52 protein-coding genes, 2 tRNA genes, 1 other RNA gene and 1 other annotated feature (1 of these 56 cut by a window edge) are annotated in these 52,157 nt (G+C 28.1%); of the genes, 43 read left to right on the plus strand and 12 right to left on the minus strand.

Translation table 11 applies throughout. From position 1 onward, the window contains the following. The 3 genes from ACYQ1T_RS06800 to ahpC form a co-directional block, all read left to right on the plus strand. On the plus strand, positions 1–306 hold the 3' portion of the coding sequence (locus ACYQ1T_RS06800) for a GNAT family N-acetyltransferase (RefSeq protein ID WP_459833222.1). 198 nt of this gene lie to the left of the window's left edge; 306 of the gene's 504 nt are visible here — the last part of the coding sequence; its start codon lies beyond the left edge, outside the window; the stop codon is at positions 304–306. A 59-nt stretch (positions 307–365) separates the two neighbouring features. Next, a complete protein-coding gene (locus ACYQ1T_RS06805; protein ID WP_459833224.1) occupies positions 366–917 on the plus strand; it encodes a hypothetical protein in 552 nt (183 codons plus the stop codon). Between the two features lie 168 nt (positions 918–1,085). Then, positions 1,086–1,649 (plus strand): alkyl hydroperoxide reductase subunit C, encoded by a 564-nt coding sequence (ahpC, locus tag ACYQ1T_RS06810; RefSeq protein ID WP_459833226.1) that lies wholly within the window; start codon positions 1,086–1,088, stop codon positions 1,647–1,649. Between the two features lie 92 nt (positions 1,650–1,741). Here the strand turns inward: ahpC and ACYQ1T_RS06815 are convergent, their stop codons facing one another. Then, the gene (locus tag ACYQ1T_RS06815) at positions 1,742–1,921 is read right to left on the minus strand and encodes a multidrug resistance efflux transporter family protein (RefSeq protein ID WP_459833229.1); all 180 of its coding nucleotides are present in this window, start codon (positions 1,919–1,921) and stop codon (positions 1,742–1,744) included. A 265-nt stretch (positions 1,922–2,186) separates the two neighbouring features. Between ACYQ1T_RS06815 and hcp the strand changes: the two genes are divergently transcribed. Then, entirely contained in the window at positions 2,187–3,824 is a 1,638-nt protein-coding gene (hcp, locus tag ACYQ1T_RS06820; RefSeq protein WP_459833231.1) for a hydroxylamine reductase, read from the plus strand. Positions 3,825–3,871: 47 nt separating this feature from the next. Here the strand turns inward: hcp and brnQ are convergent, their stop codons facing one another. Further along, positions 3,872–5,212: a branched-chain amino acid transport system II carrier protein gene (brnQ, locus tag ACYQ1T_RS06825; protein WP_459833233.1), complete on the minus strand. Its 1,341-nt coding sequence runs from the start codon at positions 5,210–5,212 to the stop codon at positions 3,872–3,874. 190 nt (positions 5,213–5,402) lie between these two features. Further along, positions 5,403–5,666 (minus strand) — a binding site (T-box leader). 216 nt (positions 5,667–5,882) lie between these two features. On the opposite strand from brnQ, the gene ACYQ1T_RS06830 reads away from it, so the two are divergent. Then, positions 5,883–6,062 carry a hypothetical protein gene (locus ACYQ1T_RS06830; RefSeq protein WP_459833236.1) on the plus strand — a complete coding sequence of 60 codons (180 nt, stop codon included), beginning with the start codon at positions 5,883–5,885 and terminating at the stop codon, positions 6,060–6,062. A gap of 221 nt (positions 6,063–6,283) precedes the next feature. After that, positions 6,284–8,179, plus strand: coding sequence for an FUSC family protein (locus ACYQ1T_RS06835; RefSeq protein ID WP_459833238.1), 1,896 nt, complete (start codon positions 6,284–6,286; stop codon positions 8,177–8,179). Positions 8,180–8,313: 134 nt separating this feature from the next. Here the strand turns inward: ACYQ1T_RS06835 and ACYQ1T_RS06840 are convergent, their stop codons facing one another. After that, positions 8,314–8,460 carry a rubredoxin gene (locus tag ACYQ1T_RS06840; protein WP_459833241.1) on the minus strand — a complete coding sequence of 49 codons (147 nt, stop codon included), beginning with the start codon at positions 8,458–8,460 and terminating at the stop codon, positions 8,314–8,316. A gap of 159 nt (positions 8,461–8,619) precedes the next feature. Between ACYQ1T_RS06840 and ACYQ1T_RS06845 the strand changes: the two genes are divergently transcribed. Further along, positions 8,620–8,919, plus strand: a complete 300-nt coding sequence (locus tag ACYQ1T_RS06845; RefSeq protein ID WP_459833244.1) for a hypothetical protein — start codon at positions 8,620–8,622, stop codon at positions 8,917–8,919. A 265-nt stretch (positions 8,920–9,184) separates the two neighbouring features. On the opposite strand, the gene ACYQ1T_RS06850 is transcribed toward ACYQ1T_RS06845, so the two are convergent. Further along, on the minus strand, positions 9,185–10,759 hold the full coding sequence (locus ACYQ1T_RS06850) for a DEAD/DEAH box helicase (protein WP_459833247.1): 1,575 nt from the start codon (positions 10,757–10,759) through the stop codon (positions 9,185–9,187). 754 nt (positions 10,760–11,513) lie between these two features. On the opposite strand from ACYQ1T_RS06850, the gene ACYQ1T_RS06855 reads away from it, so the two are divergent. Next, a complete protein-coding gene (locus tag ACYQ1T_RS06855) occupies positions 11,514–12,617 on the plus strand; it encodes a Fic family protein (RefSeq protein WP_459833250.1) in 1,104 nt (367 codons plus the stop codon). A 74-nt stretch (positions 12,618–12,691) separates the two neighbouring features. Here the strand turns inward: ACYQ1T_RS06855 and ACYQ1T_RS06860 are convergent, their stop codons facing one another. Continuing rightward, on the minus strand, positions 12,692–13,414 hold the full coding sequence (locus ACYQ1T_RS06860; RefSeq protein ID WP_459833253.1) for a lysophospholipid acyltransferase family protein: 723 nt from the start codon (positions 13,412–13,414) through the stop codon (positions 12,692–12,694). 136 nt (positions 13,415–13,550) lie between these two features. Between ACYQ1T_RS06860 and ACYQ1T_RS06865 the strand changes: the two genes are divergently transcribed. From ACYQ1T_RS06865 to ffs, 11 genes are all read left to right on the plus strand, one after another. Next, positions 13,551–14,009, plus strand: a complete 459-nt coding sequence (locus ACYQ1T_RS06865; protein ID WP_459833255.1) for a staygreen family protein — start codon at positions 13,551–13,553, stop codon at positions 14,007–14,009. A gap of 135 nt (positions 14,010–14,144) precedes the next feature. Then, positions 14,145–14,219: transfer RNA gene (locus tag ACYQ1T_RS06870), tRNA-Arg, on the plus strand. 180 nt (positions 14,220–14,399) lie between these two features. After that, entirely contained in the window at positions 14,400–15,641 is a 1,242-nt protein-coding gene (locus ACYQ1T_RS06875; protein WP_459833258.1) for an HlyC/CorC family transporter, read from the plus strand. Positions 15,642–15,720: 79 nt separating this feature from the next. Further along, positions 15,721–16,197 (plus strand): nucleoside deaminase, encoded by a 477-nt coding sequence (locus ACYQ1T_RS06880; RefSeq protein ID WP_459833261.1) that lies wholly within the window; start codon positions 15,721–15,723, stop codon positions 16,195–16,197. Further along, complete coding sequence (locus ACYQ1T_RS06885) at positions 16,187–17,722, plus strand: ATP-binding protein (protein ID WP_459833263.1); 1,536 nt, start codon at positions 16,187–16,189, stop codon at positions 17,720–17,722. The genes ACYQ1T_RS06880 and ACYQ1T_RS06885 overlap by 11 nt, the downstream gene beginning before the upstream one ends. Positions 17,723–17,739: 17 nt before the next feature. Beyond that, positions 17,740–18,429: a response regulator gene (locus ACYQ1T_RS06890; protein ID WP_459833266.1), complete on the plus strand. Its 690-nt coding sequence runs from the start codon at positions 17,740–17,742 to the stop codon at positions 18,427–18,429. Between the two features lie 148 nt (positions 18,430–18,577). Continuing rightward, on the plus strand, positions 18,578–20,002 hold the full coding sequence (locus tag ACYQ1T_RS06895) for a flavocytochrome c (protein WP_459833268.1): 1,425 nt from the start codon (positions 18,578–18,580) through the stop codon (positions 20,000–20,002). 18 nt (positions 20,003–20,020) lie between these two features. Then, the gene (locus tag ACYQ1T_RS06900) at positions 20,021–20,368 is read left to right on the plus strand and encodes an FMN-binding protein (protein ID WP_459833271.1); all 348 of its coding nucleotides are present in this window, start codon (positions 20,021–20,023) and stop codon (positions 20,366–20,368) included. Between the two features lie 133 nt (positions 20,369–20,501). Then, positions 20,502–21,269 carry a prolipoprotein diacylglyceryl transferase gene (lgt, locus tag ACYQ1T_RS06905; RefSeq protein ID WP_459833273.1) on the plus strand — a complete coding sequence of 256 codons (768 nt, stop codon included), beginning with the start codon at positions 20,502–20,504 and terminating at the stop codon, positions 21,267–21,269. A 210-nt stretch (positions 21,270–21,479) separates the two neighbouring features. Then, positions 21,480–21,569 (plus strand) — tRNA-Ser (locus ACYQ1T_RS06910). Positions 21,570–21,572: 3 nt separating this feature from the next. Continuing rightward, positions 21,573–21,836: signal recognition particle sRNA large type (ffs, locus tag ACYQ1T_RS06915), an RNA gene on the plus strand. A 190-nt stretch (positions 21,837–22,026) separates the two neighbouring features. Here the strand turns inward: ffs and ACYQ1T_RS06920 are convergent. Beyond that, the gene (locus ACYQ1T_RS06920) at positions 22,027–22,515 is read right to left on the minus strand and encodes a dihydrofolate reductase (RefSeq protein WP_459833276.1); all 489 of its coding nucleotides are present in this window, start codon (positions 22,513–22,515) and stop codon (positions 22,027–22,029) included. After that, the gene (locus ACYQ1T_RS06925) at positions 22,515–23,306 is read right to left on the minus strand and encodes a thymidylate synthase (protein ID WP_459833278.1); all 792 of its coding nucleotides are present in this window, start codon (positions 23,304–23,306) and stop codon (positions 22,515–22,517) included. Before ACYQ1T_RS06925 ends, ACYQ1T_RS06920 begins: the two co-directional genes overlap by 1 nt. 404 nt (positions 23,307–23,710) lie before the next feature. On the opposite strand from ACYQ1T_RS06925, the gene ACYQ1T_RS06930 reads away from it, so the two are divergent. The 12 genes from ACYQ1T_RS06930 (at position 23,711) to ACYQ1T_RS06985 (ending at position 34,514) form a co-directional block, all read left to right on the plus strand. Further along, positions 23,711–24,871, plus strand: a complete 1,161-nt coding sequence (locus ACYQ1T_RS06930; protein ID WP_459833280.1) for an MFS transporter — start codon at positions 23,711–23,713, stop codon at positions 24,869–24,871. A 55-nt stretch (positions 24,872–24,926) separates the two neighbouring features. Then, positions 24,927–26,558, plus strand: a complete 1,632-nt coding sequence (gene dnaX, locus ACYQ1T_RS06935; RefSeq protein WP_459836484.1) for a DNA polymerase III subunit gamma/tau — start codon at positions 24,927–24,929, stop codon at positions 26,556–26,558. A 72-nt stretch (positions 26,559–26,630) separates the two neighbouring features. Then, positions 26,631–26,975 (plus strand): YbaB/EbfC family nucleoid-associated protein, encoded by a 345-nt coding sequence (locus tag ACYQ1T_RS06940; RefSeq protein WP_459833282.1) that lies wholly within the window; start codon positions 26,631–26,633, stop codon positions 26,973–26,975. Between the two features lie 111 nt (positions 26,976–27,086). Beyond that, entirely contained in the window at positions 27,087–27,683 is a 597-nt protein-coding gene (recR, locus tag ACYQ1T_RS06945; RefSeq protein ID WP_459833284.1) for a recombination mediator RecR, read from the plus strand. Between the two features lie 27 nt (positions 27,684–27,710). After that, positions 27,711–29,246 (plus strand): cardiolipin synthase, encoded by a 1,536-nt coding sequence (gene cls, locus ACYQ1T_RS06950; protein ID WP_459833286.1) that lies wholly within the window; start codon positions 27,711–27,713, stop codon positions 29,244–29,246. A 119-nt stretch (positions 29,247–29,365) separates the two neighbouring features. Beyond that, the gene (locus tag ACYQ1T_RS06955; RefSeq protein ID WP_459833289.1) at positions 29,366–29,626 is read left to right on the plus strand and encodes a DUF2508 family protein; all 261 of its coding nucleotides are present in this window, start codon (positions 29,366–29,368) and stop codon (positions 29,624–29,626) included. Between the two features lie 55 nt (positions 29,627–29,681). Beyond that, positions 29,682–29,930 carry a pro-sigmaK processing inhibitor BofA family protein gene (locus ACYQ1T_RS06960; protein ID WP_459833291.1) on the plus strand — a complete coding sequence of 83 codons (249 nt, stop codon included), beginning with the start codon at positions 29,682–29,684 and terminating at the stop codon, positions 29,928–29,930. A gap of 268 nt (positions 29,931–30,198) precedes the next feature. After that, positions 30,199–30,390 carry a hypothetical protein gene (locus tag ACYQ1T_RS06965; RefSeq protein WP_459833293.1) on the plus strand — a complete coding sequence of 64 codons (192 nt, stop codon included), beginning with the start codon at positions 30,199–30,201 and terminating at the stop codon, positions 30,388–30,390. A 56-nt stretch (positions 30,391–30,446) separates the two neighbouring features. Beyond that, positions 30,447–30,902: a large-conductance mechanosensitive channel protein MscL gene (mscL, locus tag ACYQ1T_RS06970; protein WP_459833296.1), complete on the plus strand. Its 456-nt coding sequence runs from the start codon at positions 30,447–30,449 to the stop codon at positions 30,900–30,902. Between the two features lie 263 nt (positions 30,903–31,165). Continuing rightward, complete coding sequence (locus ACYQ1T_RS06975) at positions 31,166–32,242, plus strand: pyridoxal-phosphate-dependent aminotransferase family protein (RefSeq protein WP_459833298.1); 1,077 nt, start codon at positions 31,166–31,168, stop codon at positions 32,240–32,242. 99 nt (positions 32,243–32,341) lie between these two features. Further along, positions 32,342–33,253 carry a D-2-hydroxyacid dehydrogenase gene (locus ACYQ1T_RS06980; protein WP_459833300.1) on the plus strand — a complete coding sequence of 304 codons (912 nt, stop codon included), beginning with the start codon at positions 32,342–32,344 and terminating at the stop codon, positions 33,251–33,253. 25 nt (positions 33,254–33,278) lie between these two features. Continuing rightward, the gene (locus ACYQ1T_RS06985; protein ID WP_459833303.1) at positions 33,279–34,514 is read left to right on the plus strand and encodes a DUF1015 domain-containing protein; all 1,236 of its coding nucleotides are present in this window, start codon (positions 33,279–33,281) and stop codon (positions 34,512–34,514) included. Between the two features lie 72 nt (positions 34,515–34,586). Here the strand turns inward: ACYQ1T_RS06985 and ACYQ1T_RS06990 are convergent, their stop codons facing one another. After that, the gene (locus ACYQ1T_RS06990; protein WP_459833305.1) at positions 34,587–35,279 is read right to left on the minus strand and encodes a 5'-methylthioadenosine/adenosylhomocysteine nucleosidase; all 693 of its coding nucleotides are present in this window, start codon (positions 35,277–35,279) and stop codon (positions 34,587–34,589) included. Between the two features lie 87 nt (positions 35,280–35,366). Continuing rightward, on the minus strand, positions 35,367–36,266 hold the full coding sequence (locus ACYQ1T_RS06995) for a CPBP family intramembrane glutamic endopeptidase (RefSeq protein ID WP_459833308.1): 900 nt from the start codon (positions 36,264–36,266) through the stop codon (positions 35,367–35,369). A 180-nt stretch (positions 36,267–36,446) separates the two neighbouring features. On the opposite strand from ACYQ1T_RS06995, the gene ACYQ1T_RS07000 reads away from it, so the two are divergent. After that, positions 36,447–37,205 carry a tRNA threonylcarbamoyladenosine dehydratase gene (locus tag ACYQ1T_RS07000; protein WP_459833310.1) on the plus strand — a complete coding sequence of 253 codons (759 nt, stop codon included), beginning with the start codon at positions 36,447–36,449 and terminating at the stop codon, positions 37,203–37,205. A 129-nt stretch (positions 37,206–37,334) separates the two neighbouring features. Here the strand turns inward: ACYQ1T_RS07000 and ACYQ1T_RS07005 are convergent, their stop codons facing one another. Continuing rightward, positions 37,335–38,204, minus strand: a complete 870-nt coding sequence (locus ACYQ1T_RS07005) for an AraC family transcriptional regulator (RefSeq protein WP_459833313.1) — start codon at positions 38,202–38,204, stop codon at positions 37,335–37,337. Positions 38,205–38,382: 178 nt separating this feature from the next. On the opposite strand from ACYQ1T_RS07005, the gene ACYQ1T_RS07010 reads away from it, so the two are divergent. From ACYQ1T_RS07010 to bioD, 8 genes are all read left to right on the plus strand, one after another. After that, entirely contained in the window at positions 38,383–39,279 is an 897-nt protein-coding gene (locus ACYQ1T_RS07010) for a carbohydrate ABC transporter permease (RefSeq protein WP_459833316.1), read from the plus strand. A gap of 14 nt (positions 39,280–39,293) precedes the next feature. Beyond that, the gene (locus tag ACYQ1T_RS07015) at positions 39,294–40,190 is read left to right on the plus strand and encodes a carbohydrate ABC transporter permease (RefSeq protein ID WP_459833318.1); all 897 of its coding nucleotides are present in this window, start codon (positions 39,294–39,296) and stop codon (positions 40,188–40,190) included. A 17-nt stretch (positions 40,191–40,207) separates the two neighbouring features. Then, positions 40,208–42,367: a 1,3-beta-galactosyl-N-acetylhexosamine phosphorylase gene (gnpA, locus tag ACYQ1T_RS07020; RefSeq protein WP_459833321.1), complete on the plus strand. Its 2,160-nt coding sequence runs from the start codon at positions 40,208–40,210 to the stop codon at positions 42,365–42,367. 30 nt (positions 42,368–42,397) lie between these two features. Next, on the plus strand, positions 42,398–42,556 hold the full coding sequence (locus tag ACYQ1T_RS07025; protein WP_459833323.1) for a DUF6903 family protein: 159 nt from the start codon (positions 42,398–42,400) through the stop codon (positions 42,554–42,556). A gap of 134 nt (positions 42,557–42,690) precedes the next feature. Continuing rightward, a complete protein-coding gene (locus ACYQ1T_RS07030; RefSeq protein ID WP_459833325.1) occupies positions 42,691–44,040 on the plus strand; it encodes a carbohydrate ABC transporter substrate-binding protein in 1,350 nt (449 codons plus the stop codon). Between the two features lie 187 nt (positions 44,041–44,227). Then, a complete protein-coding gene (locus tag ACYQ1T_RS07035) occupies positions 44,228–44,782 on the plus strand; it encodes a biotin transporter BioY (protein ID WP_459833328.1) in 555 nt (184 codons plus the stop codon). A gap of 20 nt (positions 44,783–44,802) precedes the next feature. Next, complete coding sequence (gene bioB, locus ACYQ1T_RS07040) at positions 44,803–45,762, plus strand: biotin synthase BioB (RefSeq protein ID WP_459833331.1); 960 nt, start codon at positions 44,803–44,805, stop codon at positions 45,760–45,762. Beyond that, the gene (bioD, locus tag ACYQ1T_RS07045; protein ID WP_459833333.1) at positions 45,762–46,460 is read left to right on the plus strand and encodes a dethiobiotin synthase; all 699 of its coding nucleotides are present in this window, start codon (positions 45,762–45,764) and stop codon (positions 46,458–46,460) included. Before bioB ends, bioD begins: the two co-directional genes overlap by 1 nt. A 38-nt stretch (positions 46,461–46,498) precedes the next feature. Here bioD and ACYQ1T_RS07050 read toward each other — a convergent pair whose 3' ends face one another. Beyond that, on the minus strand, positions 46,499–47,182 hold the full coding sequence (locus ACYQ1T_RS07050) for a DUF4230 domain-containing protein (protein ID WP_459836486.1): 684 nt from the start codon (positions 47,180–47,182) through the stop codon (positions 46,499–46,501). A gap of 214 nt (positions 47,183–47,396) precedes the next feature. On the opposite strand from ACYQ1T_RS07050, the gene ACYQ1T_RS07055 reads away from it, so the two are divergent. Beyond that, entirely contained in the window at positions 47,397–48,335 is a 939-nt protein-coding gene (locus ACYQ1T_RS07055) for a GNAT family N-acetyltransferase (protein WP_459833335.1), read from the plus strand. Positions 48,336–48,354: 19 nt separating this feature from the next. Then, positions 48,355–49,209 carry a glucose PTS transporter transcription antiterminator GlcT gene (glcT, locus tag ACYQ1T_RS07060; protein ID WP_459833338.1) on the plus strand — a complete coding sequence of 285 codons (855 nt, stop codon included), beginning with the start codon at positions 48,355–48,357 and terminating at the stop codon, positions 49,207–49,209. 60 nt (positions 49,210–49,269) lie between these two features. Here the strand turns inward: glcT and ACYQ1T_RS07065 are convergent, their stop codons facing one another. Continuing rightward, positions 49,270–49,788 (minus strand): PTS sugar transporter subunit IIA, encoded by a 519-nt coding sequence (locus tag ACYQ1T_RS07065; protein ID WP_459833340.1) that lies wholly within the window; start codon positions 49,786–49,788, stop codon positions 49,270–49,272. A gap of 534 nt (positions 49,789–50,322) precedes the next feature. Here ACYQ1T_RS07065 and nagE point away from each other — a divergent pair. Further along, positions 50,323–51,741 carry an N-acetylglucosamine-specific PTS transporter subunit IIBC gene (gene nagE / locus ACYQ1T_RS07070; RefSeq protein WP_459833342.1) on the plus strand — a complete coding sequence of 473 codons (1,419 nt, stop codon included), beginning with the start codon at positions 50,323–50,325 and terminating at the stop codon, positions 51,739–51,741. The last annotated feature ends 416 nt before the right edge of the window (positions 51,742–52,157 follow it).

Consider the following 52,157-nt stretch of genomic DNA (forward strand, 5'->3'; position numbering starts at 1 on the left):
TTATCTTTTGATGGAGAAAGTACATATAATTCTATTTATGATGGAGAATGGATTAGTAATGATAAGTATGCAGTTATTCATAGGATAGCGGTTGATAATAAGTATAAGAGAATGGGAATATCTACTGAGATAATAAAAAACATAGAGAAACTTTGCTTAAGTAAAGATTTTAATAGTATAAAAGTAGATACCCATGAAGATAATATCTCTATGCAAAATTTACTTAAAAAAAATGATTTTAAATATTGTGGAGTAATATATTTAGAAGATAAGAGTAAAAGAATTGCCTTTGAAAAATTATTATAAATTAAAAGTTTTTCACAAAGAAAATCTCACCTCATAGTATAAAATGAGGGGGGAGGAATGTGGTGAAGCGAAAAAAATCAGGAAAGAAAAACAATAGGAATAAAGATAGAAATTATTCAAAAAAAGAAAATAAAACAAATTATAAAGATGACAGTAAAAGTAGTACTAATAATACAAATAGTGAAAGCGCTAATAGCACAACTATTAGCGAAAGTGATTTAAGGGAGTTAAACTTGTTAGATATACAGCTTAAGGCTCAAGTTTTAGGGATTATAGCTAATATTTTAGCATATATATCAACAGAAGAAAGTATTCAACTTGTTTATAGTAAATATACTGAAGAAGAAGAAAAAATACCAAATCCAGATCTTCCTGCGCTACAATCAGCTTATATTGCCTTATTGGTACAAGTAGTATTTACTGAATTAGGATTTAGTAGATATAATGATTTATACGAGAAGTACTTAAATGGTGAACTTAAGTATTCTCTAGAGCCTAATATAAAAATTAACATAGCAAATGTATTAGGAATCATATCTAGTATATATGGTCTTCAAGCAACACAAGAATTTTATAGAAGAAGTACAAGTCAGCCTATAGTTGGAATATAGAAAATAGAAACTAATGTATTCAATTGAATATAATAGTTTCTATTTTTTTGCGGTGGATTATAAAAATTTTCCTTAATGAGTTGACAAACTACTAAATAATAATTATTATTAATACTAATAAAAGATAATGATAATTATTATCATTAATAATTTAAGGAGAGTGATTATATGTCATTAATAAATAAAAAAGTTTCAGATTTTAAGGTTCAAGCATATCAAAATGGAGATTTTAAAGAAATAACATTAGATTCTTTAAAAGGACAATGGTCAGTATTTGTATTTTATCCAGCAGATTTTACATTTGTATGCCCTACAGAATTAGATGAATTAGCTGATAACTATGAAAAATTTAAAGAAGTGGGGTGTGAAGTTTATTCAATATCAACTGACACTCACTTTGTTCATAAAGCGTGGGCAGATGCTTCAGAAACAATAGCAAAAATTAAATATCCAATGTTAGCAGATCCAACAGGTAAGTTAGCTAGAGATTTTGAAGTTATGATTGAAGAAGAAGGGGTAGCTTTAAGGGGATCTTTTGTAATTAATCCAGAAGGTGAAATTAAAGCTTATGAAATACATGATAATGGAATAGGAAGAAATGCAGAAGAGCTATTAAGAAAGGTTCAAGCAGCTCAATTTGTTGCTAAACATGGAGATCAAGTATGTCCAGCTAAATGGCAACCAGGTAAAGAAACATTAACACCTAGCTTAGATTTAATAGGAAAACTTTAATAATTAAAAGAGTGGTTAGTTTACTCTTTTATTTAATAAGAATATAGAAGCAGAAAAAAGTGCTAGATCTTTTTATAAGATTAGCACTTTTTTTAATTTGTTTTAGAACTAATTAAACTATTTAGAATCATACCAAGAATAATGAAGAATAATCCTATAAATCCCATAATGGTAGGGAGACTACCACCTAAAAGATTCATACTGCTATTAAGTACAAATGTAAAAGCAAAAAATATTGATGATATTATTCCATATGTTAGTGCTTTTTTCATATAATAAACTCCCTTAAATTAGCGTGTTAGTATGAAATATACTATATATATAATTAAAAAAAGGTTCAATATATAAGATATATTTGTAAAGTATTTAAGTTAAAGGTAAAAAGAATACAAATATATAGCTATAATAGGGTATTTGCTTAAATTCATTTTTTTTTATTTATTTTAATAAATTATGTAACGTATGTTACGGACTGATAATTGATAATAAGTTAATATAAACACATAAAGTTTAAAAAATTATTTTGGAGGAATAGATATGGAAAATAAAATGTTTTGTTTCCAATGCCAAGAAACTGCTGGATGCACAGGATGTACAAGCTTTGGAGTATGTGGAAAATCACCAGATTTAGCTAGAATGCAAGACTTATTAATATATACAACTAAAGGATTAAGTGAGGTTACAACAAGACTTAGGGCTGAAGGTTTTACTATATCTCAAGAAGTAAATAGCCTAATAACTATAAATTTATTTACAACAATAACAAATGCAAATTTTGATGATGATATATTCTATGAAAGAGTTAAATTAACTTTAAGCACTAAAGAGGAATTAATAGGAAAATTAAAAAATAAGGAAAATTTATCAGAAGCAGCTTTATGGAATACAGAATCAAAGGAAGAAATGGACGCAAAATCAACTAAGGTAGGTGTGCTAGCTACTAAAGATGAAGATATAAAAAGCTTAAGAGAACTTATAATATATGGACTAAAGGGTATGTCAGCATATATGAAACATGCCAATGCACTAGGATATGATGATGAAAAAGTAAATGCATTTATGCAAAGCACATTATCTAAGACTTTAGATGATACATTAACAATAGATGAATTAATAGCTTTAACTTTAGAGACGGGAAAAGTTGGAGTAGATGGAATGGCTTTACTTGATTCTGCAAATACAGGAACTTATGGAAATCCTGAAATAACTAAAGTTAATATAGGTGTTAGAAACAACCCAGGTATATTAGTATCAGGACATGATTTAAAAGATTTAGAAATGTTATTAAAGCAAACAGAAGGAACAGGGGTAGACGTTTATACTCATTCAGAAATGCTACCAGCTCACTATTATCCAGCATTTAAAAAGTATTCTAATTTTGCAGGAAACTATGGAAATGCTTGGTGGAAACAAAAAGAAGAGTTTGAAAGCTTTAATGGACCAATATTAATGACTACAAACTGTATAGTACCGCCAAAAGCTAGTTATAAAGACAGGTTATATACTACTGGAGCAGCAGGATTTGTTGGATGTACACATATAAAGGGAGAATCAGAAGATAGCAAAGACTTCTCAGTTATAATTGAACATGCTAAAAAATGTCAAGCTCCTATAGAAATTGAAAAAGGAGAAATAATCGGAGGATTTGCTCATAATCAAGTATTTGCTTTAGCAGATCAAGTAGTAGAAGCTGTTAAAACAGGTGCTATTAAAAAGTTCTTTGTAATGGCAGGATGTGATGGAAGAGCGAAGTCAAGAGATTATTATACTGAATTTGCAAAAGCATTACCACAAGACACAGTTATATTAACAGCAGGATGTGCTAAATATAAATATAATAAGTTACCTTTAGGTGATATAAATGGAATTCCAAGAGTTTTAGATGCTGGTCAATGTAATGATTCATACTCATTAGCATTAATAGCATTAAAGTTAAAAGAAGTATTTGAATTACAAGATATAAATGAATTACCAATAGCATTTAATATTGCATGGTACGAACAAAAAGCTGTTATAGTATTACTATCATTATTATACTTAGGCGTAAAGAATATTCACTTAGGACCAACATTACCAGCATTCCTTTCTCCAAATGTAGCTAAGGTATTAGTTGAAAACTTTGGAATTGGTGGTATAACAAATGTAGAAGACGATTTAAAAATGTTTTTAGAATAATATATTAAAATAGGTCAGTGTTTAAAATACACTGACCTATTTTTTATTTAATCTAAATTAGCATCTAATTTAGTATATGTTGATTTTTCTTTTACTAAGCTAAAAATAAATCCTAAAACCATCCCAAAAAGTGCAGGAAGTAGCCAACCTAATCCTTGAGAATATAGAGGAAGTTTACTAAACATATTTGTTACAAAACCTAAATTGATTCCAACTTGTCCTAAGGCATCTACAATACTAACTATAGCTGTGAATAATATTGTTAATCCATATACAGTAGAATTTCCTTTAAATAAATTATTTAATATTCCAAGTACAATAAGCATAATAGCTATTGGATAGATTGCATTTAATATAGGTACTGAAATTACAAGAATTTTTGTTAATCCCATATTAGCAAGAGTCATACTTGAAAGTACTAATATTCTAACCCAGTTTTTATAAGGGATTTTTTTACTTAAAGTTACAAAGTATTGGCTGCATGAAGTTATAAGTCCTACAGCTGTAGTTAAACAAGCTAAAGTAAAGACTAATGCAAGTAAAATAGCACCAGGTTTTCCAAAGACATAAGCCATAACATTTGTTAAAGTTTGAGCCCCATTTTCAGTTGCACCAAATCTTCCACCACTAGTTGCACCTAAATGAGCTAACATTGAATAAATTACAACTAATAATGCTCCAGCAATAACTCCTGCTTTTATAGAAGATGATATAACAGATTTTTCATCATCTACACCTCTTGATTTTATTGCAATTGAAATTACTATGCCAAAGTTTAAGGCTGCAATTGTATCCATTGTTAAATATCCATCTAAAAATCCTTTAACAAAAGGAGAGGCAAGATATTCACCTGTAGCATCGCCGTAAGAACCTAACGGCCTAAATAAGGCTGATATAAAGATAAGTGATATTAAAATTAGTAGAGTAGGTGTTAAAACTTTACCCATTCTATCTACTAACTTTGAAGGTGATAGAGATAGCCAATATGCTACTGAAAAAAATACTAATGTAAATAAAAATAATGCTAGAGTTTTTGATACACTATCAGGTAAATATGGAGCTACAGCCATTTCGAATGGAAGACTGCCAGCTCTAGGCATACCTAAACCAGGGCCAATTGATAAATATATTAAAGCAGTAAATACTGCTGCAAAAGCTGAATTAACTCTTTTAGCTAAATTAAATAGTCCACCAGACTTTGCTACAGCAACTACTCCAAGTACTGGAAAGCCTACAGCTGTTATAAAGAATCCAACCATAGATATCCAGGTAGAGTTACCAGCAGATTGTCCTAAAAATGGTGGAAATATTAAATTTCCTGCTCCAAAAAATAATGAGAAAAGCATTAAGCTTACAAGTACTAAATCTTTTTTTGATAAATTTTTCATGTTTATTCCCCCAATAATTAATTTTACTATTCATTGCTATTTGTAATTTTTATGTCTCCTTCAATACTCATGGTATTTTCCCCCTTTGTAAATTAAAAATTGATAACTGATAGAAAAAAGATTAAGTATAAATTTTTTCAAATACAGCTAAATTCAACTATTTTTGAAAATAAAAAAACCGTCCCTTAAAATAAGGGACGGAATTAACCGCGTTACCACCCTAATTCTATAAAATAAACTTATAAAATAAGCCTCCTTTATAGCACTTAGATACATATCAAACAATACGCTTTTCTTTTAACGGTGAAAGACTCCGGTAAAACTTACTCACATAAAGTTCAGTTTTACTTCTCCGAGATGATTTTCAGTAATATCTTGAACATTGGCTTGCAGCAAAATGCCAACTCTCTGTAGAACAACAATAAAACTTACTTTTTCTCTTCATTGAATTTATTTCCTTAATAGTTATATACAGGATACATCAATAACTTTTACATGTCAATACCAAAATTTACTTTCTATGTAATAAAAATATTTATAAAGTTAATTAGATTATAATAATATTTTATTTGGGAAAGTATATATTGGATTTGTAGAAATGTTGAGTAGCAGTTATTTATGTTATAATAATAAAGAAAATATAAAATATTAATAATTTGGAGGCGATTAAATGTTTACTAAAGAGGAACTTTTAGTAATAGAAGATGCTTTAAATATTGCTGATGAAGAATATAAGAAGTTGATGGATGAAAATAAAAATAGTAAAACAAGGTTAGTTGCATATAACAGAAAACAAAAGAAATTATGGCTTGTTCAAAATAAGTTGAAAAAGCTTTTAGCAGATAAATAAAATAATATAGCTAAAATCTAAAATGGTGTCTTTTTAGGCATCTTTTTATTTTATAAATTTATATTAATAGTAGTTTTTATATTTTTACATATAATAATTAGGCAAACAAATAGATTAATAAAATATTAATGTTTCAATTAACAATTGTATTTAAATATTAAGTGTAGTAAAATTGCTTCTTGTATATATTTTTAAAGGTATAAAATTAGGGAGGAATGTGTATGAATAAAAAGTTAGTTGTATCAAAGACAATAATGTTTTTGGTTATTGTATCGTTTATAATTTTATTTAAAACTATATTTGGAGCAGAAAATACATTAATAGGAGTTACTACGGTTACTGCGGCTTTAATGTTTTTAGAGAATGATTTAACATTATCTCCATTTAAAAACACCTTTAAATTATTAAGTTTAAATCTGTTTATAGGAATAGCAGCATATTTAGCTAATTTAAATATATGGTTAGCAATACCAATAAATTTTATAACAGTATTTATTATTGGATATTTATTTTGTTATGATTTAAAGAAACCACTATATGTACCATTTTTACTTCAATACTTATTTATATTAACAGCACCAGTTAGTGAAGATAAAATGTATATCCGATTAATATCATTAGTTGTTGGAGCTTTATTAATAATGGCGGCTCAATTAATTGCAAATAAAGATAAACTTTCTAAAAGCGGAAATAAAATTATTTCAAGTATATGTCTTAATATGATAAGTAAGATTGATTTGATAAAGGAAAATAAAACAGATGAAAATATTAATTTAAATATACAATCATCAATTAACTTATTTAGAAAAATGATTTATGATAAGAGAAAGCAAGAGTTTTACTTAACTGAAGAGGGAAGAATAAAATTAAACTTATCTGTAGCTTTAGAAAAAGCTAACTTTCTATTAGATAAAATAAAATATACTGAAAATAATGAAAAAATATTTTGTTGTTTAAGAAAATTTTTAAATGAAATTGTTGAGAAGCTAACGAGTAAAGATAGTAAAAGTGATTTAAGCAATGATCTACAAGAACTACTAGATAAATATGAAGAGGAAAATATAGAAGATTTATTAGTACTTCAGATGTTAGGTAGCATAAAGTTTATAAATGATACTTTAAAAGAGCTTCAAGATTTAGATAATAAAAAGCATAATATAGTAAATAAATTTGAAGAAATACCTGAAAATTTTAAAAAAATTTCACTTCATAGAAGAAATTTAAAATCTACATCAATAAAGTTTTCATATGCTATAAAGATTGCATTTGGAATAACTATATGTGGATTTTTAATGGATTACTTTGAGCTTTCTGAAGGTAGATGGATGCTATTTACTATTCTTTCATTAACAACTCCATTATATGAGGTATCAAAAAATAAGGTAAAAGATAGATTGATAGGTACAATTATAGGTGCTATTATAATTGTAATTTTATTTAGTATATTTGAAAGTACTACAATTAGAACTTTAATTTTAATGGTAACAGGATATATAAGTAGTTATATAACTAAATATAAATATAATATGATATGTGTTACGGTATCTGCTATAGGGGCGGCTGCGATTATGGGAAACACAGAGGTTTTAACAGTTAACAGGATAATTTTTGTTTGTATAGGAGCTATAATAGCAATTTTAATTAACAAATTAATTTTACCGTATAAAGTTAATTATGCTAATGAGAATTTAAAAGCAATGTATAAAGGTGTAGTTAGTGAAATGTTAAAAGGAATATACAATTCTATTAATGGACAAATAGTCAATAATAATATGAAAAATTTATTACTTATAACATCCCTTATAGAAGAAAGATTAAGATTAAATAATGAAGCTGTATATAATAATGAAGATGTTATAGATTTAAGTCCGAAAAGACTTTTAGTAATTAATATTTATCAATTACACATGTTTATAAAAAGAGATAAGATAAAGGAAAATGATATAATATATATTTTAAAAGATACACAAGAGTTAATAAAATATGATTCAAATTCATTTAATAAAGCTTATAACAATATAAAAAATCATATTTCATGTATGGAAAATATAGATGATAAAATAATTTTAAGTGTTTCTATTGAAACTTTAAATTACTTAAAGCTAGCAAATAATTAAATGAATTTAAAAAATAAGCTAAAATTTTTATTAATAATTTTAGCTTATTTTTATGAATTAAATTTTAAAAGTCCCCAAATACATTTTAAATAAAAGCTTTTTTGGTTAAAGTAGTTTTTTATAAGAATAAACATTTATTCATCAAGTAAGTCAAATTCATCTTTACATGCGCCACATACTGGGCATACCCAATCATTTGGCAAGTCTTCGAAGTTTGTTCCAGGGTAGACTTCATTTTTAATATCACCAATTTCAGGGTCATAGATATAAGTACAGGACACACAAACATATTCTTGCATAAATAATAAACCTCCTAAATTTCCTTTATACTTTAAAATGTATTGAGGGTAATTGTAAAATATGAGTAGGTACTATAAAATATTTTACAATATGGTATATTAGTTTATAATTGAAGTTAATATAATAAAGAGGTGATATATATGTCAAGAAAAACTAGTAAAAACAATGATTTATTAGGAAGTGTTAAAAGAACTACATCTCCTAAAATTTATACGTTATTAGTTGATTTAGTTAATGATGATAGAAATGATTTGGCTGAGATAGTATTAAAAATAGATTATTTATTAGAATATACAAGTAATTGCATAAATCATAAAGATTTTGAAGAGGCAAAAGAGTCAATTCAAAGAGCCGAAGAAAGACTAAAGCTTCTAAAAAGAGAAGGAGTAGACACTGAACATTTAGAGTATCTTTATGAGGGGATAAAAAAAGAAGTGTAAATTATAATAATTTTAAAAAATCCTTATAAGATTTAAACTATTTAAAGCTTATAGGGATTTTTTAAAATAAAAAGGAAATTATAAAATAATATTATAATTCCCTTAAAATTCTTTGATATTAAATCAAATTTCCACTGCAGGTGATCTTTTACCATATGTAATATTAATTACAAAGCAAATCTCTCTGCCGAAAGAGCAAATTAAATAGCTCATATCTATGCACAAAGTGCCCTTATCTGACGTAGTCACCTAAGCTAAGTAGCTATTATCTTTTCTTTTTATTAGCTACTTCTATATTTACTTTTCTTTTGTTTAATTTAAGACCTATACATGTATCCATAACTTTATCTTTAACGTCAGGAGATACATTAACAAAAGCAAAGTTTTCTAATATATCTATATCGCCAATTGATGATGCTTTAATTCTAGCAGTATCTTTAATAAAGTTTACTAAAGACTTAGGATTAATTCCATCTCTTCTACCAATAGAGAAGAATAAGCGTACATCTTCACCTTTTGGAGCTTCTAAAGCATTTGATGTATAAGTTGCAAATAATTCATCATTAAATTTGCTTTTCATTAAAGCTGCAATAATTTCAACTGAATCAAACTTTTTATTTAACTCAACTGCAACTGGAATAAATTTATCATAATTACTATCTTGTAGTATATTATGAACATCTGAAATCATTGATTGTGATTTATTAGAGAATATTTCTTCTACTGTAGGAACATTTCTCTTAGTTATATTTCCCTTAGTAACTGACTTAATTTGCTTAAGCATTGAATATTCTTTTGGAGATATTAATGAGTAAGCAGTACCTTCTCTATTAGCTCTACCAGTTCTACCAATTCTATGAACATAACTTTCAACGTCTTGTGGTAAGTCGTAATTTATAACATGAGTTATTCCTTCAACATCAATTCCTCTTGCAGCAACATCAGTAGCAATTAAAAAGTTTAATGATCCTTCTTTAAATTTCTTAAGAGTTCTAAGTCTGTGAGCTTGAGACATATCTCCATGCATACCTTCAACTATATATCCTCTACCTTGCATACCTTCAACTAACTCATCAACACCTTTTTTAGTTCTACAGAAGATTATAGCTGATGATGGATTATCAAAATCAAGTATTCTGCAAAGAGCTTCAAATCTACTCTTATGAGAAATTTCAAAGAAGTTTTGAGTAATCTTTGATACTGTCATAGCTGATTTTTGTATAGCTATGTGTTTTGCATCTTTTTTCATATAACGCTTAGCTAACTTCTTTATAGGAGCTGGCATTGTAGCTGAGAATAATAAAGTTTGTCTTTCTTCAGGAAGTTGTTTTATGATATCTTCTAAATCATCTATAAAGCCCATGTTTAACATTTCATCAGCTTCATCTAACACTAAGAATCTAACAGTATCTAATGAAAGTGTTTTTCTCTTTATGTGATCTAAAACTCTACCAGGAGTACCAACAACTATATTAACATTTCTTTTAAGAGCTCTTATTTGATTTTGTATAGGCTCTCCACCGTAAACTGGTAGTATATTTAATCTGTCATACTTAGATAGTCTAGTTAATTCATCATTAACTTGAATAGCTAATTCTCTTGTAGGGGCTAATATTATTGCGCTAAGTCCGTCTTGAGATGATATGTGGTTTATAATTCCACAACCGAAAGCTGCTGTTTTACCTGTACCAGTTTGAGCTTGCCCTATAAGATCATGTCCTTCTAATGCAACAGGAATAGCCTCAGCTTGTATTTGGGATGGTTTTTCAAAACCTAATTCATTAATAGATTTTAAAAGGGTATCCTTTAACCCTAAGTCACTAAATTTAATTTCGTTCATTCAATATCCTCTTTCTTTTTTTACTAAAAATAATTTATACTTATAAAGTAGATTTATTTTCAATTATTTTATTTTTTATTAACTAACTTAGTATACACTATATTTTGAAAATATGCTCGTATTATTTATTAACAAAATAGAGTTATTTTGCATAAAATATTAAATTTTCTTAAATAATCACTTAAGAAAACGTTTAATGAAACAATTTAATTTATTATTTGCAGAAAAAGAATTTTCTATAATAAAAATTTATAAAAATTAAACAGTAAATTAATGTAATAAAGTGAAAAATATATAAAAAAATTTATATAAATTAATAATTTTTATAAAAATATAAAGTATAAGATAAAATAAAAAAAGTTATTATAAATTTAAACTATTTAAAGATGTAGAAAGAATAAGACTGAGTGTTAGTTTTATTTTTAATATGGAATAAAATAAAGGAGGGGAGAGGTTAAACTGTAAAATTAAAAATAATTAATAAAATACATAGAAATATATAATGATAAAAATATTATTATATAAAAAAACATAGAATAATAAAATTTTGAATAATTTACATATTAAGGAGGAGGTTTTTGCCTCTCCCTTTTTTATTTTAATGATATTTTTATTGAAAATTAATAAATAAGTATTAATATAGTAATTAATTAGATATATAATAAGTATATAAAGATATATATTATTAGTATTAAATTAGTATTATAAAAGTAATTATACAGTAAAAAAAGAAGTAGCAATTTGGAGTGAGAAAATGGACAAGCAGATTTTACAAGAATTTAACAAATTTTATTTTAACAAAAAACAAATTTCAAGAAGAATATATGATAAATGTGATTTGGAAAAAATATGGGAAATGATACAAAAGGAAAGAAATGCAGACTCATATAAGATAAATCTAGAGAATAATGAGAAAATAAAATATTGGTACAATATTACAAAAGATATGTTGAACAATATTTACATAATAGATGAAAATGTTAAAAGTGAAGTAATGGGATATATACCTGGAAAAAATATAGAAAAAATAAAGCTTAACACATATAAAGATGAAGTGTTTAATAATATAAATTTTGAATTAGAGAAAGATAAGGAAATTTTTAATGAGGAAAAGATAGTAGAAAATATAAAGAGCAGGTTATTTGAAGTATTTGAAAATGGCAACGAAATAAATAAAAGCTTAATATTAAGTGTATACAATGATATTGGTGAATATGTAGGAAAAGATAACCTAAACTATAACAAAGAATACCTTGAACAGCTAATTGATTTTATTTGTAATTTTAATTGTAATAAAATAATTAAGGCAGCAATAATTCAAAAATATATTTTGGATAATAACCTTTTTGAATTTATTAATGGTTTTATGGCTAGAACTTTATCTTATATATATTTAATTAATAACGGATATGAAGTTCTAAGATATTGTTCTCCAATGAAAATTATTACTGAACAAAGTAAGAAATATTTTAATGCTATAGAAAATATTTCTGATAATGAAGGTGATTTAACTTATTTTATAAAATATTATATTGAAGTAATAAAGTTATCTATTGAAGAGTTAAATATTGAAATTAACATTAAGTATGGTAAGAAAATTTTAAAATCATTAATAGAGAAAAATAATATTGAGTTAGAGGATAGACAATTAAAATTTATTAATAGCATTATTGTTATTAAGGATAAGAAAATAACTATTGAAGATTATAAGAAAAGGACAAAGGTTGCATATGAAACAGCTAGAACTGATTTAAATTACTTAGTTACACTGGGATTTTTTAAAATTTCTAAGCAAGGGAAAAAGTATGAGTATTATGTAAATGATATAGCTACCTTAATAGAGGTTTTCCATGAATAGAGAAATTATTTAATATTAATATCATAGCTTAAAATACCCTTTAGTTAGCTTAAAAACTAACTAAAGGGTATTTATTATTGTGGTAATTTACTTTGGATAATAGAATAAACCTTTTTAGGTAGTGCATCTTGCTCCTCTTTAGATAGATTAGCAGTTTCAATAATAGGGTGTATATAAAGATTAACAGTTGCAGGCTTAATTATGGCACCATTTTTCTCTTCCATAATTTTATAAGAGCCACTCATTGTTACAGGAACTATTGGGACTTTAGATTTTGTTGCAAGTTTGAAGCTACCAGCTTTAAATTCGCCCATTTTATCACATTTGCTTCTTGTCCCTTCAGGGAAGATTACTAATGAATAACCTTCTTTTAAGTTTTTAATACCTTGTACTATAGCTTCACCAGATTTTCGTATACTACTTCTATCCATAAAAACACAATGCATATATTCCATCCAAGTTCTAACACCAGGAATTTTCTTTACTTCAATTTTAGATATAAATCCTTTTGGAACATCAATTTGGCTTATATAAATAGGAATATCAAAGTTTCCTTGATGATTTCCTATAAATAAAACATTCCTGTCCTTAGGTAAATTTTCGGCTCCATGAACAATTACTTTTACTCCGGCTAATTTTAAAAGTGATCTAGCCCACCTTGAAGTACTTTTATGAACTTGAGCTTCTCTTTCCTTTTTTAAACCTTTTTTATCAAGCATTTTACTCTTAATCATACCAGGTATGCTAATAAGTAAGCTTAAAAAGAAAAATATATACCATATAATAGACCTAAACATAAAAATCAAATCCTTTCAAATATAAAATAATAATTCCATAAATAAAGTATATACTAAACTGCCACTATATAAAAGTAACTATATAGAATGAAATTTCATATAGTGAAGAAAAGTTAATATTTTAGAGGTGAACTAGGTGTCAAAATTTAAACCAGAAAAGTTGTTTGTAGATTTTAAAAATGACGTTACAGAAGTAGGACCTATCATGCCTAGGTATTACACAATGACACATTCAGATGAAACAGCTAACTTATATGTGTCAATAGGTCTTAATTATGATTGGAGTAAAGTAACTTCAATGAGAGATGAAGTGCTTGGAGGATGGGACAAAGTTTTAGGCAAATATATTTTAAGGTTATACATCCATGTAGACGGAGCCGGAGGACTAAATGCATCAGTTTTTAGAGATAAGATTTTTAGAGAAGAGCTACCCTTAGCTATTACAGCAATTAGATATGCTGATAAGGAGCTTATAGAAAAATATCCATATTTAGACGAAGCTCCGATAATAGTTGAATTTAACTCTAAATATAAAGAGTTCTCTAAAATAGAATCGTGGGACAAGCTGAAAGATTATGAAATCAAAGAAACATAAAAGTAGAATAACTAATATTATTAAAAAGACAGAGAAAACTAAATATAATTTGAAAATGGAGATATAATAAGCATATAAGGGATTAGGGGAATATTGACAATTCCCTTCTAATATTATAAAATTTATTTGTTAAATGTCTCCATAGTTCAATGGATAGAACAGTCCCCTCCTAAGGGACAGATACAGGTTCGATCCCTGTTGGGGATACCAGAAAAAACTCTCAAACCTTGATAATACTTGGTTTGAGAGTTTTTATTTAATTGAAAATTGTTTAAAATATGAAATTATTTGAAATTTTTTAATTTATTAAAAATAATCTTAACTATTGAGTTTTTACATATGATATAATATAGAATATTATAATTAAATATATTAGGAGTGTGATTATTTTTGGACAGTTATACGTGGCAAATAATATTGTTAGTAATATTATTAGTTATGTCAGGTTTTTTCTCAATGTCTGAAACAGCGTTAATGGCGCTAAGTAAAATTAGAATTAGGCATATGGTAGATGAGGGAGTAAAGGGAGCAAAATTAGTAGAAAAATTAACAGAGGATCCTAGTAGGTTATTAGGAGCCATATTAATAGGGAATAATATAGTTAATATAGGAGCATCAGCGCTTGCAACATCAATAGCACTAAAAACTTTAGGTGAAAGTGGTGTTGGGATAGTTACTATTGTGATGACCATATTGGTTTTAATTTTTGGTGAAATAACACCAAAATCAATAGCAAAACAAAATTCAGAAAAAGTTGCTTTAAAGGTAAGCAAAACCATTAATTTAATAGTTAAAATATTTAGGCCTTTTATTGCTATATTCACTGTAATATCAGGAGTATTCATAAGATTGCTAGGAGGAGACCCAAAAGCGTCAGAACCATTTATAACAGAAGAAGAGTTAAGAACTATGGTTGGTGTTAGTGAAGAAGAAGGGGTCCTAGAAGGCGTAGAAAAAGAAATGATATTTAATGTTTTTGATTTTGCAGATGCTCAAGTAAAGGACGTAATGGTTCAAAGGGTAGATGTAATAGCTGTAGATGTTAATGCAAATTATGAAGAGGTATTTGATGTTATTCAAAGGGAACAATTTTCAAGAATACCAGTTTATAATCAAACTATTGATGATGTAGTTGGAATATTAAATGTTAAGGACTTAATTATGGCATCTCAAAATAAAGAAGAATTTAAAGTTATAGATTATATGAGAGACCCTTATTATACCTTTGAATTTAAGAAAATTAAGGAACTATTTAATGAAATGAAGAAGACGAGAAATCATATTGCAGTTGTATTAGATGAATATGGTGGTAATGTTGGAATTGTTACAATTGAGGACTTAATAGAAGAGGTATTTGGAGATATAGAAGACGAATATGATGATGAAAATAAAGAAATAGAAGTTGTAAAAGAAGATGAATATATTGTTGATGGAAGCGCTAGATTAGACGATATTGGTGAATTAATAGGTGTTAACATGGAGTCAGAAGAATTTGATTCTGTTGGAGGACTTGTAATAGGGGAACTAGGAAGGTTTCCTGAAAATGGAGAAGAAATAAAGTTTAACAATATAAAATTTGTCGTTGAGGATATAGATAAAAATAGAATAAAAAGGGTTAGAATATACACTTAAAAAATCATAATAATATTTATAGAAAAAGGTAGGAAACGTAGTTTTCTATCTTTTTATTCAGTTAAAGGAGTTTATAATTATGGATTTTATGGAGATAGCATTGGAGGAAGCTAAAAAAGCATATGAAAATGGAGAAATTCCAGTAGGGGCAGTAATAGTTAAGGATGGAGAAGTAATAGCAAGAGGCTATAACTTAAAGGAAACTTTGAAGAGGCCAACAGCACATGCAGAAATAATAGCTATAGAAGAGGCTTGCAAACAATTAAATAATTGGAGACTTTCAGGTACAGAAATGTATGTAACTCTAGAGCCATGTCCAATGTGTGCATCAGCTATAGCTCAAAGTAGAATATCAAAATTATATATAGGAACCTTTAATAAAGACATGGGAGCATGTGGATCAGTTATGAATCTATTAGATTACAATATTTTCAACACGTACGTAGATGTAAAATGGTGTTATAATGATAAGTGTAGCAAAATACTTACACAGTTTTTTAATAATAGAAGAAAAGAAGGTATGTGTTCTAAAAATGAAAATAAAAATGAAGCTTAAAAATAAAATTCAAATTTTAACTTTAGCAATTTTATTTAGCGTAATAGGTTTACTAAGTGTATTTTCGGTGAAATATATAAGAGCAGAGATAAGGTATCAAATGTTTAATAGACTAAGGGATACGGCAGCTTTAATTGCAAATGTTCCTCTTATTCAAGATAATTTAAATAAGCAAAATGGAAGTATAGTAATACAAAATTATACAGAAAAATTAAGGCTAAAAACAGGGCTACTATTTATCACAGTAATTGATATGGAAGGTAAAAGATATTCTCATCCATTAAAAGAATATATTGGATTAAGGTTTAGCGGAGGAGATGAATCAGAAGTTCTAAGATATGGAGCAAGCTATTCTTCAGAATCTATAGGGCATTTAGGTAAATCGTTAAGATATTTTGCCCCTATATATAAGGATGGAGTTCAAGTGGGTGCAGTTTGTGTTGGAATGCTTTCTGGTGATTTAGGAAGTGAATTTAGTAGATTTTTAGGTAAAATGACACCAATTTTTATAGTAGTTATTATAGCGGGGATAATTGGTACAACCTTACTAGCGATAAATATAAAGAAAACTATTTTTGGATTAGAGCCAGAAGAGATAGCATTACTTTTAGATGAAAAAGAATCTATAATAAATAATATAAAGGATGGTCTAATAGCAGTAAATAATTTAGGTGAAATAAATCTTATAAATGATAGAGCAAAAAAAATACTTAGAATAGATGATGATTCAACAGTTTATTATAAGATCATAGAATTATTAGCGGAAACACTAAAAAATAAAAAACCTATATTAAATAGAGAAATAAGATTGCCAAAGGGAATAACAATAATGGCAAACTTTTCTCCAATAATAGATAAAAGTAAAAAACTTTTAGGGGCAATAGTTACATTTCAGGATTTAACAACAGTATCTATAATGGCAGAAGAGTTAACAGGAATAAAAGAGTTAACATGGGATTTAAGAGCTCAAAATCATGAGTTTTTAAATAAATTACATACAATTGCAGGTCTTATTCAATTGGAAGAAACAGATAAGGCTTTAGAATATATATTTGATACTGCTGAGGTAAGAAATGAGGTAGCTCAATCAGTTAAAAGAATAAGAAATCAATCCCTTCAAGGAATAATATTTGCAAAGTACAATGCTTCACAAGAGGCAAAAATAGACTTTGAATTAAGTAATAAGTCTTATATGAATGAAGAACCTAAAAATATAACTATACAAGATTTAATTTGTATTGTTGGAAATCTTCTAGAAAATTCAATAGAAGAATTAAAAGGAAGAAGAGATGGGTGGATTTTTCTAGAGATTAAAGAGGATGAAAATCTAGAAATAATAGTTAGAAATAATGGAAATAAAATAGATGACAATATAGTAGAAGAAATATTTAAAAGAGGATTTAGTACAAAACAGGGAGAGAGAGGTCTAGGACTATACAGTATAAGAGAAATTGTAGATAGTATTCATGGACAAATATTCTTAGAATCTGATGATGAAGTAACTGAATGGAAAATTATAATTTAAGTTAGGAGGTGGTATATGTGATTAAAGTTATATTAGTTGAAGATGATCCAATGGTTAGAGAAATCAACTATAAATTTTTAATGAAATTACAAGGTTTTAAGGTAGTATCTCAAGCTGACAGCATAAGTTCTGCAAAAGAAAAAATTAAAAATAACAAAGCTGACTTAGTTTTATTAGATGTTTTTTTGCCAGATGGAAAAGGACTAGATTTATTAAAGTGGATAAGGGAAAATAGTATTAATTTAGATATTATACTTATTACAGCTGATAATTCATTGATAACTGTTGATGAAGCATTTAAATTTGGAGTAGTAGATTATTTAGTCAAGCCTTTCACCTTCAATAGATTTAAAGAGGCCTTTGAGATTTATAAAAACAGGTATTCTAACTTGAAAGAAGTACAAACTGTTAATCAAAAAAGTATAGATGAGTATATTTTAAATAATAGAGGAATAACTAGAGAAGTTAAAGAAGAAACAGAATTAGCTAAAGGATTAAACCAAAATACATATAATCAGATATGGAACTACATAAGTAATAATTTAAGTGACAAGTTTACAGCAGATGAACTTGCAGATGGAGTAGGCTTGGCAAGGGTAACAGTTAGAAGATATTTAGAGTATATGAGTAAAGAGGAAAGGTTAAAATTAACTCCTGAATATGGGAGAATAGGTAGGCCGGTTCATTATTATGAAGTTAAACATTAGGTTTAACTTCTTTTTTAAGACCAAAAAGACCAAAATAAACAATAAGACCAAAATATTGTTTGTTTAATAATTAACAAATATAATTTGATTATGAGAAAAATACTTTGATACCTATAGAATATAGAAAAAATTTTAGGGGGACAAATTAATGAAAAAGAAAATATTAGCTTTAGTAATGTCAGCAGTAATTGCTATTCCAACTTTATCATTTGTTGGTTGTAGCAGCAAAGAAAGTGCTGATATGGTAATAATAGGAGCCGGTGGAGCTGGTTTAGCTGCTGCGGTACAAGCTAAACAAGATGGAGTAAAAAATATAGTTGTACTAGAAAAGATGCCTTTAGTTGGAGGAAATACTAACAGAGCATCAAGTGGTATAAATGGAGCAGAAACTAAATTCCAAGAAGAAAAAGGAATAAAAGATTCAGTTCAAACTATGATAGATGATACTATGAAGGGTGGACATAACAAAAACAACCCAGAATTAGTTAAAAAATTAGCAGAAGATTCAAAAGGATCAATTGACTGGATAACAAGCTTAGGTGGAGATTTAAGTGATGTTGGTAGAATGGGAGGAGCTTCTGTTGATAGATGTCATAGACCAACAGGGGGGGCTGCTGTAGGAGCTCACTTAGTTGACACATTAAAAAAAGCAGCTGAAAAAGAAGAAGTTGATGTAAGACTTTGGAATAAAGCTCAAGAAGTAGTTCTTGATAAAGAAGGAAAAGTATCAGGAGTTAAAGCTACTAATAAAGAAGGAAAAGAATATGTTATAAACACTAAGGCTGTAGTTGTTACAGCAGGTGGATTCTCAGCAAATTCAGAATTAGTAGTAAAATACAATGAAAACTTAAAGGGATTTGCAACAACTAACCACAATGGAGCAACTGGTGATGCTATACCAATGTTAGAAAAATTAAGTGCAGACTTTGTTGATATGAAAGAAATCCAAACTCATCCAACAGTAGTTCCAGAAAAAGCTGTAATGATAGCTGAAACAGTAAGAGGAAATGGAGCTATATTAGTAAATAAAGAAGGAAAAAGATTCTTTAATGAATTAGATACAAGAGATGCAGTTTCAAAAGCTATATTATCACAACCAGATAAAATATCTTATATAGTATTTGATGATGGATTAAGAAAAGGCTTAAAACAAGCAGAAGAATATTTTAATATGGGATTAGTTACTGAAGGAGAAAACATAGAAGACTTAGCTACTAAGTTAAATATGGATGGAGCTACATTAAAAGCAACAATCGAAAAATACAATGGATTTGTAGCAGCTGGAAAAGATGCTGACTTTGGAAGAACTTCAATGAAAAAAGAATTAAAAGAAGGAAAGTTCTATGCAATACCTGTAGCACCAGCAGTTCACCATACAATGGGTGGAGTAAAGATAAATACAAATGCTGAAGTTATAAACACTACTGGAGATGCAATACCTGGATTATTTGCAGCTGGTGAAGTTACTGGTGGAGTTCATGGTGCAAATAGATTAGGTGGAAATGCATTAGCAGATATAATAGCATATGGAAGAACAGCAGGAAATAGTGCTGCTAACTTCATAAAGAAGTAATAATTGGAGGATATATATATGAAAAAATTAGGAGCTTTAATAGCATCAACAATAGTTGCAGCAACTTTATTAGTTGGCTGTGGTGGTGGAAAGTATGTTGACGGTACTTACACTGGAGAAGGAAAAGGAAATGCAGGAACTATAAAAGTAGAAGTTACTGTTGAAAAAGGAAAGATAAAAGATATAGAATTAGTAGAACATCATGAAACGCAAACTCTAGTAGATGGAGTTAAAGAAAGTATGTTCCCAGATGTAATTAAGAAGCAAGGAACAGAAGGCGTTGAAGCTATAAGTGGAGCAAGCAGCTCATCAAAGGGTGCTTTAGAAGCAATCAACAATGCATTAGCTGGAGCAGCTAAAAAATAAATATTTTTTAAATTATAGGTAGAGATTTTTAAAATTCTCTACCTATTTTTATATTAATAAATTTTTAAATTGATATATACAAGTTTATAGTAGTATAATGAAACATAACATAATAATAAAAGGAGATGAGAAAATGAGTCCAATAGCATTTGAATTTTTGGGGTTAGAAATAAGATGGTATGGAATAATAATTTCATTAGGGGTTATAGCTGCAATGGCATTAACATATATAATTGCTAAGAGAAGAGAGCTAAATTACGATCTTGTAATAGATGCATTTCTTTGGGTTTTTCCAGCGTCTATTGTAGGAGCGAGATTATATTATGTAGCTTTTGAATATAAAAACTATCATTCTTTTATGGATGTAATAAATATAAGAGAAGGTGGACTTGCTATACATGGGGGAGTTATAGCAGCACTTATAGCTGGATATATATTTGCAAAGGTTAGAAAGATAGATTACCTAGAATATGTAGATATAATAATGCCAGGAGTTATACTAGCACAAGGAATAGGTAGATGGGGAAACTTTATGAATCAAGAAGCACATGGTGGACCTGTATCAGCTGAATTTATTAGTAAATTTCCAGAGTTTATTCAGAAGGGAATGTATATTGGAGGGACATATTATCATCCAACATTTTTATATGAGTCAGTTTGGAATGTATTAGTATGTGCCTTATTAGTATATATTTTATATAAGAAAAAGAATTTAGCACATGGAGTTATTTTAGGAAGTTATATGGCATTATACTCAGTAGGAAGATTCTTTATAGAAGGGTTAAGAACTGATAGTTTAATGTTCTTTGGATTAAGAATAGCTCAATTAGTTAGTATATTGGGTATAATAGGTGGAATAGCATTAATATTTTATGTTACAAAATATAAAAAGAGTAAATAGAAAAATCCGTGATTAATAAGATATTAAAATCTTAATAATCATGGATTTTTCATTGAAATTAATATTTTATTGAATTTAGATAATATATATGTTATTATAAGTGAGTATCTTAAATATACTTGTTTTAGGAATGAAAAAATTTTTATGGAATATACTAAGATAGTAGTTTCTAAAAACATATATTTTAATAAGTAATATTAATAAGAGCATGGAGAGATGTCCGAGTGGTCGAAGGAGCACGCCTGGAAAGCGTGTATAGGGGCAACTCTATCAGGGGTTCAAATCCCCTTCTCTCCGCCATAGCCGTGCTAGATGGGGAGTCAGCGGTGCCCTGTAACCTGCAATCCGCTATAGCAGGATTGAATTCCTGGCATAGGCTTTAGTTTATAGGGTCTGCCCTATGTAAGTGGTGTTGATGGTCGGGTCCCATGCGACGTAAGTGCATGAACCTCGTCAGGTCCGGAAGGAAGCAGCGATAAGTGATTACTGCGTGTGACATGGATAAATCTTACCAGAGCTAACTGCATAGGTAACGCCTATAAATTACTGCCAAAGCCAGGTGCACGGTTTTTATTTAAACCTTTCTCTGCAAGAAAGGCTTTTTTAATGTTTAGGCATAATATGATATAATAAAAATAAAAAAGGGAATAATAATTCCGTTTTAATTTATTATTAAATAAGGTTACTCTTCAATAGGATTAACATACAATAGGACAAGAAAACGAGGGCAGTTCCGTTAGGAGCTACCCTCGTTTTCTTATCTACTTAAATTTATAAAATCATATTTTAGCCCATCTTTAGGGTTAATTTTCTCTTCAGACTTGAAATCAATATTCCATTCATTCAAATCAATACTAGGAAATTTAGTATCTCCAATGAAGTCTTTAAAAACTCTTGTTAAATAAAGCTTATTAGCATGAGGTAGTAATTCTCTGTATATTTGACCACCACCAATTATAAAAGCTTCATTAGGTGAGTTTTTATATTTAGATAAAACTTCATCCAAGTTATAACATACTTCCACCATATTAGAGTTAACTTTAAAATTTTTATCTCTTGTAATAACTACATGTTTTCTATTAGGTAAGATACCAGGAAGAGACTCGAAGGTCTTTCTTCCCATAATTATGGTATTTCCTGAAGTTATCTCTTTAAATCTTTTAAGATCTTCAGATATATGCCATAGAAGTTTATTATCGCCACCTATAATATTATTATTAGCCGTAGCTACTATAACTGATAACATTAAACAGATACCTCCATTTTTATTGAAGGATGATATTCATAATTTTCTAGTTTTATATCATCAGGAGTGAAATCGTAGAAGTTTGTTATTTCAGGATTTATCCAAAGATTAGGAGCTGTATAAGCGTCATTAGCTCTAGTTAGTTGCAATTTCATTCCTTCTATTTGATTTTCATAAATATGTGCATTATTTATTACATGAGTAAATAATCCAGGCTTAAGCCCTGTAACTTTGGCAATAAGATGAACTAATACTGCATATTGTGTAGTATTAAATGGTACACCAAGTGGTATGTCACCACTGCGCTGAATTAACATACAATTAAGTTTACCATCTGTAACGTCCCACATAGTCATAAAGCAACAAGGTTGTAGTGTCATATGAGGAAGGTCTTCAATATTCCACATAGACATTAACATTCTTCTATCTTGAGGATTATTCTTTAAAGCATCTATAAGCTTATCAACTTGATTGAATTTTGCTATTTGATATCCATATCCTCTACCAATAGTATTATTTTCGTCAATCCATTCATCCCAAATGTGAACATTTTGCTCTTGAAGTTTTGTAACATCATTTGATTGATCTTTGTATATCCATAGCATTTCCTTAACTGCAGTTTTAAATGCTACAAATTTAGTTGTTAGTATAGGAAATTCTTTTTCGAGATTAAATTGCATTATTTGGTGAGGCAATTTATATGTAGGCATTCCTGTTCTATTATTATCATAGTAGCCATTTTCTAATATGTCTTCAACTAAAGATAAATATTTTTTATCATAAAGACTCATTATTAAACCTCCTTTATTATAAAGATAAATATATTTTACTATATTACTAGATGAATTTGTTATATTAAAAAAATAAAATTGTTGGTAGAAAATGTGAAATAAGTTTAGAATATTATGGCATTGATTTGAATTGGAAAATATAGTATTATTTAATTATATATTTAGAAAGGAGAAGAATTACTATGATATTTTCTACTAAAAGTAAGAGTAAGAAGTTATTCTTAAATAGCAGTTCAGTTTCAAAAACAGCAATATATTTAAGAAATTGGATTACCATGTCCTTTTTTAGTAGGAAATTGCAAGTTAGTATTTCTTAGCCTGCAATAATGGTAACTCCAATAGGACCTAAGTTAATTGGGTCCTTTTATTATACGTAAAATTATATGTATTGGAGTGAATATAAAATGAACAAAATAAGTAGAAACATAAAGGTAGATTATTTATATAGATTTTTTGCATCCTTTGATATTACATCAGGAATATGGGTACTTTATTTAGCTCATAAAGGAATGAGTTTAGTACAGATAGGTTTTTTAGAAAGTATATTTCATATTACGGGACTTATTTCAGAAGTACCAACAGGAGTAATAGCAGACTTATTGGGAAGAAAAAAGGCAATTGTCTTTGGTAGAGTAGCTTCTCTAATTTCAGCTTTAATTATGTTATTTTCTAATTCTTTTTTTGGTTTTGCAATAGGCTTTATATTATCTGCATGGGGATATAATTTAAATTCTGGCTCAGAAGAGGCTTTAATATATGACAGTTTAAAAGAGATTAATAAAGAAAATGAGTATTTAAAAGTTAATGGTAGATTAAATTTAATTATTGAAGTAGCACAAGGATTAGCTGTTTTTATAGGTGGTATGTTGTCTGAAATAAGCTTTTCTATAAGTTATATAGTTGCTTTTCTAGTTGGATTATGTGCTTTAGCAATAGCTTATAATTTTAAGGAGACATCTTTAATTAAAAAGAGGGAAGAAATAAATATAATAAATCATTTTAAAGAATGTATTGATATATTAAGAGGAAATAGTAGTCTTTTAAAGATAATGTTATTCTTTTCAACTATATATACTTTTTCAGCCATAGTATATTTTTATGGTCAGCAATACTTTTATAATATGGGGTATTCTAAGGGAAATATAGCATTAATATTTTTGATAAATGGAGTATTTTCATCATTAGGTGCATTAATAAGTGAAAGAGTAGAGAAAGTATTTAAAAATAAAGAATGGATTTTTATTTCTATACTGATAAGTATATCAATAATTTTAATTGGATTTAGTAAAGGTGTAATTTCAATAATTATATTTTTTATAATAAATGGTTTAACAGCCATTTTACAGCCTATAAGTAGTAATAAAATTAATTTGATGGTTAATTCAGAGCAAAGAGCTACTATTATTTCTGTTGAAAGTATGTTTTTCTCTTTAATGATGATACTATTTTTCCCTTTAAGTGGATATATAGGAGATAAAATTTACTTAGAAAATTCATTTAAGTTGATAGGAGTTATTAGTTTTATTATAGTTGTTATTGTAAATGTATTTTATAATAGAAAGTGATATAATTAATTAAGCAAATATAAAAATATAAAAATATAAAATGAAAGGATATGCTATGGGATATACAGCTTTATATAGAGAGTGGAGACCAAGAACTTTTTATGATGTAGTTGGTCAAGAACACATAACAACAACTTTAAAAAATCAAATATTAAATGATAGAATTGCTCATGCCTATCTTTTTTGTGGAACTAGAGGAACAGGTAAAACTTCAACAGCGAAGGTTTTTTCAAAGGCTTTAAATTGTTTGGATCTTCAAGATGGAGAACCATGTAACCAATGTGATATGTGCAGAAAAATAAATGATGGTTTAGCTATAGATGTAACGGAATTAGATGCAGCATCAAATAATGGTATAGATAAAATAAGAGATATTATAGATGATGTTAAATATCCACCACAAGAAGCTAAATATAAAGTCTATATAATGGATGAAGTTCATATGTTATCAACAGGTGCAGTGAATGCATTTTTAAAGACACTAGAAGAACCGCCTAGAAATGTAATATTCATATTAGCTACGACAGATCCTCAAAAGCTACCAATTACTATTCTCTCAAGATGTCAGAGATTTGACTTTAAAAGAATAAATAATGGTGATATTACTGCAAGATTAAGAAAAATAGTAAGTGATCAAGGTGTATATGCTGATGATAAAAGTTTAAATCTTATAGCAAGGGTTTCAGATGGTGCTATGAGAGACTCTTTAAGTATATTAGATCAGGCAATTTCTATGGGAGATGGTACTGTAGAATATGATTCTTTAGTTGGGATGTTAGGATTAGTTACAAATGATCATTTGTTTAGCTTAACCAATGCTATTATTCAAAAAAATATAGAAAAGAGTATAGGAATAATAGATGATGTGGTTTATTCAGGTAAAGATATATATTTATTTATAAAAGACTTAATAGCGCACTATAGAAATTTGCTTATGGCAAAGGTAACCAATAATCCAGAAGAAGTTCTTGATATGTCAGAAGAGAATATAGCTTTAACTAAGGAGCAGTCTACAAAGATAAGAGCGGAAGAAGCTATGAGATGTTTAAGAATACTTCAAGAGGCAGAAGGAAATGCAAAATTAAGTAAGCAAGCAAGATTATATTTAGAATTATCTATAATAAAAATGTGCAAAATACAATATGATACATCTAATGAAGTAATGCTAACAAGATTAAACAAGCTTGAAGAGGGATTGAAAAATGGAAGCCTTAAGGTAGTTAGTGCCGTACAAGGTGAAGTGATAAATAAGCAAAATATACAAGAAAAAAAAGATTTAGAAGTAAGACAAAATAATCCTATAGTCCAAAATAAAAAATCCACAGTAAAAGGTAATGAAAATTCAAAAGTAACAATAAATGATATACAAAAAGCTTGGAAAGATATATTGGAAAGATTTAAAGCAAGGAGAGCTATGATTATATATGCCTCAATGCTAACAGGTAAACCTATTGATTGTACTAATGGAATAGTAACAATTCAATATGAAGAACAATTTAAATTTAATAAAGATAGGCTAGAAAAGCAAGAGTATAGATTAGTTATAAATGAGGTTTTTGCAGAAATATTTAGAGAAGATATAAAGGTGGTATTTGAGGTTGATGAAGGAAGTCAAAATGAAAAATCAACTGAAGAGATGCTTTTAGAAACCTTAGGAGATGGATTAGTAGAAATTTTGGATGAATAGAAGTATAGTAAATTCAAAGAAAATAATATATAATAAAAAATAGATTTTGTATAAAAAAAGGAGGATGTTTTTATGGCAAGAGGAGGATTCCCAGGTGGATTTGGGGGAGGAAATATAAATAACCTAATGAAGCAAGCTCAAAAACTTCAAAAGGAAATGGAACAAATGCAAAAGGACCTTGAAACAAAAGAGTTCGAAGTTTCAGTAGGAGGCGGAGCTGTAGTTGTTAAGGCAAATGGTAAAAAAGAAGTTACTTCAATTAATATAAAGCCAGAAGTTGTAGATGCTGACGATGTTGAAATGTTAGAAGATTTAGTTCTTAGTGCTGTGAATGAAGTATTAAGAAAAGCAGAAGAAGAATCTGCAAATAAAATGGGTAAATTAACTGGTGGAATGAATATACCAGGAATGTTTTAATAGGTGGAGAAATTAAAATAGAAAGGCATTTGCTAAGTTCTATATTTAATTTCTCCTTTTCTAAATTTTATAAAAGTTGTAATTTTGGGTTACGTAGGAAAGGATGATTTTATGGATTTTTATCCAGTTGCAATAGAGAAGCTAATAGAGGAATTTGCGAAGCTTCCGAGTATTGGTCAAAAAACAGCTCAAAGATTGACTTTACATATATTAAACCTTCCAGATGAAGAAGTAAGGGAATTTGCCAATGCTTTAGTTAAGGCAAGGGGAACAATAAAGTATTGTTCAATATGTGGAAACTTTACAGATAAAGATCCATGTGCCATATGTGCAAATCCAAATAGAGATAAGGATGTAATATGTGTAGTTGAGCAGCCAAAGGATATAATGACAATGGAAAGAGTAAAAGAATATAATGGAGCTTACCATGTACTGCATGGAAATTTATCACCTATGCAAGGAAGAGGGCCACAAGATATAAGAATAAGAGAACTAGTTGCTAGAATGAGTGCAGATATAAAAGAGGTAATTATAGCTACAAATCCTAATATAGAGGGCGAAGCTACAGCTATGTATATATCTAGAATTTTAAAACCATTAGATATTAAGGTAACTAGAATTGCATCAGGAATTCCAGTTGGTGGAGATTTAGAGTATGCAGATGAAGTAACTCTTTCAAAAGCCTTAGAGGGAAGAAAAGAAATATAAATTAAGCTAAAATATAAAGGTGGTTATATGAGAAAACTATTTAAATTGATGTTTAGTAGAATGGTAGTAGTAGGACTACTTATTTTACTTCAACTAGCAATTCTCACCTTTGCCATATGGAAGCTAAGTGAATCCTTTATATACTTATATGTTTTATTTATTATAATCAGCATAGTAGTAGTTATATACATAGTAAGTAGGAAAGATAATCCATCATATAAACTTGCATGGACAATACCAGTTTTACTTGTTCCAGTTTTTGGGGGATTATTTTACTTACTTTTTGCTGGAAGTAAAACTAATAAAAGATTTAGAAAAAAGGTTATGCAAACTTATGAAAACACAGCTCATTTACTAACTCAAGATGAGAAAATTTTGAATGAGATAAAAGGTCAAGATAAGTGTATTGCAAATCAAGCTAGATATATTAAGGATTATGCAATGAGTCCAATATACAAAAATACTAAAACAGAATATTTATCACCAGGAGAAGTATTTTTTGAAAAGCTAAAGGATGAACTTAGAGAAGCTAAGCGTTATATATTTATGGAATATTTTATAATGCAAGAAGGTATTATGTGGGATAGTATTTTAGAAATACTAGAACAAAAGGTAAAAGAAGGTGTAGATGTTAGAGTAATATATGATGACATGGGATGTTTACAGACATTACCATATAATTATAATGAAACTCTAAAGAGCAAGGGAATTAAATGTGTAGTGTTTAATCCCTTTGTACCATTTCTTTCATTAATAATGAATAATAGAGACCATAGAAAAATAACAGTTATAGATGGACATACAGCATTTACAGGAGGAATAAATCTTGCTGATGAATATATAAATGAAATAGTAAGATTTGGACATTGGAAAGACGCATCTATTATGATAAAAGGTGAGGCAGTATGGAATTTTACTATGATGTTTTTACAAGTATGGAATTTTAATAATAATGAAAAAGATGATTATGAAAAGTATAAGACATATTTAGATTATAATAGTACATTTGAAAGCGATGGATATGTTCAGCCATATGGTGATAGTCCGTTAGACGATGAGACAGTAGGAGAAAATGTATATTTAAATATTATAAATAAGGCTAAAGATTATGTATATATAAATACACCGTATTTTATAGTTGATAATGAATTAGTTACAGCTCTTACATTAGCAGCAAAATCTGGAGTGGACATTAGAATAGTTACTCCTCATATAGAAGATAAATGGTATGCTCATATTATTACAAGAGCATATTATGCACAGCTTATAGAGGCTGGAATCAAAGTATATGAATATACTCCAGGATTTATACATTCTAAAACAGTTGTATCAGATGATAGCATTGGTGTAGTAGGAACTATAAATATGGACTATAGAAGCTTATACCTTCATTTTGAGTGTGGAGTTTTTCTATATAAAACTAAATCTGTATTACAGATTAAAGAGGACTTTTTAGAAACGCTAGAAAAGTGTCAAAAAATTTCACTAGAGGATTGCTATAAAGTTAGATGGTCTAATATTTTCATTAGAGCTATACTTAGAGTTTTTGCACCACTAATGTAGTCTAAAAAACTATGGTGGACAAGTTGCTTTAAAAATCTTTCTATGTTAAATCCTAGCTGTATATTTTTGTTGAAATATGGAAATAATTTTAATATAAAAATATATGGAGGGGTTAAAATATGGATAAGAAATTAATTATGGATTTATTAATGAAAAATATTGAAGGACATAAAGAAAGATATAGTCAAGAGGATATAGATATTTTAACTGAGATTGAAGATGCAATAATAGAACTTGATGTAGCAAGAGCTATGTTTAACTCAGTAAGCGACCCTAGACTTATAGATATAGCAATTCATACAGAAGACATGGCAAAAGCTAGATATGATTACTTAATATCTGTTGCCAAAGAAAGATCACTAAAAAGAAAAATAAATTAAAATATTAATATAATTTTTGGAGAAATAGTATAATATACAAAAGGAGGAGAAAATTATGGAATTAGAAATGATATTATATGCACTTGTAGGATTAGTTCTATTATATTTAGTAATTAAATTTTTAAAATGGCCTTTAAAGATTTTATTAAATGGAATAATAGGAATAGTACTTTTGTATGTAGCTAATTGGATTGGAACATACCTTGGTTTTTACATAGGAATAAATGCTGTAACAGCATTAATTGCAGGTTTTTTAGGAGTACCAGGAGTTATATTTTTAGTAATATTTAAAATGTTTTTATAGAGTGCTTTAAAAATATAATTGATAATATTAAAAGAGAGATTCAAGGTGGGTATTGAATCTCTCTTATTTTTTGAGATATAGGGAACTTAAAGTTCCCTAAGTTTATATAGATGGGAGTTAGAAGTTTTTCTTAACTTGCTAATGAGTGAAAAGCCTCTTATATAAACAATATATGGGGTCATAATAAATCTGTTACAAAAATAAATATGTATTTTTTATAAATTTAGTAGTAATATACATATATAATATTTTAGGAGGAGAGAATAGTATGCCAGCAGGAAATGGAGTGAATTGCAAGTATTGTCCAGAATTTAAAAGAAAAAGTTGTAATGGAGATGATACAGGGTGTTTATGTTATAAGTGTCCAAGACATCTAGGTCAATGCATGTGTGTTAAGTATTGTAGAGAAACAGAATCAATATTAACATTTGACAGAGAATGGGATATTATTGGAGAGTAAGAGGAATAACATACTATATATTAAAAGTATAAGTGTTAACGAAAGGAGAAATATATATGAAGACAAAAGGAAAAAAGTTTATTAATGAATTTAAAGAATTTGCTATGAAGGGTAATATAATAGATTTAGCAGTGGGTGTTGTTATTGGTGGTGCCTTTAATAAAATAGTATCATCATTAGTAAAAGATATAATTATGCCTAGTATAGGTGTTTTAACAGGTGGGGTAAACTTTGAACATTTAAGTTTTGTATTAAAACCAGCTATAGATGGTAAACCAGAGGTTATTTTAACATATGGGATTTTCATTCAAAATGTTGTAGATTTTCTTATAATAGCATTATCAATATTTGTTATGATAAAAGTTATAAATAAAATGAATAGACAAAAAGAAGAAGTTAAAAAAGAAGAAGAAACTGTTAAGATATCAAAAGAAGAAGAATTATTAACTCAAATTAGAGATTTATTAGCAAAACAAAATAATTCTGATAATACAAGTACAGAAACTAAATAAAAAAAAGACCTCTAGCTAATATAGTTAGAGGTCTTTGTCTATTAGATTTTCTATAAAATACGGACATTAATCGAGATAATATCATAGAATAATAAGATATTATTTTATTTATAATTATATCCGCTTATGTAAGCAATTAAAAATGTACGAAGAGTTTAAAAAATATAAATATATAGTTGTTTATATTGGTAAAAAGTAGTAGAATTAACAATAAATTAAATAAATAAGCAATAAGTAAAATTAAATTATTAGGGGGATATCTTATGCATAAAAAATTATTTATTCCTGGACCTGTTGAGGTAAGGCCAGATGTTTTAAATCAGATGGCAAAACCTATGATAGGGCATAGAAGCAAAGAAGCTTCAGAAATTCAAAGACGAATTAGTGATAACTTAAGAAAATTATTTTTTACAGAAAGTGAAATTTTATTATCAACAACATCTGGAAGTGGACTTATGGAAGGGGCTATAAGATCCTGTACAGCAAAGCGAGCAGCTGTATTTTCCGTAGGAGCCTTTGGAAAACGTTGGTATGAAATGGCTATTTCTAATAATGTAGAAGCAGATTTATATGAAGTAGAAATGGGACATGCAGTTACTCCAGAAATGGTTGATAAGGCATTAAAAACTGGTAAGTATGATTTAATTGCTGTAACGCATAATGAGACATCTACCGGTGTAATGAATCCTGTAGATAAAATAGGAGAGGTTGTTAAAAAATATCCAGATGTTGTATTTATAGTTGATACAGTAAGTTCAGCTGCTGGAACTAAAATTGAAGTTGATAAATGGGGAATAGATATTTGTATAACTTCAACTCAAAAGGCAATAGGATTACCACCAGGAATGGCTATATGTACATTTTCACAAAAAGCTAAAGAAAGAGCAGAAAAGGTTCCAAATAGAGGTTTTTATTTAGATCTTTTAGCTTTATATAAATATATTCAAAAGAAAAATTATCAATATCCATCAACACCTTCAATATCACATATGTATGCCTTAGATTATCAGTTAGATTATATTATAAATAAAGAAGGATTAGAGAATAGATTTGCAAGACATTTGGAGATGGCAAAGGTTGTTAGGGAATGGGCGAAAAAATATTTTGAGATATTTCCAGATGAAAATTACTTATCAAATACTTTAACTAATATAAAAAATACTAGAAATATAGACATATCAGCTTTAAACAAGGAACTAGGGGAAAGAGGATTCCAAATATCTAATGGATATGGAGCTTTAAAGGATAAGACGTTTAGAATAGCACATATGGCAGATTGTACAATGGAGGATATAGAGGAACTATTAAAAAATATTAATGAAATTTTAGATTTAAAATAGCAATAAGTAGTTTAGCAAAATTATAAGTAACAAAGGAGTTTGGAGAATGGGTGCTCTCTAAACTCTTACTTATATATTTATTTAAAAGGGGGAACAAAAATGTATAGAATATTAGCAAGTGATGGTCTTGAACAAGGTGCTGTAAATAAACTATTAAAAAGTGGAATTGAAGTAGTTATAAAATATTATGATAAAGATATTTTAGGAGATGTATTAAAGGATTTTGATGCATTAGTAGTAAGATCTGCAACAAAGGTAACTAAGGAAATATTAGATAAAGCTGCAAAAGGAAAATTAAAATTAGTAATAAGAGCTGGAGTTGGTATAGATAATATAGATGTTATCCATGCTAATAAAAATGGAATAGTAGTAAAAAATACTCCTAATGCTAGTTCAAATTCAGTAGCAGAACTTGCTATTGCACATATGCTTGCAGTTGCAAGATTTGTTGGAGACTCTAACTATACAATGAGAAATGGTGAATGGAACAAGAAGAAGTATCAGGGTATAGAAATTGGAGGAAAAACATTAGGAATAATAGGAATGGGTAGAATAGGAAGATCATTAGCTGTAAAAGCTGAAGCGTTAGGAATGAATGTAATTTATACTGACGTTTTTGGAAAACAAGATAATTTAAAATATGATTATTTATCATTAGAGGACTTATTAAAGGAATCAGATTTTATATCATTACATGTACCTTATGATAAAGAAAAGGGTTCTTTAATAGGAAAGAAAGAAATAGAACTTATGAAAGAGGGAGCTTATATAATCAATTGTGCTAGAGGAAAAGTAGTGGATGAAGATTCACTTTTAGAAGCTTTAAATAGTGGTAAGGTTGCAGGTGCTGGAATAGATGTATTTGAAGATGAGCCTACATTAAATAAAGCTTTGATTAATCATTTAAGAGTAAGTTGTACTCCGCATATTGGAGCAGCAACAAGAGAAGCACAAAATAGAATAGGAGAAGAAGTGGTAGAAATAATTAAAGACTTCTTTAAAATTAGCTAATGATATAAAAATAGGAGGAATTAAAATGGCAGTAATTAGACCCTTTAAGGCTTTAAGACCAGTGAAGGAATTAGCGGAAAAAATAGCTGCATTACCATATGATGTAATGAATACTAAGGAAGCTAGAGAGATGGTTAAAAATAATCCATATTCATTTTTACATGTAGATAGAGCAGAAATAGATTTAGATCCATCAATAAATATTTATGATAAAAATGTATATTTAAAAGCTAGGGAAAATTTAGATAATATGATAGATAAGGGCTTTTATATACAAGATAATAAACCATGTTTTTATATTTATAGACAAAGTATGGGAAGTAGAAGTCAAGTTGGATTAGTTTCATGTGTATCAGTGGATGAGTATTCAAATAATACTATAAAAAAACATGAATTAACAAGAGAAGATAAGGAATTAGATAGAATAAATCATGTTTACAATTGTTCAGCACATACAGGTCCAATTTTCTTAACATATAGAGAAAATAAGGAGATTTCTAATATAATTAATGAATGGATAAAAAATGAACCAGTATATGATTTTATATCAGAGGATGGTAATGGACATACGGTTTGGGTAATCGATGATAATGATATAGTAGTGAAATTAAATGAGTTATTTAGCAGCGTTGAATATTTATATATTGCTGATGGACATCATAGATCGGCATCAGCAGTAAAGGTTGGAGAAATTAAAAGAGGAGAGAATAAAGGGTATAGTGGAGAAGAAGAGTTTAATTATTTTCTATCAATAGCATACCCAGATAGTGAGCTTGAAGTACTTGATTATAACAGAACAGTTAAGGATTTAAATGGTCTTTCAATTGAAGAATTTATAAACAAAGTAAAAGAAAAATTTAATATTACTGTTTCAAATAAGCCTATTAAACCAGAAAAAAAGCACACCTTTGGTATGTATGTTGAGAAAAAGTGGTATTTATTAGAGGCGAAAGATGAAATATATAATCCAGATGATGCAGTGGATCAATTAGATGTATCAATACTACAAAATAATTTACTAAATCCAATACTAGGAATAGAAGATCCAAGAAAATCAAATAGAATAGCTTTTATAGGTGGAGTAAGGGGATTAAAAGAATTAGAAAAAAGAGCAGATACAGATATGAAAGTAAGTTTTTCAATGTTTCCAACGACAATAGAAGATATTATGAATATAGCAGATAGTGGAAAGATAATGCCACCAAAATCAACATGGTTTGAGCCAAAACCAAGAAGTGGGCTTTTTATTCATAGATTTTAACTAGTATATATGTAAGAAACAAAATTAAATAGTAAAACACTCTATTTTATTAGATAGAGTGTTTTATTTATATTAAAGTCTTTCAAGCATTGTTTTTAAAATTGTAGTTGAGTTTCTAACTCCAAGTGGAATAAATTTTTCATAATCCATATGAGCCCCGTTATTTGCATTATCAGAGATTGATCTAATAACAACACAAGGAACATTATTTAAATAACATACATGAGCAATACTTGCGCCTTCCATTTCACATGAAATTGCACCGAATTCCTTTTCGAACCATTGAATTTTTTCAACACTTGATATAAATTGATCACCTGAAACTATTCTTCCAGAGAAAGTGTTAATTTCTGTTATTTCTTCACAAGCTTCTAAAGCAGCTTTAACTAATTTTTCATCACATTTAAAATCAAATGTATCTAGTCTTGGAACTTGACCAAAAGCATCTCCAAATACTGTTGTATCCATATCATGTTGAACTAAATCAGTAGCAACAACTACATCTCCAGGGTAAATATCTTTACCTATACCACCAGCAACACCTACATTTATAATTGAATCTACCTTATATTCTGATATTAATATTTGAGAGCAAATAGCCGCATTAACTTTACCAATACCACAAACTACTGCTATTATATTTTTATTTCCAAGGGTACCTTTATGAAAAGTCATGTTAGCCTTTGTAGTTTTTTCTTCTACATTCATATCCTTTAAAAGAATTTCTAATTCTTCTGACATTGCACTTATAATTCCTAAAACCATAATTAAATCCTCCATAAAAAAATTAGGCTAATGAGAATTAGCCTAATAAATATTATATACTTAAATTAAATGTTTTAATAGTATTTATTAAATTTGATAATCATTAATATATTCCTGATTTTCGGAATCTTCATGATTTTTCATATCACGTTTACCTATTTTGGTTCTTTTAAATTTTTGAGGTAGGTACTCAAAGGTTTCTTTGTATGTTGGATTAAAATTTAAAAGAACTATAAGTAATAATATTAATCCTATAATAGCACAGGCTAAGGTAAATATTAAAATTCCAGTTGTACTAGTAGGTTTAAAGAAATCAAGTGCAATAAAATTATTAAGAAAGTGACAAAATATAACTAAGTATAATGATTTAGTCTTATAAAATATAAATCCTAAGAATAGCCCTAATATAAAGGCATTAACTCCTTGATGAAAGTTAAGATGAATAAATGCAAATAAAAATGCAGATATAGGGATAGCTACTTTAGCAGAATACTTATTCAATAAGCCATTTAATAAAATTCCTCTAAATAAGATTTCTTCTATAAAAGGTGCATAAATTATTGCAGAAAAAAAGAAATATATTGGATTGTTAGAAATTAATACGCTGGCTTCTTTAAGTATAGAGTTTTCAGGAACTATCATAACCAAAGGAAGAATTAAAGAATCATATACTAAGCGTATTCCTAAAATAGATATTATTAAAAATACTATAGTTTTAGCATTTACTTTTTTTTCTATATTAAATTTTCCTGTATCTACTCCAGTAATAGCATTCCAAACTAAGGGTAAGATAAGTATAAGAATAAACTCATATGGAATAAGAAATATTCTATGATTATTTATAATATTTTTAGAAAGAAAAAAATCTGGTATGCTAATAAAGAATAATTCAATTATATAACAAAGTCCTAAAATGCCTATGGATTTTAAAATTCCAAATGAAAAATTTAGTTGTTGATTTTCAATTAATTTATATGGTGACTTCAAAGCAAAACCTCCAATATTTAGCAAAGTAATATATTTGTAATAGTAATTTTATATATAATTTATATAAATTTCTACTTAGATTTTATTAATTCCATTATATAGAAAAATAATAATCTTGTATATATATAAACAATAGTCTAAAATAAGTTATAAATTATAATACATAAAGGAGACAAATGAATGTTACAACATCCATTATCTAGAACAGAGCTACTTATAGGTAGTGAAGGGCTAGAAAAATTAAAAAATGCAAAAGTAATAGTATTTGGAGTTGGTGGAGTAGGTAGTTTTACCGTAGAAGCACTTACAAGAGCCGGTATTGGAAATTTAATATTAGTAGATGATGATACTGTTTGTCTAACTAACTTAAATAGACAAATACATGCTACATATGGAACTATTAGTAAAGTAAAGGTTGAAGTTATGAAAGAAAGAGTTCTTTCAATAAATAGAAAGTGCAATGTTACTACTCATCAAGTATTTGTAACACCAGAAAATATAAAAGATATAGTTCCAGACGACGTAGACTATGTAGTTGATGCTATAGATACAGTTTCAGCTAAATTAGCTTTAGCGCAATATTGTTATGAAAAAGATATAAAAATAATTGCATCAATGGGTACTGGTAATAAATTGGATCCAACTCAATTTAAAGTATCAGACATATATAAGACAAGTGTTTGTCCTTTAGCTAAGGTTATGAGATATGAACTTAGAAAAAGAGGAGTAAAAAAACTTAAAGTCGTTTACTCAGAAGAAATGCCAAGAAAACCAAAAACAGAAGATGTAGTTACTTGTAAAACTGGATGTGTATGTACAGGAGGTACTAAAAAGTGTGCATCTAAGAGACAAATACCAGGAAGTATATCATTTGTTCCACCAGTTGCAGGAATGATAATAGGTGGAGAAGTTATTAAAGATATATTAGGGGTTAAATAAAAAAGGGCTAAGTAGCCCTTTTTTTAATTATTAAAACTAAAAAAGTGAATTTTATGTTAAGGTGTTTGTGAAAATTTAATATATAAAAGATAGCGCAATATTATTATATAAATTTGTTGTATTTAAGTTTTATAACATACTATTCATTTTATTTAATCTATAACTTTTAGGGGAGTCTCCAGTAACCTTTTTAAACATTTGACTAAAGTAAGAAGAATTTGAAAAACCAACAATTGAAGCAATATCTCTAATGGAATAATTAGTTGTTGATAATAGATTTTTAGATTCATCTATACGTTTATTTATAACATAATTAATTGGAGAAATTCCAATTTGCTTTGTAAAAGTATGAGCTAAATGAAATTTATTCATATAAGACATATCTGATAAAAAATCTAAAGTTATATTTTCTGAGTAATGAGAATCTATATAATTTTTAATTTTCATACATTCTAAATTCATTTTTTCTTGAGGTTCTTCTTTAAATAAGTTTGATGTAGTACTACGAATTATATTTATTATAAATAAAGTCAAAATGCTCTTGCATGCCAGTTCATAGTTGTACTCTTTTTTTTGAATTTCATTAATTAGTAAGTTAAAAGCATTTAATACAGGTTCTTTCTGGCTATTTAAATTCATAATTTTATATGGTTGCTTTGTGTTTTCAGAATCAGTCAAACTATAGGTGTCAGGAAAATTTAGTGTTAAATTATCTATGCCAAGGACTATATATTCCAAGGGATCATCATTAATAACGGACTTTTCAGTATGAAGACAATTTGGATTTATTATTATTAAATCCCACTGTTTAACATTGACAACGGTATCATCAAGGTGAAATGATCCCTTACCGTTAGTTATGAAAAATATTTCTGTAAATGGATGAAAGTGAGCGGTACTATGCCAATCATTTTCAAATTTAGATTTACTTATATAAAGTAATTCATAATTTAAGTTGTATATATTTTTTTCATTAACAAAATATCTTGTATTACCCATAATCACACCTCAATATATTAATAATAATTATATTATAACATAATAACAATATTTTGGTAATATTGTTATTAATAGCAATATTGCTAAAAAATATAGCAATAATATTGTTGTGTAAAAGATTTCAAATGAATTACAATATAATCAAATGAGAGGATTATTAATAAGGGGGGAATTATAGATGCGTAGAAAAAATAGCACCGGAAAAAATATGTTTGTTGGTCTTTCAGTAATTCCGGCCTTAATACTATTTATAGTATTTATGGTAATACCAACTATAAATGTATTTTGGATGTCAATGTTCAAATGGGGAGGGCTATCAAATAATAAAAAATTCGTAGGATTAGATAATTTTACTATACTGTTTAAGGATGTAAATTTTCTAAAGTCATTTCAAAACACATTATTTTTAATTGTAATAGTGACAGTAATTACTTTAGTATTAGCTATTGCTTCTGCAGCTGTTTTAACTAGGGAGGATACAAAATTTAAAAATTTCTTTAGAATAGTATTTTATTTTCCAAATATTTTATCAGTAGTTGTAATTTCAGCTATATTCTCAGCTATACTTGATCCAAAACAAGGTATATTAAATGCGAGTTTAAGAGCACTTAGTTTAGAATCATTAACTAAAATGTGGTTAGGAGATCAAAAAGTAGTAATTTGGTGTATTGCTTTTGCTATGATATGGCAAGCGGTTGGCTATTACATGGTAATGTACATGGCAAGTATGAGTAGTGTGCCTACAAGTTTATATGAATCAGCAGATTTAGAAGGTGCATCAAGGATGCAGCAATTTTTCCAAATAACATTACCTCTAATTTGGAATACAATAAGGACAACACTTACATTCTTTATAATTAGTACAATAAATTTAAGTTTCTTATTTGTAAAAGTTATGACTACAGGAGGGCCAGATGGTGCATCAGAAGTTTTCCTAAGTTATATGTACAAGCAAGCGTATTCTAATTCGTCTTATGGTTATGGTATGGCAATAGGTGTAATAATATTTATATTCTCATTTGGATTATCTTTAATAATAAGTAAAGCAACCAAAAGAGATGTAATTGAGTTTTAGAGGAGGGGATTAATATGAAAAAAACATCCAAACAAATGTCAGCAGAGAAGTTAGTTAAAATTTTTAGTTATGTATGTTTAAGCATTTTTTCACTAAGCATATTAGTTCCTATAGGATGGTCTATATTAGCTTCAATGAAGCATAAATCAGAATTTTATGGAAATCCATGGGCAATGCCACAAGGGTTTTATTTTGAAAACTTTCGTAAAGCATTTGTAGAAGCAAATATGGGAGAGTATTTTATTAACTCAGTAATAATAACTGGTTTAGCACTTATAATTTTATTAGTAGTTTCAATACCCGCCGCTTATGTATTATCAAGATTTGAATTTAAAAGTAAAAAAGTATTAAATATAATATTTTCAGCAGGTCTTTTTATAAATGTTAACTATATAGTAGTACCTATATTTTTATTAGTATTAGACGGAGAAAAACTAGTAAGACAAATATTTGCAGTACCTGCAAGTCTTTCAGTTTTTTTAGATAGTAGAATAGTTGTAGCTATAATTTATGCAGCGACAGCATTACCTTTTACAATTTATTTATTAATGAATTACCTAAAAACTCTACCAAAGGCGTATGAAGAAGCAGCTTATATGGATGGCTGTAGTAATATTAAAACATTAATACATGTAATTATTCCAATGGCAAAGCCAAGTATAATAACAGTTATATTATTTAACTTCTTAGCTTTTTGGAATGAATATATTATAGCTTTAACAATGTTACCAAATAAAGCAAAGACATTACCTTTAGGATTAATAAATTTAATGCAAGTTCAAAAGACTGCAACTGATTATGGTGCATTATATGCAGGACTTGTAATAGTAATGATTCCAACGGTAATATTATATATTTTAGTTCAAAAGAAGCTAACTGAAGGCATGACAGTTGGTGGTATAAAGGAATAATCGGAGGTAAAGAAAAAATGAGTAAAGGTAGAATAACAATACCAACTGATGATAACTTCATCAAAGAGACAATGGAAATAGCCGAAAAATGGGGTGCTGATGCAATACGTGATTGCGATGGTTTTAAGCTTCCAAGAGAAATAAAGGGATTAGCAGAGAAAATATATTCAACTTATTTTGTTGCTCGTGGAGATAATGAATGGGCAAATCAAAATAAAGATGAGTTACAGCAAACATATCTAATGACTAAACATCACTTAGCAAGTGAAGATACCCTAGTTATTAGTATAATGGATGGTTATTTTAAGGAGCAAGTACAACCGGATTCTTATCATGATATTAAGGAATTTTGGGAGGTAATAGATAGGACTACTGGGGAAGTAGTAAGCTTAGATAGTTGGACATATAATGAAGAAACTCAGGAAGTTACTATAAAAAATACTGAAAAATGGCATGAATATACAGTCTCATTTTTAGCTTATTGTATATGGGACCCCACTCAAATGTATAATCATATTACTAATAATTGGGGAGATAAGCCACATGAAATGCCTTTTGATGCAAGAAAGCCAAAAACAAATAAGCACATATTTGAAGCAATGCACAAATGGTTAGATGAACACCCGGAAACTAATGTAATTCGTTTTACAACTTTCTTCTATCACTTTACATTAGTATTTAATGACAGAGCTAAAGAAAAATTTGTAGATTGGTTTGGTTATAGTTCAAGTGTTAGTGCAGAGGTATTAAGGGAATTTGAAAAGGTTAAGGGATATAAATTAAGACCAGAACATATAATTGATCAAGGTTATTATAATAGTACATTTAGAGTTCCTTCAAAGGAATATTTAGATTATATGGATTTTCAACAAGAATTTGTTGCAGCAAATGTTAAAAAGCTGGTTGATATAACTCATGAGCATGATAGAGAAGCTATGATGTTCTTAGGGGATAACTGGATAGGAACAGAACCTTATGGTAAGTATTTCCCGGGAATTGGCTTAGATGCAGTTGTTGGATCAGTTGGTGGTGGTGCAACACTAAGAATGATATCTGATATACCTGGAGTTAAATATACAGAGGGAAGATTTCTACCATATTTCTTTCCAGATACATTCTATGAAGGAAATGATCCAAGTATAGAAGCAAAGGAAAATTGGATAACAGCTAGACGTGCTTTAATGAGAAAACCAGTAGATAGAATAGGATATGGAGGATATTTATCTTTAGCATATAAGTTCCCTGATTTTGTTGAATATATTGAAAGTGTATGTAATGAATTTAGGGAAATATATAACAATATAGATGGTAATAAGCCTTATTGTGGGTTAAAGGTAGCGATATTAAATTGCTGGGGTAAATTACGTTCATGGCAAACACATATGGTTGCACATGCACTATGGTATAAACAAATATATACTTATATAGGAATTATAGAATCTCTTAGTGGGATGAGTGTTGATGTAAGCTTTATAAGCTTTGACGATATAAAAAGTGAAGGAATACCACAAGATATTGATGTAATAATTAATGCTGGTGATGCTGGAACTGCATTTAGTGGTGGAGATAAATGGTTAGATAAAGATATTATTACAACAATTAGAGAGTGGATTTTCAATGGTGGTGGATTTGTTGGTGTTGGAGAGCCATCAGCAGTATTAAGTGGAGGACATTATTTCCAATTAGCAGATGCTTTAGGAATAGATAAAGAATTAGGATTCTCATTAAGCACGGATAAATACTTCAAAGAAGAATTAGACAAGCATTTTATAATAGAAGATGTTTCAGAAGAGTTAGATTTTGGTGAAGGTCAAAAAAATATTTATGCAATTAAAGAGAGTACAGAAATAATAAGAAATGATAATGGAGATTTACTAATGTCTGCAAATAGATATGGTAAAGGTAGAACTGTTTATATAGCAGGATTACCATATTCACCACAAAATACTCGTATATTAACTAGAGCTTGTTTCTATGCTGCAAGTAAAGAAAATGATATGAAAAAGTGGTATTCAGATAATGTTTACTGTGAAGTATCTGCTTATTTAGAATCTAATAAGTATGCTGTTGTTAATAATTCAAATGAAAAACAAATAACAAACTTTTATGATGGACTAGGAAATGTAAGTAAGATAGAATTAGAGCCAGCTGAAATAAAATGGATGTATATAAAATAAGTAAAATATATCCATAAGGAGGAATTATAAATGGGTAAAAAGCTGATTTATGGAATATTATTTTTAGTATCAATGTTTTTAGTTATTAAAGGAAATTCAATGGTTGGATATAGTGGTATAGCTATTATGCTTTTAGGGATGGCAGGACTTATTGCAGAGTTATACATTTATAATAAAAGATATCAATAATATAGCAATATAGCTATAATAAAAAGCAAATATAATATATAAATAACGTTTTCAAAATAATAAAATTAATATATAGGGATTTCAATTATTTGGTATTAAATTAAGGTATTTAGAGGGTAAGGGAGGAAATAACAATGAAAAAAAGAAGACTAGCACTTTTATTAAGCTCATTTATGTTAGTAACAACATTAGCTGGATGTGGATCTAAGGGAGATACAGCAGCTACAAATGGTGGAGAATCTAAGACATTAAAAATAGCAGCTTTTGAAGGTGGATATGGGAAAGTTTACTGGGAAAAATTAAAAGAGAATTTTGAAAAGTCTCATGAAGGGGTTACTGTAGAGTTAACAGTTGCATCAAACCTTGAAGAAGTTATTCGTCCTCAAATTCAATCAGGAAATGTTCCAGATTTAATTTATTTAGCAACAGGTAGAAAGGATGCTTTAACAGAAACATTTATTAAAGAACAAGGCTTACATGATTTATCCAATGTATTAAGCAAGAAGGTTCCAGGAGAAGATGTTACAGTAAAGGATAAGATGTTACCAGGTTTTGTTGATAGTACAGCTACTAATCCTTATTCAGATGGAAAAACATACTTAGCGCCTTTATTCTATAGTCCAACAGGATTATTCTATAATAAAACTTTATTTAAGGAAAAAGGATATGAGCTTCCAAAGACTTGGGATCAAATGTTTGCATTAGGAGAAAAGGCTAAAGGAGATGGTATAGCTTTATGGTCATATCCAACAAATGGATATCTTGATTGTATGATACCACCAATGTTAGCCGCAGCAGGTGGCATTGATGCATTTAAGGATGCAATGAATTATAAAGAAGGTTTCTGGAATTCAGATCCAGCTAAGAAAACATTAGAAACTATTGGAAAACTTAAGGATTACTTAGAGCCAACAGTTGTAGCTAATGCTAATCCACAAGGATTTAAGAATAATCAACAATTAATTTTAGATAATAAAGCTTTATTTGTACCAAATGGTACTTGGTTACCTGATGAAATGAAAGATGCTCCAAGAGCACAAGGTTTCGAATGGGGATTCATGCCTTATCCAGCATTTAAGGATGGCGGAGATCAATACTCTGTAAGTTTTATTGAACAAATGTATATTCCTAAAGATGCTAAAAATAAAGACTTAGCAGAAGACTTTATGGCTTACATGTATAGTGATGAAGCAGTTGCTATAGTTGCAGAAAATGCAAAAGCAGTTATACCAGTTAAGGGTTCTATAGAAATTGCAAAGAAGTATTTAGATCCATTACAAATTGAATTACTTCAAATGTATGATAATGGAGCTAAAGCTATAATGGGTGGATTTGCAGCTACTGAACCAGTAGAAGGGTTAAACTTCACAGATGTATATGTTGGAACAGTTGATTCTGTAATGACTGGGGATAAGTCTGTTGCAGATTGGCAAAAGGCATTACAAGATGCAAGTGACAAATTAAGAGCAGCTATAATTAAATAATATAAAAAAAGATGCGATAATATTTTATTGCATCTTTTTTTATTTAAATTTTATGGTATGGCTTTAGAGTAAAAATCAATAACAACTAAAATTGTAAACCTAAAATTAATAATTAGTTGACAATATAAAAAGAATAATGTATTATCGAAATATACTTTGATAATCAAAATAAAATGGAGGGCTAATTATGAATTTAAAAACAAGAGATTTAGTGCTTATGTCAATGTTTGCAGCACTTACAGCAATAGGGGCGTTTATTAGAATACCATTGCCAGTAGTACCATTTACTCTTCAGTACTTCTTTTGTGCTTTAGGAGCAATAACATTAGGAGCCAAAAGAGGGGCATTGGCACAAATATTATATGTTGCTATAGGGCTTATTGGATTACCTGTATTTACCAAAGGTGGAGGGCCACAATATATATTTCAACCGACATTTGGTTATTTAGTAGGATTTATAGTTGGAGCTTATATAATTGGTAAGGTGACGGAAAGAATAAAAAAATTAAATATAAAAAATTTATTTATGGCATCTGTTCTTGGACTTGTAGCGATTTATGTCTTTGGATGTGTTCATATGTATGTAATTTATAACTTTTATTTAGGGCAAGCAATGGGAGTTTGGACAGCGATTAGTGTAGGAGTTATATCATTTTTAGCAAGTGATTTAACCTTAGCTTTTATAATTTCACTTGTAGGAGTAAAGGTTGTTCCTTTATTAAGAAGATTAGGTTATGCATAGATAGATTAAGGAGAAAGAATATGAGTATTTCTAATATGTTAGCTAATAGGATTTTGAATGGATATAAAATTACAAAAGAAGAAGCATTAAAGTTATATTTAGAACCTGCTGAAGAATTATATAAAGCAGCAGATTTAATAAGGAAAACTTTAACTGGAAATAAAGTTGATTTATGTTCAATTATAAATGGAAAAAGTGGAAGATGCTCAGAGGATTGTAAATATTGTGCACAATCAATACATTTTAAGACAGGCGCATTAGAATATAGCTTATTATCTTATGAGGAAATTAAAAATTATGCAAGAGAAAATGAAACTGAAGGAGTTGATAGATTTTCTATAGTAACTTCAGGGAAAGCTCTAGTAGGTAATGATTTTGAAAAAGTAGTGGATTATTATAAAAGGTTAAATGATGAATGTGATATAAACCTTTGTGCATCACATGGGATATTAAGTAGGGAATCCTTATCAAAATTAAAAGAATCAGGTGTTAAGAGATACCATCATAATATTGAAACATCAAAAAAATATTATAGTAAAATATGTACTACTCATAATTATGAAGATAGGATAGACACTATAAACAAAGCCAAAGAAATAGGTCTTGAAGTATGCTCAGGTGGAATAATTGGTATGGGAGAGACGAGAGAAGATAGAGTAGATATGGCAATTGAACTTAGAAATTTAAATATACTATCAATACCAATTAATGCTCTTATGGCTATTAAAGGAACACCTCTAGAAAATGAGGAGGCTTTAACTGAAGAAGAAATACTTAGAACTATAGCTATATTTAGATTTATAAATCCAAAGGCAAATATAAGGTTAGCAGCAGGAAGAAATTTATTAAAGGATTCTGGAAAAGAAGCATTTAAAGCAGGTGCAAATGCAACAATAACAGGAAATCTTTTAACTACTTGTGGAAATAGAATATGTGATGATAGAAAAATGATTAAAGATTTAGGTTTGATGGTGAAATAATGAATAAGGGAATTTTTATAGTTGGTACAGACACTGATATTGGTAAAACTTTCATTTCAGCTTTAATAGTAAAAAGTTTTAAAGAAAAAGGTATAAATTCAGGATACTTTAAGTCTGTATTAAGTGGAGCTCGGACTGAAGAAGAAAAACTTATTCCAATAGATGCAGAAGAGGTATGTAATATTTCAGGTTTAGATGAAGATTATAATAAAATGGTATCATATACTTTAAAAAATCCATATTCGCCACATTTAGCATCAAAAATAGAAAATGTGGATATAAAAATAGATAAAATTATAGATGATTATAATAGGATGCAATCTAAATATGAGTATGTAGTAGTTGAAGGAAGTGGCGGTATAGTATGTCCAATTAAAATAAAAGATAAAAATATTATTTTATTAGAAGATATTATTAAAAATTTAAAATTATCAACTATCGTTGTTGCGAAATCAGAACTTGGAACTATAAATCATACAACACTAACAGTTAAATATCTACAATCTATTGGGATAGAAGTAAAAGCCATAGTTTTAAATAAATATAATCCACATAATATAATCCACAAGGATAACAAGGAATCTATAAGGGTTTTAACAGGAATAGATAATATTGTTACTATGTCAGTTGTGGATAAAAAAAGTAGTTATGGGGAAAACTTTCATGAACTTAATATGTTAATAAGTTTAATTAAATAGTATATAGAAAAGTTAAAAAAGTGGCATAGCCACTTTTTTTATTCTTTAAATTTTATTTTAACATTCATTTCTGTAGTTGTAATTTGCTTAAGTAATTTTTCTAAAGAAATTATTGTATTAGAAATTGCTTTTTCATATATTTCAGGATCTTTCATTTTAATTTCAAAATTATTGCAAACCTCTCTTTGGATTACTCCATATTCTTCAGTAGTCAATTCGACATCACCAAATCTTAATAGTCCAGTAGAAGTTTCTTCATATATAGTTTTGTTCTGATTTATATTTACACTAAAAACTTCTGGTTTAGGTAGGGAAAGTTCAATTTCATTTTTTAATTTATTAATTTTTGTATCATTTTCAGTAAGTTGTGAAAGATCTACAGCATAAGAGCAATTTGCAAAAAACTTAATTCTTTTAAATTTTTTAAGTATATCAAGATTTCCAAAGCTTTTATCGATAACAACAGAATCAGTTAATTCAGTTTCTAAAGGTATTATTTTATTTACACTACGTATTTCATTAACTAAACTTTCTTCAGAAAAAAACTTTATACCTTTATTAGTATTATCTGTTAACTTCCATTGTTTTGGAGAGTTTTTAGGTGATACAAATATTTTATATCCTAAGAATAGTCCTATTAAAACAAATAAGATTAATAGTAAAAATGTTACTTTAATAGGAACTCCTCTCTTTTCACTTTTTCTTTTAAATAGTTTAAATATAAAAACACCTCCTAAATCGTATTATAAGTAATTAATTATATGATATGATTTAGAAGTTTATTATATAATTTTATGTAGCAGTAACAACTTTTATAGAAAAATGTTCATAATTTAGTTAAAATTTACATGGAATCTTTGGGTTGTATATACAGTTAATTTATATGTATAATAAATATAACAATATAATTTAACAATATCCTTAGGAGCGATTAGTATGAGTGATAGTAAAGAAGTAAATATAGATTTAGTTAAGGGAACTCTTAGCGATTATATTATAAAGGATAAAAATAATATAGTAATCGGAAGATTCACCATCGTAGATTTAGATTCAGAGAATAAAAAATGTAATGTTAAGTTAAAGTTTTATAGAGAAAATAATTATGATTTATTAAAAGAAACTATAAAAAGCATATTGAGGGCTATATTTAAGGATGTTAATATATATAAAGCAAACTTTATAGTAAATGAGAAAGCTAATTTTAAAGTTTTTTTAGATTTAGGATTTACACTAGAAGGCATATTTTCTGAAAATCTTTTTGTAAATGGTTGTTTTATAGATGAACTTAGCTTTGGAATAAATAGAAATGAATATAATGATTTAAATAGAAGCTATATGGTTGAATTGAGGGGGAGAAATATAGAGATTAGAAATTTAACCCCAGATAATGCAGGTGATCTATTAGAGTATTATCTAAGGAATGAAGAACATTTAAAACCTTATGAACCAAGTAGAGATAATAGCTTTTATACATATGATGTTCAAAAGGATATATTATTAGAAAGTTATAGACAATTAATAAATGGAACAAGCTTTGACTTTGGAATATATAAGGATAATAAACTTATAGGAAAGGCTAGGCTTTCAAATATAGTATATGGAGTATTCAAAAGTGGAATTTTAGGATATTCAATGGATAAGGATTATCAAGGAAATGGATATATGAAAGAGGCAGTAAGCTTAATATTAAAGTATGCTAGTGAGGAATTAGATTTACATAGAGTAGAAGCATCTATACTAATAGATAATATACGTTCTAAAGGAGTACTTTTAGCTTGTAATTTTAATGAAGTTGGTATAAATAAAAAGTATTTATATATAAATGGAGCTTGGAGAGATCATATAACATTTTATAAAATATTAGACAAAAGTTAATGTATAAGAGGGGGATAGCATGGGGAGTATTTTAATTAATGATGTGTTAGTAGTAAGGTCTTTTAACAATAATATTGTATTAGTAAGAGATAATGGGAAAGAGAAAATTCTATTTCAAAAGGGAATAGGATTTGCTAAAAAACTAGGTGAAATAATTGAAAAAGGAATTAAAATAGAGAAGGTTTTTGTAATTGAAAGTGAAGAAAATCAAAGAAATTTTAATGAAATAGTAGACAGAGTAGATAATAAATTAATTGGAATAGTTGAAGAGGCAATAGTTGACATTACGAATGAACTTGGAGAAGAGTTAAATGAAAATATTCACATAGGGTTAGTTGATCACCTATCTTTTGCTATTAAGAGATTAAAGGATAATGAAGAAATACAAAATCCATTTTTAGTTGAAATAGAAACTTTATATAGTAAAGAGTTTGATTTGGCATATAATTTAGTAAAAAAAATAGAGAGAAGTTTAAATATTGATATTCCAGATGGAGAAGTAGGATTTATAGCATTGCATATACATTCTGCAAGAAGTAATGGAAAGTTATCTAATACTATAAAGTATAGTTTTTTAGGAAGTAGTGTAGTGGAGTTAGTTGAAGACAGACTAAATATAGAGATTGATAGAAAATCATTAGATTATGCAAGGTTTTTAACACATATAAGATTTGCTATAGAAAGGGTTATTACAAATAATCCGATAAAAAATGATTTAAAAGATATAATTAAAGCAAAATATAGACGATCATATAAAATTGCTGAAGAAGCAAGAATGATAATATCTAAGGGATTAGAATTAAATGTTTCAGATGATGAAACAGCTTATATAGCTATGCATATTGAGCGATTTAAAGAATCTGTAAAAAAATAAAAAAATCAGCTAAGAAATTTCTTAGCTGATTTTTTTTAAGCAATAAATTACAACTATATATTAAACTTCAAAGTTAACAACAGCAGTTTTTCCAGCCACAACGTTTCCGCTTTCAACTGGAGTGATTGATTTAGCGGCATCAACGTTAGTTATTAATACTGGTGTCGCTAGAGATAAGCCTTTACTTAATATTAACTCTCTATCAATTTTAATTATAGGAGTTCCAGCTTTAACTTTAGTTCCTTGTTCAGCTAATTGTTCAAAACCTTCTCCATCAAGAGATACAGTTTCTAAACCAATGTGTACTAGTAACTCTAAGCCATTTTCTAAAGTCATTGCAAAAGCGTGTTTAGTTTTGAAAACTAATGTTAGTTCTCCATCAGCAGGAGCAACTACAGTGTCACCTTCAGCAATTACAGCCATTCCATCACCAGCTAGTTTTTCAGCAAAAACTGGGTCTGGAACTTCTGATAAAGGTATAGCTTTACCAGATACAGGTGCTACAAGATAAGTAGCGCTTTCTACAGTTTCTTGTGTTGTTGAATCTGATTTGAAAATTTTCTTAATGAAATCAAACATAGTATTCCCTGAAAATCAGGAATCCACATCCTTTCTTATTATATATTTTAATGCGTTACAGTAATTAATATTCATAGTATTATTCATATTAAATAAATAAATACATAGATATTAAAAACAAAAGGCACAAGTCCTATAAGAAAATTAGGGACTTATGCCTGACTAAACAGTAACACGTCTAGTGTAATTATATATATACTTAAATATCATTGTCAATAAAATAGGTAAAAAAATATGTTGAAATCGTTAGCAAGAAGAAGCGAAAGGCTTGAAAATAAATAAAATTCAAAATAATAAGTAAAAATAAAAAATCTAAAAAATATTTAAAAGATACTTGAAAACAATATCATAAAATGATAGAATATAAATGAAAAATAAATATATGTAAGTTTAGGCGTGTTATTAATAAGTTGAGCATGAGCCGAAAGGGATTTTTATATCCTTTTCGGCTCTTTTTTATTTATTTTATTAAAGAAATTATATTTTTATAGGACTGTCTAAATTTATATATTAAAAATAAAGGAGGATTTATAAATGGGAAAAGGAATTATAGGCTATTTACAAAGAATTGGTAAAGCACTAATGCTTCCGATAGCAGCTTTACCAGTAGCAGGATTATTACTAAGATTAGGACAACCAGATGTTTTAGGAAAATTCTTTGAAGCAGGATGGATTTCAGCAGCAGGTGGAGCACTATTTGACAATCTACCATTAATATTTGCTATTGGAGTTGCAGTTGGTTTATCAGATGATGATAATGGTGCAGCAGCATTAGCAGGGGCGATAGGTTATCTAGTTTTAGTAAATGTTAGTAAAGCAATTTGGGGAATTAGATTACCAGAAGAAGTTGCAAGTACATTAAAATTTGACACTTTAGGTGGTATTTTAGCGGGTATAGTTTCAGGTCATACTTATAATAGATTTAAAAATACTAAACTACCAGATTTCTTAGGATTCTTTGGAGGAAGAAGATTAGTTCCAATTATGACATCTTTATTTATGTTATTAATTGGTGTGTTAATGGGATTCATTTGGGAACCAATTCAAGGTGCTATTAACTCATTTGGTATGTGGGTTGTTGGTCTTGGAGCAGTAGGATCAGGAATCTTTGGAGTATTTAACAGATTCTTAATACCAATGGGATTACATCATGTTTTAAATAACATATTCTGGTTTACAATTGGAGAATATGGTGGAAAAACTGGAGATTTAAACAGATTCTTTGCAGGAGACCCACAAGCTGGAATATATATGGCTGGATTCTTCCCAGTTATGATGTTTGGTATGGTAGCTGTTGCTTTAGCAATAGTTGTATGTGCTAAGAAGGAAAAAAGAACTGCTACAATAGGTTTATTAGGATCATTAGCACTTACATCATTCTTAACAGGTATTACAGAACCAATAGAATTCTTATTTATATTCTTATCACCACTATTATTAGTAGCACATGCTTTAATAACTGGTATTTCAATGTTTGTAACAACAACTTTAGGCGTGTTACATGGATTCAGCTTCTCAGCAGGATTTATTGATTACGCACTAAACTTTGGTATTGCTACAAAACCATTATTAATAATTCCAATTGGATTAGGAATTGCTGCATTATACTTTGTAGTATTTGTATTCTTAATTAAGAAGTTTAACATTCCAACTCCAGGTAGAGAAGATGAGGATGAGGAGTTTGTTGAAAATGAAGCTATTACTGGAGATATGGCTGAGTTAGCTAAATCTTATATAGGAGCTTTAGGCGGAAAAGAAAATATAGTTTCAGTAGGTAACTGTGTAACTAGATTAAGACTAGAAGTTAAGGATAATGCTATAGTAAAAGATGCTAAATTAAAAGCTTTAGGAGCTAGAGGCATAGTAAGACCTTCAAAAGGAAATGTACAAGTTATAGTTGGAACTAATGTACAATTTGTTGCAGATGCTATAAAGAAAGAATTAAAAAGATAATATTATTTTATAAAAGATTAAATAAAAGGTGTACATATTATTGTACGCCTTTTATTTTCATGTAATATTAAGTAACAAATACTCAGGTGCTAACAAGAGAAATAGTAATTAATATATATACTTTACCACGCGTATCAACATAAGAAAAATAGAGGAAAATAAATAAAAAAAGAGAATTATTAATATAATTTGGTTAAATGATTATAAATTGGTTAATTGAATGTTTATATTATGTTAAGATAAAACACGTCGCTGATGCAAGTCAGCAACGAATGAGAAAAATGAAAACAAGAAAATGAGAAAAACTTGTTGACATGTTTCGACAAAAATGTTATTATTAAGAAGTCGCTTGAGGGCGACGAAGAGAAAATGGTCTTTGAAAATTGAACAGAATAAAAGTTAAGTATAACCAGCAA

The organism is Clostridium carnis (assembly GCF_054657435.1).

Bases quoted from the DNA above. Each gene is read 5' to 3' on its own strand.
- ACYQ1T_RS06860 (WP_459833253.1), bottom strand. From the start codon at position 13,414: ATGTTTAGGTCTATTATATGGTATATATTTTTCTTTTTAAGCTTACTT.
- ACYQ1T_RS07035 (WP_459833328.1), top strand. From the start codon at position 44,228: ATGAATTTAAAAACAAGAGATTTAGTGCTTATGTCAATGTTTGCAGCA.
- ACYQ1T_RS06985 (WP_459833303.1), top strand. From the start codon at position 33,279: ATGGCAGTAATTAGACCCTTTAAGGCTTTAAGACCAGTGAAGGAATTA.
- ahpC (WP_459833226.1), top strand. From the start codon at position 1,086: ATGTCATTAATAAATAAAAAAGTTTCAGATTTTAAGGTTCAAGCATAT.
- nagE (WP_459833342.1), top strand. From the start codon at position 50,323: ATGGGAAAAGGAATTATAGGCTATTTACAAAGAATTGGTAAAGCACTA.
- gnpA (WP_459833321.1), top strand. From the start codon at position 40,208: ATGAGTAAAGGTAGAATAACAATACCAACTGATGATAACTTCATCAAA.
- ACYQ1T_RS06830 (WP_459833236.1), top strand. From the start codon at position 5,883: ATGTTTACTAAAGAGGAACTTTTAGTAATAGAAGATGCTTTAAATATT.
- ACYQ1T_RS06850 (WP_459833247.1), bottom strand. From the start codon at position 10,759: ATGAACGAAATTAAATTTAGTGACTTAGGGTTAAAGGATACCCTTTTA.
- ACYQ1T_RS06990 (WP_459833305.1), bottom strand. From the start codon at position 35,279: ATGGTTTTAGGAATTATAAGTGCAATGTCAGAAGAATTAGAAATTCTT.
- ACYQ1T_RS06835 (WP_459833238.1), top strand. From the start codon at position 6,284: ATGAATAAAAAGTTAGTTGTATCAAAGACAATAATGTTTTTGGTTATT.
- ACYQ1T_RS06895 (WP_459833268.1), top strand. From the start codon at position 18,578: ATGAAAAAGAAAATATTAGCTTTAGTAATGTCAGCAGTAATTGCTATT.
- ACYQ1T_RS06940 (WP_459833282.1), top strand. From the start codon at position 26,631: ATGGCAAGAGGAGGATTCCCAGGTGGATTTGGGGGAGGAAATATAAAT.
- mscL (WP_459833296.1), top strand. From the start codon at position 30,447: ATGAAGACAAAAGGAAAAAAGTTTATTAATGAATTTAAAGAATTTGCT.
- cls (WP_459833286.1), top strand. From the start codon at position 27,711: ATGAGAAAACTATTTAAATTGATGTTTAGTAGAATGGTAGTAGTAGGA.
- ACYQ1T_RS06965 (WP_459833293.1), top strand. From the start codon at position 30,199: ATGCCAGCAGGAAATGGAGTGAATTGCAAGTATTGTCCAGAATTTAAA.
- glcT (WP_459833338.1), top strand. From the start codon at position 48,355: ATGGGGAGTATTTTAATTAATGATGTGTTAGTAGTAAGGTCTTTTAAC.
- brnQ (WP_459833233.1), bottom strand. From the start codon at position 5,212: ATGAAAAATTTATCAAAAAAAGATTTAGTACTTGTAAGCTTAATGCTT.
- bioD (WP_459833333.1), top strand. From the start codon at position 45,762: ATGAATAAGGGAATTTTTATAGTTGGTACAGACACTGATATTGGTAAA.
- ACYQ1T_RS06960 (WP_459833291.1), top strand. From the start codon at position 29,682: ATGGAATTAGAAATGATATTATATGCACTTGTAGGATTAGTTCTATTA.
- ACYQ1T_RS06845 (WP_459833244.1), top strand. From the start codon at position 8,620: ATGTCAAGAAAAACTAGTAAAAACAATGATTTATTAGGAAGTGTTAAA.
- dnaX (WP_459836484.1), top strand. From the start codon at position 24,927: ATGGGATATACAGCTTTATATAGAGAGTGGAGACCAAGAACTTTTTAT.
- ACYQ1T_RS06920 (WP_459833276.1), bottom strand. From the start codon at position 22,515: ATGTTATCAGTTATAGTAGCTACGGCTAATAATAATATTATAGGTGGC.
- ACYQ1T_RS07000 (WP_459833310.1), top strand. From the start codon at position 36,447: ATGTTACAACATCCATTATCTAGAACAGAGCTACTTATAGGTAGTGAA.
- ACYQ1T_RS07025 (WP_459833323.1), top strand. From the start codon at position 42,398: ATGGGTAAAAAGCTGATTTATGGAATATTATTTTTAGTATCAATGTTT.
- ACYQ1T_RS07030 (WP_459833325.1), top strand. From the start codon at position 42,691: ATGAAAAAAAGAAGACTAGCACTTTTATTAAGCTCATTTATGTTAGTA.
- ACYQ1T_RS07055 (WP_459833335.1), top strand. From the start codon at position 47,397: ATGAGTGATAGTAAAGAAGTAAATATAGATTTAGTTAAGGGAACTCTT.
- ACYQ1T_RS06975 (WP_459833298.1), top strand. From the start codon at position 31,166: ATGCATAAAAAATTATTTATTCCTGGACCTGTTGAGGTAAGGCCAGAT.
- hcp (WP_459833231.1), top strand. From the start codon at position 2,187: ATGGAAAATAAAATGTTTTGTTTCCAATGCCAAGAAACTGCTGGATGC.
- ACYQ1T_RS06980 (WP_459833300.1), top strand. From the start codon at position 32,342: ATGTATAGAATATTAGCAAGTGATGGTCTTGAACAAGGTGCTGTAAAT.
- ACYQ1T_RS07065 (WP_459833340.1), bottom strand. From the start codon at position 49,788: ATGTTTGATTTCATTAAGAAAATTTTCAAATCAGATTCAACAACACAA.
- ACYQ1T_RS06815 (WP_459833229.1), bottom strand. From the start codon at position 1,921: ATGAAAAAAGCACTAACATATGGAATAATATCATCAATATTTTTTGCT.
- ACYQ1T_RS07015 (WP_459833318.1), top strand. From the start codon at position 39,294: ATGAAAAAAACATCCAAACAAATGTCAGCAGAGAAGTTAGTTAAAATT.
- ACYQ1T_RS06925 (WP_459833278.1), bottom strand. From the start codon at position 23,306: ATGAGTCTTTATGATAAAAAATATTTATCTTTAGTTGAAGACATATTA.
- ACYQ1T_RS06955 (WP_459833289.1), top strand. From the start codon at position 29,366: ATGGATAAGAAATTAATTATGGATTTATTAATGAAAAATATTGAAGGA.
- bioB (WP_459833331.1), top strand. From the start codon at position 44,803: ATGAGTATTTCTAATATGTTAGCTAATAGGATTTTGAATGGATATAAA.
- ACYQ1T_RS06930 (WP_459833280.1), top strand. From the start codon at position 23,711: ATGAACAAAATAAGTAGAAACATAAAGGTAGATTATTTATATAGATTT.
- ACYQ1T_RS07010 (WP_459833316.1), top strand. From the start codon at position 38,383: ATGCGTAGAAAAAATAGCACCGGAAAAAATATGTTTGTTGGTCTTTCA.
- lgt (WP_459833273.1), top strand. From the start codon at position 20,502: ATGAGTCCAATAGCATTTGAATTTTTGGGGTTAGAAATAAGATGGTAT.
- recR (WP_459833284.1), top strand. From the start codon at position 27,087: ATGGATTTTTATCCAGTTGCAATAGAGAAGCTAATAGAGGAATTTGCG.
- ACYQ1T_RS07005 (WP_459833313.1), bottom strand. From the start codon at position 38,204: ATGGGTAATACAAGATATTTTGTTAATGAAAAAAATATATACAACTTA.
- ACYQ1T_RS06900 (WP_459833271.1), top strand. From the start codon at position 20,021: ATGAAAAAATTAGGAGCTTTAATAGCATCAACAATAGTTGCAGCAACT.
- ACYQ1T_RS06880 (WP_459833261.1), top strand. From the start codon at position 15,721: ATGGATTTTATGGAGATAGCATTGGAGGAAGCTAAAAAAGCATATGAA.
- ACYQ1T_RS06855 (WP_459833250.1), top strand. From the start codon at position 11,514: ATGGACAAGCAGATTTTACAAGAATTTAACAAATTTTATTTTAACAAA.
- ACYQ1T_RS06885 (WP_459833263.1), top strand. From the start codon at position 16,187: ATGAAGCTTAAAAATAAAATTCAAATTTTAACTTTAGCAATTTTATTT.